We start from the raw sequence: 56,152 nt of genomic DNA, 5'->3' as shown, positions 1-56,152 counted from the left end.
GATGGATAACCAGCAACAGCAACAATGTCGCTTAGCTCTACAGGCGCTTAAAGCTCAATTGAACGACGAGATTGTCAGCTTACAGCAGAGCGCTCAACCGGTCATATTGGATCAGCAGGCGGTGGGGCGGGTTTCCCGCGGCGATGCCTTGCAGCAGCAAAATATGGCGTTGGCAAATCTGGCGCAGTGCCGCTTGCGCCTGCATGAAGTGCTGCATAGCGAACAGAAATTTGATCAAGCTGAGTATGGTTATTGTGAAGGGTGCGATAAGGTGATCAATTTGTCACGGCTGTTAGCACGCCCGGATAGTCGTTATTGTTTGGACTGTCAGTCCGCTTCAGAGCAGTAATCGACATGAGTGCTCATCGCTCTAATCATTTTGCACTTGTTCGTGCAGCAGAGTAATCTGAATGGAATCCGTTATTGAGTTTTGATACCGCCGATGGCTGATAAAAAATCACACGACTTTGTTGAAAATCCAGAACTGGCTGATGAAGCTTGGGTTAGTGTTATCCAGAAAATGGATGAAACCTATGCCGACCTAGTGCATTACCAAGTTGAGATCGAACAAAAAAATTTAGAGCTGGAGCAAACCCAGGGCTTTCTCGACAGTGTTCAGAGCGCTATGAGTGATGTGCTGATCGTCTGTGATAAACAGGGGGTGATTCAGCAACTGAACAGTGCCTTCGAGCAACTGACCGGTGTGGCCGCCGAGGAGTTGATCGGCAAAGACTTTATTGAGTTGGTTGCGCCGGCTTACCAAAACAAATTCACCGATATTGAAAATCAGCTACGGGTGCAGCCGGTACGGGATTGTGAAGTCGAGTTAGCTGGCCGCAAAGGATGGGTGCCGCTGGCGATGAACTGCAGTCCCCGGCGAGACAAGCGTGGCCGTATGGCGGGTATGGTGATGATCGGGCGTCCCCTAGGTGAGCTACAAAAAGCCTATAAAGAGCTGAATCAGGCCCATGCTGAACTTAAGCTGGCACAGGAGCGACTGGTACAATCTGAAAAGATGGCATCGCTTGGTCGGCTAGTGGCGGGTGTTGCCCATGAGTTAAATAATCCGATCAGCTTCGTCTATGGCAACATGCATGCTTTGCGTCGTTATACCGACAAACTTTATACCTATTTTAATGCCGTCAGTGAAAATCGAAGCCGAGCAGAGCTACGCGAGTTACGCGAAAGTTTGCGTTTGGATAAAGCGATCCGCGATCTCAATTCACTGGTTGAGGGGACGATGGAAGGGGCCGATCGAGTGCGGGATATTGTTCATGATCTACGCCAATTTTCTTCCTGTCAGGAAGCCGAGAAAACCCGCTTCGACTTTATCCATGTGATTAAAACCGCTCTCCACTGGATCATCAAAGAGAGTCATCGCCCCGTTGAGGTTGAGCTTAATCTACCCGATAAAATACAGGCATTAGGTCATGCGGGACAGATTCATCAGGTGATTGTTAATCTGATTCAAAACGCTGTAGATGCCATGAAACATCAGTCCGATGCTCACTTGGCATTAAGCGCTGGCGAGAGCGATACGTTGGTTTGGTTTACTTTACGCGATAGTGGGCCGGGTTTAGCCGAGGAGCATCTGTCGCGGGTGTTTGATCCATTCTTTACCACTAAACCGGTGGGCGAAGGAACTGGCCTTGGGTTGTCTATTAGTTATGGTATAGTCTTAGAACATGGCGGTAAGTTATTGATTAGTAATTGTAATGAGGGTGGTGCTATCGCTCGTTTAGAATTACCTAAAGAGGCTTTGCCCGATCCCTCAGTCTCCACGGCAACGTCAGTCGAAACTGCTGTAGAGGCAGACAATCAGGAGCGCAATCATGGTTAATCTTCTGTGGTTACAGTCGGGCGGTTGTGGTGGTTGCAGTATGTCTATGCTGAATGCTGAAGCGCCGGATCTTCTCACCAGCTTTGATGCCGCAGGCATCAATCTGCTGTGGCATCCCTCGTTGAGCGAACAGAGTGGCGCTGAAGTGATCGACCTTTTACAGCAGTTGGTTGCTGGTGACATTCCGTTGGATATTCTCTGTATCGAAGGCTCGATGTTAATGGGGCCGATGGGCACTGGTCGCTTTCATGTGATGGGCGGCACTGGCGTGCCAATGATCGATTGGGTGCGGCAATTGGCGGCCCGAGCAAAACATACCGTCGCCGTGGGCAGCTGTGCTGCTTATGGTGGTATCAGTGCGGCGGGCGAAAATATCACCGAGGCGACCGGCCTGCAATTTGATGGCGAACTTAGCGGAGGCTTATTGGGTGCCAGTTATCGGTCGGGCAGTGGTCAAGGTGTCGTTAATATCGCTGGCTGCCCAACTCATCCGAACTGGATTACCGAAACTTTGTTACAGATCGCGCTGGGTGAGTTTAGTGCTGAGCAGGTTGATAACCTCGGACGACCTCGTAGCTATGCTGATCACCTAGTACATCATGGCTGCTCCCGTAATGAATACTATGAATACAAGGCTAGTGCTGAACTGCCTGGTGAGCAGGGTTGTATGATGGAGAATATGGGGTGTTTGGGTACACAGGCTCATGCGGATTGTAATATTCGCCCGTGGAATGGCGAAGGTTCATGCACCCGTGGCGGTTACGCCTGTATTAATTGTACTGCGCCAGAATTTGAAGAGCCTACGTACGCCTTTACTAAAACCCGCAAAATCGCCGGTATTCCCGTGGGCCTGCCAACCGATATGCCCAAAGCCTGGTTTGTTGCCTTAGCGTCACTGTCCAAAGCGGCAACGCCGGAGCGGTTGAAGGTCAATGCCACGTCTGAGCGAATCATCTATCCGCCGAGCCGACAGAAAGTCGATAAGTAATCGTTCGATGTGTCGTCATCATGTTGTCAGGATCAGACAGTAACCGATAATAAGAAGAGAATATGAGTCGAATTTTAGTTGGCCCGTTTAATCGGGTAGAGGGTGATCTTGAAATTGCCTTGGAGATCAGTAACGGCCAAGTGGAAAGTGCACAGGTCAATTCCACCATGTATCGCGGATTCGAGCAGATTCTACAGGGTAAAAAACCGATGGATGCCTTGGTTTATACCCCTCGTATCTGCGGTATCTGTTCGGTGAGTCAGTCGGTCGCATCGGCTTACGCTCTGGCGGATGCGATGCAGTTGGGGATGCCTCTGAATGGTGAGCGCTGCATTAACCTGATTCTAGCCAATGAAAATATGGCCGATCTACTCACGCATTTCTATCTGTTTTTCATGCCTGATTTTGCCCGGTCTGTCTATGCGACTCAGCCTTGGTATGATCAAGTTCAGGCGCGCTTTCAAGCGGTTAAAGGTGATGCTTGTCGGGATGTGCTGCCTGCGAGGGCTGAGTTCCTTCACCTGATGGGATTATTGGCCGGTAAGTGGCCCCACAGTTTAAGCATTCAGCCCGGCGGTACCGCAAAATCGATAGAAGCGCATGAGCGCTTAGGGATGCTCGGAATTCTTGCTGGGTTTCGTCGTTTTCTTGAGCGTCGTTTGTTTGGTGATTCACTGGAGGTTATTAGTCAGCTCAAGTCGGAGTCCGAGCTGCAGCAATGGGCCTCGGAAAAAGAGTGGAAAAGCTCTGATCTGCGGATCTTTCTGCATCTGTCGCAGCAGTTACAACTCGATCAGATGGGTCGTGCGACCGATCAGTTTATGAGTTATGGGAATTATTTACTGGACGGCGAGCGCTTGTTTCGTCCCGGAGTGGTGGATGCCCAAGGTCAACGGCGACCACTGGATAGCCAGCAGATAACCGAAGATATATCCCATGCTTGGCTGTCAGGACAGCAACAGCCGCAACACCCTGAGTTAGGGGTGACACAGCCCTCACTGGACAATGAACGGGGTTATAGCTGGTGTAAAGCGCCTAGGCTTGCCGGGCAGGTGATGGAGACTGGTGCGTTGGCCCGCCAACTAAGCAATGGGCACCCACTCATGATGGATTTAGCCGCCCGAAGCGGAGCCAATGTACAAAACCGGATGCTTGGGCGTCTGCTCGAACTCGCGATTGTGGTACCGCAGATGGAGCAGTGGGCGCGACAAATAGACCCGTTAGATCGTTTCTGTGTGCATGGTACCTTGCCTGACTATGCCGATGGTGTCGGCATGATCGAAGCCGCTCGTGGTAGTTTGGGGCACTGGTTGAGCATTCGTGAGGGTAAAATTTCTAATTATCAGATCATCGCTCCCACAACATGGAATTTCTCCCCACGGGATCAGCATGGCACGCCGGGGGCGTTAGAGCAGGCTCTGCAGGGGGCCGCGGTATTGGAGGGCGAAGAAACTCCGATCGCTGTGCAGCATATTGTGCGCTCATTTGACCCCTGTGTGGTGTGCACTGTTCACTAGCTATGCTTTAGTGAATCCCCATCGCTGCCATCAGATGAATAATGCCGCAACCGACGACCAGCATCGTTAAGTTGTAGGGTAGTTGGTTGCGGATAATCTCCCCGTCGCTGGCATTAAAACGGGACTTCATAATAAAATTAAGGCCGCTAAAGGTACTGCCGGACATCGCCAATGATGTACCGAGCACATAGGCAATCGCCATCAAATTAGGCGTCACGGTGATATCCGCCAGCAAGCCGGCAAAAATAGCCACTAACGCCAATTGATGAATACCTAGATAGGCTAAGCCGACAATCATCACCAGTACCAGCGACGCTACGCCTGCGTCGGTTTGGGTGAAAGGTAGGCTAATCAGGCCCACAGAAATACAGGCTTTCACCCCCGCGGCCAGCACGCCTGCGCTCATAAAGAGGCTAATCTCTGCACGGCTCTCCGATAGTTTTTCGCTCACATGCAGCGAGATCTTACGGCTGGCGGAACGGACATTAGACATCACCGCCATCAACGCAATCGGTACGATAATCGACAGTAGCGATACTAGAAAGACCATCGGCAGTTGCGGCATCTGCCAACTGAACAACAAAATCAGCGTGATTAATACTACCGGCAGTGCCAATGTTTCTGTCTTGAGAGGGTATCCGGAAAAACGCTGTAATGCGGTGGCGGCTCTAACGCGCGCTTCGATGATACTCAAGCTTAAACCGATCACCGCTAGGGTAATGGAAAAAGGGTACACTTGCGTTAAGTCAACGCCGGGCACCTGTTCTAGCACGAGTGGTAAGAGGCTCAGAAACGGTGACCAGAGCACTGCCATACCGAAGCCCCGGCTGAGCACCCATTGAGACAGCTGATCGATCCCCTGTTTCTGCTTAATCTGATCCCCAACAATAATCACCGATGAAAAGTTGGCAACCGACGAGAAAAAATGCATTCCCAGTAGGGTGGTGATAAAGCTACGGATTCCCCGTTTGCTCGCATTACAACCGACTCGACCCGCCATACCAATGAAGCTTATTGAGGTTAGCAGCATCGCCAGTTTGAGATGCTCACCCAATAAAGTTTGCAGTGACATATCTGAGCCTTGGCTCCAAGCCAGCGCTGCTGCCGCGATACCGATGCCGAAAAGAATGAGGATCTGTTTACGCTGTTTAGGCTTCAATCGAGGTATTTCAATGGCGATATAGAGCCAGCAGAGCAGAGTTGCCAAACCGGCTAACCCTAGCGGCAAGACTGTATTCAGCAGTGTTAACAGGCACATCGTCAACACGAGTGGCCCGGCTATTCTGGCTCCGGGCCAGTATTTGGTTAATGATTGTGCGAAGTGATGGGGAGACATTACGTACCTATAAAGAAAAAAAACTGGAAATTAGTTAATATATTAATTATATTATTATGCATAGGGTAATCGCTACCTTTGAATAGGTACATGGGCAAGCTGGTATTTTGCTACGAAGATTGCAGAAGACAACGCTAAGATGGAAATTAGATATGCTAACAGAACAACAGATACAACTAGCGGCCGAGAAGCTTTATCAGGCAGAGAAAGACTGTTCACAGATTCCTGCACTGACACTTGAATATCCTGATATGACGATGGATGACGCTTATGCCATACAGAAGACTTGGGTCGATCAGAAGATCGCCAAGGGTGCCAAGGTTAAAGGGTATAAGATCGGTCTGACATCACGTGCCATGCAGATGGCCGTGAATATCAATCAGCCGGACTACGGTGTGTTGCTGGATGATATGTTCTTTGCCGATGGTGCTGAGATTAAAGCGTCTGATTTCCCCGATCCACGTATTGAAGTGGAGCTGGCGTTCGTCTTGAAAGACCGTTTAGAAGGGGACGATATCACCATCTTTGATGTGTTGAATGCGACCGATTATGTAATCCCATCGTTGGAACTGATTGCCGCTCGTTGTCACCGTACCGATCCTGAGACCGGCTATACCCGTAAGGTGTACGATACTATTGCTGATAACGCGGCGAATGCCGGTATTGTCTTAGGTGGTCGGCCGATTAAACCGATGGATATCGATCTACGTTGGGCGGGTGCGCTGCTCTATCTTAATGGTCAGATTGAAGAAACCGGTATTGCGGCCGGTGTACTGGGTCATCCGGCAAACGGTATCTGCTGGGTGTGTAAACGTTTTGCCCCTCACGGTGTTGCGCTGGAACCCGGTCAGGTAATACTGGCAGGCTCCTTTACCCGTCCGGTCTCAGTAAAAGCGGGTGACACTATTCATGCAGATTACGGCCCACTGGGCGGTATCTCTGTGAAATTCGTATAAATAAGAGGACGTTATGGAACTTCCTGTTAATAAATTCAAGCAGGGCCTAAAAGGCGATCAGCCTATGTGGGGTCTGTGGCTCGGGCTACCCGATGCCAGCTGTGCTGAGCTGGTTGCCGGTGCGGGGTTTGACTGGCTGCTGATCGATAGCGAACACGCGCCGTTTGAACTGGATTCAACCATGCGCCATCTGCAGGCGATTGCGCCCTATGGTGTACCTGCGATTGTACGTCCTGAAGAGGGCCGTACGGCGCTGTTAAAACGGATTCTCGATATTGGCGCACAAACCGTGTTGGTGCCGATGTGTGATACCGCTGAACAGGCCCGTGAGCTGGTTAAAGCGGTTAAATACCCACCTCAAGGCATCCGTGGCCTCGGTAGCTCATTAGCCCGTGCGGCTAACTGGAATCGTATTCCGGGCTATCTGCAGAAAGCCAACGATGAGATCTGCCTTGTGGTACAGGCCGAAACGGTCACCGCGATGGAAAATTTGGCAGAAATCGCTGCTGTCGAAGGTGTTGATGCGGTCTTTATTGGTCCATCTGACCTGTCAGCTTCAATGGGCCATATCGGCAACCCGGATCATCCTGAGGTTGTGGCCGCTATTGAGAAGGGTTTTGAGATCATCAATGCGGCAGGGAAAGCGGCCGGTCTACTCTGTATTAATCAGGCTAAAGCACACCACTATGTTGCCAAGGGCGCTAAGTTTGTTGGTGTCGGTGTGGATACCCTGCTGCTGAGTAATGCAGCCAAACAGTTAGCTGAAAGTTTTAAAGCCGGTGACTCAACGTCTCAAGGGCAGACTGAGTCTTCTCAGTCCAGCGGATATTAATTTTAGGTAGAGAGTTATGAGTAATAATCCAATCGTTAAAGGTAAATTGGTCTGTGTTGCGCTGAACGATTCTGAACAGTTCAACGCGATGCAGGCTGAGTTTGCAGATGCGCCTTACAAAGGCGCGCCAACACAGCCGGTCTTGTATTTCAAACCCCACAACACGTGGAGCACCGACGGAGCCGTGGTTGAGTGGGCTGACGGTGCAGATAGCATGGTCGTTGGTGCATCACTGGCGGTCGTGTTCGGTAAAGAGTGCTGTCGTGTCAGCGAAGCAGAAGCACTGGACTATGTTGAAGGTTATACCCTAGTCCATGACTTCTCGCTGGTTGAGCAAAACTATTACCGCCCTGATATCAAAGGTAAATGTTTAGACACTTCTGCGCCGATCGGTGCTGCGGTTGTTCCGGTGGCTGATCCACAAGCGCTAACGGTTGTTACGTCGGTGAATGGCACTGTGGTTAATGAAACACCGGTATCTCAGTTGGTACGTGGCGTAGCTGAACTGATCAGCACCATCTCTTATATCATGACGCTGCAACCTGGCGATGTGATCGCCGTTGGCTTCCCAGGACAACGTGCTCCGGTAGCGAAAGGTGACAAGGTTTGTTCGGTTATTGCCGGTGTCACTGAACTCAACAACACACTTGGCGAATAAGGGGATCATTCGAAATGAAACACGCACGCGTACTTTTTAATGGCTCCGAGCTAGATGTAACGGTTGAAGACTCTTTTGCTGAAACCGGTCTGTTGAAATCAAAAACAGATGGTCAGCTCATCAATGAAGCCGATGTTACTTGGTTATCACCGATCAAAGAGCCGGGCACTATTTTTGCTTTGGGTCTTAACTATGCGGATCACGCCGCTGAGTTGGCCTTTGAGCCACCGAAAGAGCCGCTGGTCTTCCTGAAAGGGGCCAATACGCTCACCGGTCACAAACAAAACGCTTACCGTCCCGACAACATCAAGTTCCAGCACTATGAGTGTGAGCTGGTGGCCGTGATCGGTAAAGAGGGTAAAAATATCCCGCGTGAAGAAGCGATGGATTACATTGCCGGTTACACCGTGTGTAACGACTTCGCCATCCGTGATTATTTGGAAAACTACTACCGTCCGAACCTGCGAGTTAAGAGCCGCGATTCACTTTGCCCAATCGGCCCATGGTTGATCGACAAAGATGATGTAGGTGATATTAGCAACCTGAAACTGACCACCCATGTAAATGGTGAGTTGACTCAGGAGGGCACCACCGCCGACATCATTTTTGATGTGCCTTTCCTCGTGGAATATTTAAGTAAAATCATGACCCTAAAACCAGGGGATATGATTGCGACTGGCACGCCAAAAGGCCTGAAAGATATGCAGCCTGGCGATACCGTTGTATGTGAAATTGAGAAAGTAGGGGCTTTGGTAACGAACATCGTTTCAGAGCAAGCGTTCTACGGCGACAAGTATTGAGGTATAGATAGATGAGTGCACAACTACAAGAAAATATTGGCAAAGCTGAAGGCTATCTGGCACGTTTTAAAGAGAACACGCTAGGTCATTTTATCAACGGTGAATGGACGCTGGGTAGCGGTGAAACCTTCGACAACACCACACCGTTTGATCAGAGCTATCTGGGTAAAGTCGCTGCCGCATCTGTTGAAGATGTGAATGCTGCCTGTGAAGCAGCGGCTGCCGCTGCTGCTGGCTGGGCGGCAACACCGGGTGCCGAGCGTCGTAAAATTCTGCATCGTTTAGGTGATGAGCTAGAAAAGCGCGCTGAAGAGATCGCCATGGTTGAATCAATGGACTGTGGTCAGGCGCTACGCTTTATGCGTCAGGCGGCGGTTCGTGGTGCGGCTAACTTCCGTTTCTTTGCTGACCAAGCACCAGAAGCACGTAATGGTCTGTCGCTGCATCAAGCAGAACACACCAACTTCACCGTGCGTAGCCCGCTCGGCCCTGTTGCAGTCATCACGCCGTGGAATACGCCGTTCATGCTGTCTACTTGGAAAATCGCGCCAGCACTGGCATCCGGTTGTACCGTGGTACATAAGCCTGCTGAACTGAGCCCGCTGACCGCCTCCATTCTGGCGGAATGTGCCGATGCCGCCGGTTTACCGAAAGGTGTTTGGAACATGGTTAACGGTTTTGGTGCCGTTGCCGGTAAAGCGTTGACAGAACACCCTGCGATTAAAGCAGTGGCGTTGGTCGGTGACTCTGCCACCGGTAAAATGATTCAGGCACAAACAGCACAAACGCTGAAGCGCTTACACCTTGAACTGGGTGGTAAAAACCCAGTGATCGTGTTTGATGATGCAGACTTTGAACGGGCCCTTGATGCAACTGTATTCATGATCTACAGCCTCAATGGTCAGCGTTGCACTAGCTCTAGCCGCCTGTTAATTCAAAGCGGCATCAAGGATAAGTTCCTTGAGGCTCTGAAAGCACGGGTTGCCAATATTAAAGTTGGTCATCCACTGGACCCTGAAACCGAAGTTGGCCCGCTGGTACATACCGGTCACTACGATAAAGTGACCAGCTACTTTGAGATCGCTAAGCAGGATGGCGCTACGATTGCTGTGGGTGGTAAATCACTGCGTGATGAGATGGGCCCTGGTAACTTCGTGACACCAACCCTGTTTGTCGATGCAAAAAACACCATGCGGATCGCTCAAGAAGAGATCTTTGGCCCAGTGCTGACCGCTATCGAATTCGAAACCGAAGAAGAAGCGATTCAACTGGCTAACGAAACCGTTTACGGTCTGGCTGGTTATATCTGGACTAGCAATACCGGTCGTGCAATGCGCATGGCTCACGCGGTTGAAGCGGGTATGCTGTGGGTTAACTCTGAAAACAACCGTAACCTGCCATCCCCATTTGGTGGCATGAAAATGTCCGGTATCGGCCGTGACGGTGGTGATTGGAGCTTTGATTTCTATATGGAAACCAAAAACGTCTGTATCGCCCATGACACCCATAAGGTGCCGGTACTCGGTCGCTAATTAAGCAGCGAGTTTACGCATCACCTATCGACAGCTGGCATCGAGCATCTCTTTGCCAGCTTTTTCCGTCTTTAGATAGCACGATGCTGGGTGATGTTGACCCTAGCGTGAAGTAAAAACGGACACATTAATCGGAGTTAGTTATGCCACATTTCATTATGGAATACTCAGCTAATCTAGACGATGATCTAGATATTCCAGCCCTATTTGAAAAGCTCAACGAAACCGCCATCGCCACTGGCGTCTTCCCTATCGGCGGTATCCGTACCCGTGCCGTTCGCTGTGAATTTTTCCGCGTAGGCGAGGGTGATCCCGAGAACACCTTTGTACATCTAACCGCTAAAGTCGGTTCTGGTCGCAGCCCTGAAGTGCTTAAAGCGGCCTCAGACACCATCTTTGAAACATTCAGCGCCAGCCTAAAACCGATCTTTGATCGCCGTTGGATGAGCGTTGGTTTTGAAATGATTGAGCTGCACCCCGAGCGCAACTATCGGATGAACAATATCCATAAAAAACTAGCTGACAAGGCTTAAGCTGGCCTCGTGAAAGTATCCTCGTGAAAGTATCATAAGCCAATCTGCCGGACGTTATGTTTCGGCAGTTTCTTTTTAATAACCGTAATTTATTGTGTTTTCTTAATTCATTTTCAACAAATAAAAACATCCGAGGGATCGTAGGTATCGGTTCTAGCTGGGGTTAATGCTGTGTTTAAATCGCTTGGGTTTGCTCATTGTTTCAACTAATGTTGTAGCGACAATATCTTTGGGTTCCTATGGCTGCGGCGTTAAAAAGAGAGTCTGTTGATGAATGATTTTGATTGGCATCGCGATGAAATTACGGCGGCAACCCCGGTCACTAAAACATACAAAAATACTCAAAACGTACGTCGCTTTTTGCAAAGCATGTGCGGGGCTCGTTTTACCTTTAACCGTGCCTTTATGGCTTGGATAAAAGATGGCAAGCCGAAAACGATGGGAGAGGTTGCATTAGAGTGGCAGCGTCGAAATCAAAAAGAGTGAGTGTCGGCGCTGGGATTCGCAAAACTAGCCATCTATCTGGCGCACTCAACCCCGTTGCTGAGCCTGTGGCCGTGCTCCGATGGCTCTGGAATAACGCTGCGTTTTACCTCACTTAGTCATACCAAGCTTATCGTTTAAGGAGAATAATGTGCTCCGTCACTTACCGCTGATCCACTATCTTGATGGAGAGTGAGTTATTGCAATAAATGGCCCGTTTTGACATAAATTAACGCACCATCTTCTTTGGTAAAGGGGTTATGACGGCTCAGATGTGGGCTTCGTAACCAAGAGCCTTTAGGATAAGCACCGTGCTCGTCATGGACGGTCCCCTCTAAGACGAAAATCTCTTCACCTCCCCAATGTTGATGGCTGTTGAATTGTGTATTTGGCGCCCACTTCACTAAAGCAACATGCTCACCTTCAAATTCATGTAAAGGCATGACCCTGAGCCCATCGACAAGCCCTTGTCGCCAAGGTTGTGTGGTGGTAAGAATCACTTTCTGAACATTATCAGCCTGTTCGAACTGGTGCAGTTTGACAAAAATAACCGCACCTTCTTTGCCTATTTTGGGTGTATGGGATGTGCCGATAGGATTGCGAACATAGCTGCCTTGCGGATAGGTTTGGTGCTCATCGGCGAAAACACCGTCTAAGACAAAAAACTCTTCTCCTCCCGTATGAAGGTGGGCTGAAAACTCGCTAAATGGTACATACCTGACAATAGATGTAGCGCGAGCCACCTCATCACCAATGCGGTCTAACATCATCCGCTCGACACCGGGCATTGGGGATTTGACCCATTGATAATCATCAGGTCGAATCACAACCCGTTGTTCAAACTTAGCGTTTATGCGAGTCGTCATAGAGAGCTCCTGTTTAGTTGCCGATTTAATTTCTGCCGGCGATGACATCGCCATCCACATCCCAAATAGCACCGGTCATCCAGCTCGGCAGGGTCAATAAAGGTTTCATCAATAGGCGTTTTGACAACCGCCGGTGAAACCGCATTACCGCGAATATTGTGCTCTGCTAATTCCATCGCCATATGCTGAGTGAGGGAGTGCAGGCCTGCTTTAGCCATCGAGTATGCCGACGAGGGTGTTGCTTTAATGGCCTGCTTCGCCCACATCGACCCAAAATGTACGATAGAGCCCCGGTGTGTTTGATCATGTTCTGTGCAACTGCTTGGCTGATAAAAAACGCTGATCGGTTCATCAGGGCATAAGCGTCATGGTCATCGACTTGGTGATCCATAAAGGGTTTAGGGTTGAAATATCCCGCCGCATTCACAAAGTATTTAATATGTCGCTGTTGCGTATTCAGGAACGCGATAACCGTATCAACATCCTGTTGTACATAAAGGTTGGCTTGAAGGGTGTCTACCCTCGCATTCTCTGTTGCAAGCTTTTGGCAGCGTCTAGTTTATCGTTATTGTTACCGAGTATGATAGTGCTAATGCCTTGTGCCACGAGCTGTTTGGCGGTCGATAAGCCCATGCCGCTAGAGCCGTCAACGATCAGTGCAATTGGTGAATTGTTCATGATTTTGAGGTGACTATTTCCAATAGCCCCGTTCAAAGCGGATCATTAATGACGATAGGGTGTAAACAAACGGGCGGTAGTACGGTCATAACGGCAGTTATTTCAGTTTCGAGAACTAAGAGAGAACAATGACTCTATCAAATCAACGCTATGTCACCCTTTTGTTGCTGCTGTTTACTGTTATTTGGACAGCGCTAGCGATAAATCCTCTGTATCGTGATGACTGGGTATTGGAAAATATCCTCACCGGAATCACCTTACTCTGTTTAATCGCCACCTATCGACGCATGCCATTGAGCAAAACATCCTATCTGCTGATTTTTTTGTTTCTTTCCCTACATACATTAGGCTCCCATTACACCTATGCCGAAGTGCCCTATGAGCAATGGGTGTTTACGCTCACCGGCGGTTCTTTAAATGACTTAATGCATTGGCAGCGAAATCAGTTTGATCGGCTGGTGTATTTTTTATATGGCTTCTTATTGGTTTACCCCATTCGAGAAGTTGTTATGAAGGTTGTCGAGGTGAAACGTGGGCTGGCTTATTTTGTGGCGGTGCTCATGGTGATGTCTACGTCGATGCTGTATGAAGTTGTGGAGTGGGGTGCGGCTGTCTATTTTGGTGGTGATCTGGGCGTATCCTATTTAGGTATTCAAGGCGACACTTGGGATGCGCAAAAAGATATGTTGTTAGCGAGCATAGGTGCGGTGATTGCCGCTTCGTACTGTTTCTGGCGGCCTCGCATGATCAGGCAATAATCATTATGAACATGCTACAAAAAGGGCAGGCATCGCTTTAAATGACGATACGCTGATTAATGACATGGTCATTGAACTGTGCCAGTCCTTGACTGGGAAGTTTTATCGAACTTGTTTTTATCATCAATAGGTATATTCTAAAAATCTAATATAGTTTGTATTTCAATCAGCAGGGCTGATGGTTACTGTGGCGCTGAGTGTTATTTAACATGGATTTGACAAAGGGTAGATACGATGTCAGAAGAGTTGGAAAATGCATTGATAGAAGCGATTAATGATGAATATAAAGCGCGTGCGACATATCGTGCCGTCATTAATCAATTTGGTGAAATACGGCCATTCAGTAATATTGTCGAAGCTGGAGGTCGGCATGTTGAGGCTTTGTTACCGTTGTTTGCTAAATACAATATTGCTGTACCAGAGGATGACTGGGCAACACGTATCGAAACTCCCGCATCGATTCCTGAAGCATGCGCCTTGGGTGTTAAAGATGAAATTGAAAACGCCGAGATGTATGAGCGACTGCTGGCTGCAACAATCGATTATCCTGATGTCCAAGCTGTTTTAAAGCAATTGCAGCGTGCATCAAAGGAGAATCACCTGCCAGCCTTTCAGCGCTGTGTTGAGAGAGGTGAATCGGAAGGACAAGGAAACGGTCGAGGGCAACGCCGTCGAAGAGGTCAGTGCTTTAAATAGGTGTATTTAGATGGATAATACATTTTGGACGGCATTTGCCACGAGTTCGCTGGCGGCGGTAGTGACCTCAGTTGGTATCTATACCATACGTAAATATGTTGATTGGGGGCAGCGTAATACCACCTATTTTATGTGCTTTGCCGCGGGTGTACTGATCTCCGCCTCATTTCTTCATATTATTCCTAAAGCTTTATCTATGAACCCTAACAGTGCAATTTATCTGCTGATTGGATATTTTGGATTGCATCTGTTCAACCGTTATCTCACCGCTTTTGTCTGTCAACGAAACCCTGAAAAAGAACAATATGGTATTGGTATTGTTCCTATGATGGGGATCGGTTTTCACTCCTTTATTGATGGGTTTATTTACTCGATCTCTTTTTCGGTGAGTGTCTTTACCGGCTTTCTGGCAACGACCGGGATGGTTTTACATGAGTTTCCAGAAGGGATAATCACTTATCTACTTTTGAGGCGGGGTGGGTTCAGTGATCGAAAAGCGATGATACTTTCTTTGTTTGCGGCCGCGTTCACTACACCTCTGGGTATGCTGGTTTCATATCCACTTATCAGTGGTATTAATCAGACTATACTCGGTGATCTACTCGCCTTATCGGCGGGGGCTCTTATCTATGTGGGGGCAACGCATCTGTTACCAAAAGCAGAAGAGGAACACAAAAAATATAGCGTTGTTGCCTTAGCTGGCGGTATTTTAGTGGCGGTTATCATTGTTTTATCAAAGTCCGCATGATCCCGAGTAGAGCCTGTTGCTCTTCAGTGCGGCACTTGCCAACGGCTTCTTTGACGTCTGTTCGTATGTGACTGGGCAACCTATGCCTGAAACAGTAAAAGTCGCTTAGTCATTCTGATTAAGTTATATCGTGTTAGCTTAATTCTTGTAGGGTCGGCCAGCGCATGAATTGATGCGCTGGCCGGTGTTGCTTGATGTTTGTGATCGGTCTCTAGAATCGGTTTATGCTGCTTTTGCTCGCTGGATACGTTGGTTGAATTTATCGTTGACCACCAGTGCCAACAGAATAATTCCGCCGCCAATGGTCAGACGTAGAATATCGGCATCGCGGTTCCAGAACAGGACGTTAACTAAGATCCCGGCGGGAATGAGTAGGTTATTGGCAACCGCCAGTGTTCCGACGCTAACCAAGGTTGCGCCTTTGTTCCACGCAAAATAGCCTAGGCCGGAAGCGACGATTCCTAGATAGGTTAAAATAGACCATTGAAGTGTGGTTGTTGGAAGTTTATCTGGGTTGCCAAGTATCAGGTAACAAGGAATCACCACCGCTAGAGCACCCATAAAGAACCAACCAAATACGGTACGTTGTGGAAGGTCTGGGCGCTCTTTCGCAATAATGCGTTTATAGCCCACTTGTCCCGCTGCGAAGCATACGTTAGCCCCCTGTACTATTAATAAGCCCTTTAAGAAGCCTTCATCCAGTCCTTGGTAACGAATGGTGACTGCCCCGATAACGGCTAATAAGGCACTGATGATGAAGCCAAGGTTAAAGCGGCGATCTAATAGGTCATTGAGTAGGGTGATATAGATAGGTGTCATGACGGTAAAGAGTAAAACTTCTGGGACGGACAGGTAGAGAAAGGACTGATAATAAAAGCCATACATGATGCCCAGTTGGAATGCTCCACACACCATCAGTTGTAGCGCGACTTTTAACTCGATCTGCCGTAGTTTCAAAAATGGTAAAAAAATCAGTGTGGCTAGCGCGACACGCATCAAGACTGAAAACCAAGCATCAACTTGCCCCGCAAGATAAACACCGATCAAGCTAAAAGAGAACGCCCACAAAACGGTGACGGCAATAAGCATTGGCATGTGAATCAATTCCATATTAGTAAAATTTCGCTCAGTTTACCGATTTCTCGATTATGGGTAAATCTGTTTACTCAATAAATTCAATATGATTACTACTGTTTAAATATCACTCAAAATATTGAGACGGTTAAAAGAAGGCTGAATGTGATTTTTTGTATCGAATAATTACGAGCAGCGTTATCGGTATAGGCTGCTTCTGGGAGTGGGATATAAGGTGATGATTGCAAAGTAACAAGAAGCGCGAATCGGTGCTCGTCGATAGTTAGCGATAGTATGAGGGCGAAATGGACGCTTTTAGACTACATTGTTGGACAGTGGGTCAGATTTTGAGCAAGAGTGAAGTGCTGTTATTCAGGCTTTGATCCCCCCAGTGTCGGGAGACAATTGCTATCCCCGCTGGATGATAGGGGCATGCTGACACGATGATCAACATGTTGCGTTTCAATATCAGAAGTTATGGAGAAACGAATGAATCAGACATATCGTGCAAGCGTCTATGCAATATTGTTACTGCTGATGTTATATGGCTGTACACCGCTTATTGGCCCTCATAGTCCTGCGGCCTATGAAAACGCCACCTCACTCAAGGCTGAAGTGTTAACAACCCTCAGTAAAGCGAATACACCCTATGCGGATAATGAAGCTGCGATCGACGCGATTAAACTTAAAGCGGAAATGGCATACGAGTTTGTTAAAGGTGTTCCTGGTAGCCAGCAGTCGGCTGAACAGTGGGAGATACTTAAAAATCCGGAAGGTGATCTTTTAGGTAAATTTTTTAAACGGTGGCAGGAGCGGGGCACGCTTTCTGACATTCTTATTCAAGAGTATAGGGCGTTAATGGCGGACGCATTTGATGAGATTATTTGCTTAGAAGCCAATAAAAAGGAAGCGACAGACTGCATCGCAAGAGGAGCACTTAATAATGGCTGATTTCGATGATTTTTTAACCGCGTTAAAAGACAATGCCGAGGTATTAGCAAAAGAGATCTTTGATGGTTATGAGGCTCAAGCTAAACAGGATGCCGAAGCCTTTATTGATAAAGCAAAAGCGGACCTGAAACGCTGGACGAAGCTACTTGCCAACGGAGATATCAACGAGGAAGACTTTAGTGACCTAGTGAATGCTAAAAAGGCATTGGCCGAAATGTTTGCACTTCGTCAAGCGGGTCTCTCGCTGATTAAATTAGAAAAATTCCGTAAAGGCTTTATCAGTCTGGTGGTCGATACGGCTTTTGAGGTTTTTGTTTAAGTTTTATCACCACTCAGCCGTTAGGGTGCAGTGACTCTGCATGCTAGCGGCTGCATTCCAAACGGCTATAATCAAATATCCGCCATTGAGCGATAGCAAGGTAATGTGCTCGTGCCTATCGTGTCGTTATCTCGGTAACGGTGTGAAGAAAAATTGATACCTTTCAGGCCAGCGAGCATTATTTTCCGCTACACTATCGGCCGGTCAATCGGCTGCATGGTAAGCAAAGGTGCAGATTCGCACTTCATATTTGATTCGTAAAAGGTTGGCCCGCCATACTTCATCGCGCATACAAAAGGAAATCGTATGACAGAGCTAGGGTTATATCTCGGCCTTCTTATATCCATTATTGGTTCAATAGGTTTGGTCATTGCTGCTTTCAGAACAAGCATTCTCTGGGGGTTAGCTGTTTTGTTTCTTTGGCCCTTTTCCATCTTCTATTTGATTTTTCACTGGCAAGAGGCAAAAGGCGCATTCAAGTTACAACTATTTGGTTTTCTCATTCTTATCGTTTGTGCTTTTATCAATGAGGGCGGGATGTCTTCATCGGTTAATGTCATTCGGTCTGATGGTTATTTTGGGTCCAGTCATACTCGCAACGCGATACCTGATATTACACATCAGCGGTTTAAATGCGATGGCCGGCAGCACTATAGTCAAATGCACTCAAGAGCTGAGGCGGTATTCTTCATCAACAACTGTCCTAACACGAAGATGGATGGGGATCACGATGGCCGACCCTGTGAAAATGATTCTAGGTTTTAGCTATCACTGCTCGCCATGTTATTAAGTGTGTTATAAGGAAAGTATCCAATGAAGCGTTGTTTTAAGGTTAGCGGGGTTGTTATTTCATGGCTAATGGTTGGCTGTACGAATACGCCATCGTTGCCTGATTCACGGCATTATCATGAAGTTTCATATCAATGTGAGCGAGGTGTCGCTGCGGTTCGGTTTTATCCGCAGCAATCGCGGGCGGTGCTTATCCGTGACAATCATGCAATTGAATTACGACAGGAGCCCACCGCGTCGGGGTTTCTCTATAGCAATGTTAAGGTGAGTATCAGAGGTAAGGGGGATCGTATGTCTCTCGAAATAGGGCGGATGATGCCCATTGCTTGTCATGCTAAATAACGGCTTCGATTAAACGCTTAATGTGTTGGCGTGCTGATATAAGCACCATTCAGGCGTGTCTGTCTCGGCTTAAACGTCTTAAACAGCGCCTGTCCGCATAAACGCTTGCTCTCAAGTTAAAAGCCAATAGGTTAAATGTCGATAACGATCTCTGTGCTGCCTTCAGCGGGTTTCGCGCAGCAGATCAGCACTTCCCCTACGGCGGTTGTAAAGCTGGGTTGTTTTTCATACGCCACTTCACCGGCTGTCAGTCGGCATGCACATGCACCACAGTTTCCCGCACGACAACTGTGCGGAGCGCTGATGCCCTGGGCTTCGGCAAATTCTAGCAGGCTGCCATCGGTTGTGTGCCACTGTGCCGTTAGGTCGCTGTCGGCAAAGCGGATGCAGGCTTGTTCAGCCGGGTTTGCCGTTGGTTCGTCATCTTCAATTGAGCCTTCAGCAAAGAATTCATAATAGATGTTGGTTTTAGCGACACCTACTTCAAGCAATCCTTGGAACAGAGAGCGCATAAAGCCGCTGGAGCCACAGAGGTAGACGTCGTATTGCTCAATGGGTAGTAGATGCTTTAATCGGTCGGTGCTAAGACGGCCTTTCGCTTGATAATCTACATTGATTTTGTCTTGTGGCAGGGGTTTGGAGTACAGGGTATGGAGGCTGAGCCAGTCGTATTGTTTTGCGAGTTGAGTGAGTTGTGCCGCAAAGGCATGGTTTTGGCTATTTTGACAGGCATGGATAAACCAAACAGGTTGAGCCGGCACGCCGTTGTCCACGGCTTTAACGAGCCCTTCTAACATGGCGATCATGGGGGTAATTCCAATGCCTCCCGAGATCAACACAATAGGTTGATGCGTTGGTTGCAGAGTGAACTGTCCTGCGGGTTTGGCTACTTGAAGGCAGTCACCAATAGCGAGTTGGTCATGCAACGCTTTGGACACTAACCCCTGTTGTTCTCGTTTTACCGAGATGCGGTAATGCCCAGACTTGGGGGCTTGAGACAGGGTATAGCTACGTCGTAGCGGTGTTGGCAGGCCGGCAACAGTCAGCTGGAGCGGTAGAAACTGCCCAGGCGTATAATCCACGGTCGACTGACCCTCGAGTGGGGCTAGATAAAACGAGCTAACGGTATCGCTTTCTGGTTGTATATCAATCACTTTAACCGGTTGATATTGATCGGCTGCGGTCGCGGCTAGGTCATGCCAACGGCCGGTGCCATCGAGCATGGGGGAAGGCTCTTTTAGAACACCGGTCATTGGCATGAAGCGGGATAGGTGTGTCGATTTTTCGATATGTACTGCGATTATTCGCTCTGCTCCTTGGTAATCAGGAATCGCTGGGTGTTGCCAGAGAACCTTCGCTTGGCCGGTGATAAAGGCCGCATCACCGGTGGTGAAATCGGGAAAGAATAAACCCACACGTCCATCGGATTCGATATTGCCGAGGGTATTAAAAAAGCGGTTGCCACTAAAGTCTGGAAAATAGAGGGTATTACCTTCCACTTTGATAAAACCAGGCTTGCCGCCACGGTGAGAGGCATCAATGCCATGGCGCGGGTCAGTATCGAGCAAGGCGGTGCGTGAGGCGATAAAAAAGGTATCGGCCTGCTCGATCATGGTTTTTAAGTGTTGATCAATGGCTTGCTCAGATTGCCAGTTCATAATAACTGCACGATCAAGCGGCGATTCGGTCAATCCATTTGTTTGCCATTCAAGTTCTCGTTTCTGTATATACTGCGGACAATTACCGAAACTCTGTTCTACTTTAATGGTGAAACTTTTGTCATTAATCGTGTTAATGATGCCATTCAGGCGATTACGTCGACGGCTTTGTAATTGAATACCCAGTGCGCCTACTTTTTGCCCTAGGGTGAAATCCAGTGCGAGTAGATCGGTCAGCGTGGGTAAGGCTTCTAGAGCTAAGGTTGTCTCGTTAGGCGAGGAGATAAACCCGGGCTTGCCGAATAACGGTACGGCCCAAGAATAGCCCTGTTGATCAACCAAACCTAGGACGATAAAAGGCAGCTCATGAAAAAACTGTCGATGCTGCGCTAGCATGGTTTGACGAATAAACCCTTCACTGGTTTGAGCAACCAAGCCCGCCACCCCAAGCCGCTCTTGCACTTTAATTTCGGCGGCATGAAACTGAGATGTTTTCTGGACCATGGTTGACTCCGTTATCTAGCGATTGGATTAGTCGTTGGGTAGCGGTGAGCGAGCCATTGCAACAAAGCGTGGATGGGCTTCAATGCGTGCTAGCCAAGTACGAATAGCGGGGTAGGGGTCCAAGCTCACACCCCCTTCAGGTACATGGGCGACATAGCTATATCCAGCGACATCCGCCAGAGTGATTTTGTTGCTGGCCAAATAGTTTCGTTTGGTTAGCAGTGGTTCCATCACGGCGAATAATGCTTCAGTAATGCGTTTGGCGCTTTGGTAATCCAGCTCAACACTAAATAATTTTACCAAGCGAACTGCGCAGGGGCCGTAGGCAATTTCACCGGCAGCAACCGATAACCAACGTTGCACCTCAGCGGCCTGTTCAGGGTCTTGCGGTGACCATTCATAGCCGTCGTTATACTTTTTCTCTAAATAGCTAATGATGGCGTTAGAGTCCGCTAGGGTATAACCGTTGTCATCAATGGCGGGCACCTGTCCAAAGGGGCTAATAGTTAAATAATCCGGTGCTTTGTGGGCACCGTTGAGCATATCTAAATCGATTGTTTCATAGGGTAGATCCAGTAACGACAGCATCAACTCGACACGGTGGCAGTGACCAGAAATAGGGTTGCGATACAATTTTATCGGTGCATGAGTGGTAGAAAATTTGGCGTTCATGGCTTTCTCCTAAAAGTAAAAGATGCGTAACGTTAGAATGTGCGCATCGGTTTATGCCGTGTTAGAGGCCGCGATGAGTGCATGCTCCATTCAGGGTTAATACTATATTCAAATCAAAAGTAGAAATAATTGCCTAAGTTTGTAATTTATTATTGTGCTAAATGTAATAATAGGAGTGATTAAAGTCAGTGAGGTATGGGCGTGGATAAGCTACAAACAATGCAGGTGTTTATGGAAGTGGCCAGGCATCAGAGTTTTACGGCGGCAAGCAAAGCGTTAGGGCTATCGGCTCCGGCCACCACCCGTGCGGTCGCAGCGCTTGAAAACCGTTTAGGGGTGAAGCTCTTTAACCGCACCACACGTTTAGTGCGCCTAACGGAGCCCGGAGCTCGCTATTTACAGGATGCAAAACGCATCATGGAAGATATTCAGGAGGCCGAGGCCGCCGCCGCGGGTATCTATTCTCGCCCTGCAGGCACACTTGCGTTGACGGCTCCCGTGCTGTTTGGTGAAAAATTTATTGTGCCCGTTGTGACGCAATATCTAGCGGATAATCCAGATGTTTCTGTGAAACTGTTTTTACTCGATCGGGTCGCTAGCTTATTAGAGGAGGAACTCGACGTCGCCATCCGTATTGGTCACCTTAAAGATTCAAATCTCTATGCCACTCGGGTTGGCTATGTGAGGATGATCGTCTGTGGTTCAGCTGACTATTTTCAGCAGCATGGCACTCCAGAAACCCCGGCCGATTTGGTTGATCATCATGTTATCTTTCCAACCCCATTTGAGCATATCAGTGCCTGGCAATTTCAGGTTAATGGCAAGAAAGAGCTGATCAAGTTGAATCCGCGTTTGCGATGTAATCACAATGGTGCCGCCTTGAAGGCTGCGTTATTGGGCCATGGCATTACCCGTTTAATGTCTTATCAGGCAGGTGAAGAGCTGGATAAAGGCACATTGAAAAGTGTGTTAACCCAGTATGAAGAGGAGCCTTTACCCGTAAACATCATTCATATGGAAGGCCGTCGGGTTAATGCGAAAACTCGTAGTTTTATCGATTTGGCTGTGCAGACCTTAAAGCAAAATCCTTTTATTATTTCATAACCTTCCTGCGGCATGTTGCGTTGAAGGTCTGCGACTTTCTCAAGCTGTTATTTTAAGTGCTTATTTTGAATGCCTGTCCTGAGTGTCAGTCCAAGTATCAAAGGTTGTTGTGTATCAATGCGGGCGAGGTGTTTTTACCTTATCGTTCCTAAGGTGTTGTGCTCCTTAGTAAAACTTTACATAACCTTACATGAAAGGGGTTATTTGTGTTGTGACGAGCTGTGTAGAATAGGGCTCCGGATTTGAACAAGGGAGCAAGGCGGACGTCTCTTTCTCTTTCTCTTTGTCTGCCCGGTATGCATCGGTATCCTCTATCGGTGTTTTAAATGGAATTTACTGAAGACGATCGATCATGAAACAGATTAAAATTTTCTTTGTTGCGTTGTTGTTGATATTGACTGCGGTCTGGCTATTGGCTGATAGCTTACTCCCAGAACCGTTCACCTATTTCAGTTTTCGTCATGTGTTTGTGCAATACAGTGGTGTTATCGCTATCGGTGTGATGAGCATTGCCATGATGTTAGCGTTGCGGCCGAAATGGCTTGAACCCCATCTTGATGGGTTAGATAAAATGTACCGCTTGCATAAGTGGCTTGGGATTACCGCGTTGGTTGTCTCAGTGCTTCACTGGTGGATGGCTCAGGGCACCAAGTGGATGGTTGGCTGGGGCTGGTTAGTTAAACCAGAGAAAGGCCATCGTAGCCAAGAAGCGCTCGGCTTTATTGAGGGGTTGTTTCGCAGTCAGCGTGGCTTTGCCGAGTCGGTCGGCGAGTGGGCTTTTTACGCAGCGGTGGCGTTGATCCTGCTGGCGTTAATTAAACGCTTCCCCTATCACCTGTTTATTAAAACACACCAACTGATCTCTATTGCTTATCTAGTACTGGCATATCATGCGTTGATTCTGATTGAGTTTGAATACTGGACACAACCGATTGGTTGGCTGATGGCGGTGTTGTTATTAGGCGGCTCGGTCGCGGGGGTATTGGCACTTACCGGACGCATTGGGCGTAAGCGAAAAGTTAAAGGCACGATTGATGATCTGACCTATTACGATGCCTTGCGCGTACTTGAGGTGAGTATCTCCGTGAAAGATGGTTGGCAGGGACATCGTGCAGGTCAATTTGCTTTTGTTACGTCTAACCGGAAAGAGGGGGCTCATCCCTATACGATTGCTTCGGCTTGGAACAATGATGATGGCCATATCGTATTCATCACTAAGGCGCTGGGCGATCATACCAGCCGCTTGAGAGAAACGTTGAAAACCGATATGCCGGTGACGGTTGAAGGTCCTTATGGTTGTTTTGATTTCGATGATCCTCAGCCACGACAAATCTGGGTAGCGGGTGGTATCGGTATTACGCCTTTTGTGGCGCGTTTAAAAGAGTTGGCTAAGACCCCAGGCGAAAAGCTAATCGATCTGTTTTATGCGACGAGCAACTATGATCAGGCGGTCATCGATAAGTTAACGGCCGATGCGCTTGCAGCGGGGGTGAAACTTCATGTGCTGGTGAGTGGAAGAGATAAGCGTTTAGATTATGCTGGGGTTTGCCAAGCAGTACCGGAATGGAAGGCGGCGAGTGTTTGGTTTTGTGGCCCATCAGGTTTTGGTTTTTCCCTGCGTAAAGATTTTTTAGCACATGGTTTTTTGGCTAAACATTACCATCAGGAGTTGTTTCAGATGCGTTAAACTCAGCCATAAAATATTGTAAAAACTGGCTGAAAATGAACTGGGGGTATATTAAAATATTGGGGTTGAGTGAATTGTAAGTATGTTTGTATAAACTCAAAGATTATTGTTTGGATCTAGGTTTAGATCAACGAATAGTAGGCATTATTGAGTTACAGTATCGCTCTTTGATATACATTCTGTTATTTATTTTTATCTTTCTTTTTGATAAAGGGGTTGTTTGCATTATGGCTATTCACGAATTTTTTGTTCCCAATGTATCTCTGATGGGCGAGGGCTGTTTTAGCAAACTACCTGAGCGGATCAACATGTTGGGCGGAAAAAAACCATTAGTAGTTGCCGATCAAGGGATGACGGCGTTGGGCTATACTGCGCGTCTGACCGATCTATTAGAAAGTGAAGGTATTGCGAGTGTGGTTTATGATGAAACCGTGCCTAACCCTACCGATACCAATGTGGCCGCAGGGGTCGCCGCGTATAACGAGAATGGCTGTGATATGTTGATCTCCATCGGCGGCGGTAGTACACATGACTGCTGTAAAGGTATCGGCTTAGTCGTGACCAGTGGCGGCACGATTCATGATTACGAAGGTTTAGATCAGGCGACAGCACCTTTACCGCCTTATATTGCGGTCAATACCACTGCAGGTACTGCCAGTGAGATGACGCGTTTTACGATTATCACCAATACTTCAAATCATGTAAAAATGGCGATTGTCGATTGGCGAGTGACTCCTGATGTTGCTATTAATGATCCGGCGCTGATGGTGGATATGCCCCCAGCACTGACGGCTGCTACCGGTATGGATGCATTGACCCATGCGGTCGAAGCTTATGTCTCAACAGCGGCAACACCTATTACGGATGCCTGTGCGCTGCAAGCGATTCGCTTGATTGGTAAGTATCTGCGTAATGCGGTTGCCCGTGGCGATGATATGGTCGCCCGCGATAAAATGGCTTATGCCGAATACCTCGCCGGTATGGCATTCAATAATGCTAGCTTAGGTTATGTGCATGCGATGGCGCATCAACTGGGTGGTATGTATAACCTGCCACACGGTATCTGTAATGCTTTACTGTTGCCTCATGTTTGCCGTGTGAACATGATTGCGGCGACTGAGCGCTTTGCTGATATTGCAGATGCACTGGGTGAGATCACCGATGGCCTATCTGATCGTGATGCGGCGCTATTAGCGATTGATGCAATTGAAACCCTTGGTGAAGATGTTGGTATTCCTCGCACCTTGGGTGAACTGGGTGTGAAAAGTGAAGATATTGACGCCATGGTGGTCAATGCTCAGAAAGATGTTTGTTGCCTGACCAATCCGCGCAGATTGAATAATGCTGAAGTGGCAGCGATCTTTCAATCTGCACTTTAATAGGCTCTCTTGATCGTCATCACGGTATTTAGTTAAATATCGTGATCGATTCAATACCCGTGCGGTTAACCCCGTGCGGGTATTTTTTTATAGTGTAAACGCTGCATCATATTTTGCTGGCAGTGATCCGCATCTCTGTTTTATCCTGTCGACCTTTGGTTAACTTTTTAATCTGCTTTTATAACGAATAATGGATAAGATGCACCTGAGTGATAGGTCAAACTTATTGAGACGCTAAGTATATATGGATAATATCGCCGTACATTTTTTGACCGTATTTATGGCTTTTTTTGCCATCATGAATCCGATTGCCAACTCAACACTGTTTATTGGTTTGACTGAAGATGTTGATCAGGGCATGCGGCGGATGATTGCGCTACGGTCGGTAGTCGTCGCTTTTATTATTGTGTCGGTGTTCGCTATCGGTGGCCGTGAAATCTTTTCGATGTTCGGCATTACGCTGCCGGCGTTTAAGATTGCCGGGGGGATGATGATCGGTTTGATTGGTTATCATATGTTGCAGGGCGAACGCTCGAGTATCCATACGCCGACCCATCGGGATAATGAAAAGAGTGTTGATTCGGTTGTCGATATTGCCATTACCCCTTTGGGTATTCCTGTGTTGGCAGGGCCGGGGACGATCGCCACCGCCATGAATTTTGCTGCGGAATCCACTCTGCCTGAGGTTTCAACCGTATTGTTAGCCTTTGCGTTAATGTGTGTTCTGACCTACAGCGCCTTTGTTGGGGGTGAATGGCTAACGCGCTATCTAGGCCAGAATGCGATTAAAGTGGTGTCCCGTTTGATGGGGCTGATGCTCGCGGTGATTGGTGTACAGATGTTAATAGAAGGGGTTCGTGGCGCGATCGTCGGTTGATTTCTGTACGCCATTTTTTCAGATTTCAGCAAGGTTGACGCACCTAGGACAACGGATCTGTGGTTTGTTCCCGTTTTACTCATATTAATCCCGCTTTTACCGACTAATGATCAGATTCTAGCCGAGATATATTGTATTATTGCGCCTAAGCTGGTGGATAGATTTATAGGTGTAATAAGGACATATGAAAACGCTTTAATTGCCACGAACGCTGAAAAATACTTTAGAACATGTAACAGATTAAAACTCAATTTATTCAGAGAGAAGTATCCATGTCGAATAAAGAAAAGAACGTTCATGCCCATGACGGAGATTTTCTGGCCCCAGGGGATCGTCGCGATCCTGACTACAAAGACCAAGATGAGGTGTCGGCTTTACCCGTGACGGGACTGCGTCTATTAGGTTTGATTGGTGGTCCTGTCGTGGCGGCCATTCTCCTGCTGTGTTCCGCCCCAGAGGGGATGCCGATCGAAGCGTGGCATCTGGTAGCAATGGCCTCATGGATGGTGATCTGGTGGTTAAGTGAGGCGGTGCCTATTCCTGCGACTGCGCTCTTACCATTGGTGCTGATGCCATTGTTTGGCATTGATAAAATTAAACCGGTGGCGGCTAATTACGGCCATCCGTTGATTTTTTTGTTCCTCGGTGGCTTTTTATTGGCGGCCGCGATGCAGCATGTAGGGCTACACCGCCGTATTGCTTTGAAAATTGTCAGTATGATCGGTACTTCACCGTCACGGATTATTCTCGGTTTCATGCTAGCGACGGCGTTCCTTTCTATGTGGATCTCGAATACGGCTACCACCATCATGATGTTTGCGGTGGGCCTGTCGGTGATCGACTTTGTTGCACAGCAAACCGATGATAAAAAGATAGTACGTAATTTCGGTGTGGCGCTGATGCTAGCAATCGCCTATAGCGCTTCCATTGGTGGTGTCGCCACGTTGATTGGGACTCCGCCAAACGCGCTCTTAGCGAGTTTCTTACAGAATACTTATGATATTGAAATCAGCTTTTTTGATTGGATGTTGTTGGGTGTGCCTGTGGTTGTGATCATGTTGCCGATTGCTTGGCTGTTGCTGACACGGGTGCTGTTCCCATCTCATCAAATTGCGATTGACGATCCAAGTGCTGTGGTTCACCGTGAACTATCCGCGCTGGGTATTATGTCTCGTGGTGAGAAGCTAGTGGCGGTGGTCTTCTTAGGCGCCGCATTTGGTTGGATATTCCGTAAATTTATCGTTGAGCTGACCGGTTTGCCGCTGAATGACACCATTATCGCGCTATTGGCTGCGTTGGTTTTATTTGCCGTGCCTATCTCTCGCAAGAAAGGTGAGTTTGCATTGGATTGGGAAGCTGCCCGTCATGTGCCTTGGGGCGTTCTACTCTTGTTCGGTGGTGGCTTGGCATTGGCCAGTGGTTTTAAAGGTACGGGTCTAGCTGAATGGATCGGTAATGCGGTTGCAGGCATTGAGGTTAGCACGATGGTGCTGGTACTGCTGGTGACGGTGGCGATTGTCTACCTGACTGAAATCACCTCGAATACCGCCTCGACAGCGACTTTCTTGCCGATTCTGGCCGCTGTAGCCGTGGGCTTGGGTTTGGATCCACTGATACTCTGTGTTCCAGTAGCGCTGGGGGCTTCAATGGCCTTTATGATGCCGGTGGCAACACCGCCTAATGCGATTGTGTTCTCCTATGAGTTGATGGAACTCCGCGATATGGTGCGGGCTGGTTTCTTGCTCAATATTGTTGCGATCATTGTGGCTTTTGGACTATTCATGTTGCTCGCTGACTTTGTCTTTGGTATCAGTCTTTAATTGTTAAACGCTGGGCCTGTGGTGATAATATTGCAGGCTCAGTCATTTTCTTGAATGACATCTTTAATACCGCTATCGACTCAAGCTATTCATAAAATCCTTCCATCAGGCTCACTCATCAACGCCATTCAACAAACCTATAACCACTATATAGATTCGCTCTCTCTTTACGGGCTATCGTGAAGCGATGTAGTTAAGCCCTCTCTTTAAATGTTCCCTCGAGTACTTTCATTCTCTTTTGTATTGATAGCCTGCTCTTATGCATTCATCTTTAGCGGATTAGGCCGGTGCTTATCTTTCGGTAAGGTCATTATTTTGCGGCATCTTTTGACGATTTGAACTATTTTTTGAACAAATGTTTGAATTGCATCTAAACTCATAGAAACAAATAAAAGATCGGCGGTGATTTAGGCCGATAAATTAGACTGGTTTTTAGGCCTTGATGCTGTGTACACTGACGCCATACGTCCAATATGAATACCAAGGAGTTTCTTATGTTTAAGCGTTATGTCATTGCTCTTACGGCTATCCTCTGGGGTTGCCCAGCTTTTGCAGCAGAGGGGATGGTTAACATTGCCAGCGAATATAGTGTGGAGGAAACCGCCGATCGGTTAGATACCATTCTGGCTAAAAAAGGGATGACTGTATTTAATCGGGTGAAACATTCTGATGCCGCAGCTAAGGTTAATATTGAGCTACGGGATACCCAGGTGATTATTTTCGGTAATCCGAAGGTTGGTAGCCCTTTGATGGCGTGCCAGCAAACGGTTGCTATTGATCTGCCACAGAAATATCTGGTTTGGCAGGATGTTAGCGATAAGGTTTGGATCTCTTATAACGATCCTGCCTATCTGGTGAAGCGGCATGAGATTGAAGGCTGTGACGAGGTGATCAATAAAGTCACCAATGCTTTGTCAGGGATAGCCAGTGCTGCCGCTAAGTAGGTCTGTTTAACGCTGTAAACTCAGGGCTACGACGATTCTATCAATTGAAATACCGAGGTGTATTGATAATGAAAAGATCTGAGATTGTTCGTCTACAGGAACGGGTGGGGACATTAGGGGATGGTTTTTGGGGGCCGATGAGTATTGCTGCTTGTCAGCAACACCTAAAAAACCTGATGCCATCTCCGCATCCCTTTCCGCTTGAAGGATCCCCTGAGTTTATCGATTTTTTTGGCCCCCATGGCGATAAACATTACAGTCCGCCACGCAAGAAAATCATTCTGCCTTTTACCATTTATTATGGCGATAAACCGGTTAAATCCCTATGGGCTCACGAAAAGTGTGCCGATAGCTTATTGCGTGTTTTTCAGCGCTTAGCCGAGGTATACCCTGATGAGGAATCACGTCAACAAGCCGGTATACTGGTCTACAACGGCCTTTATAATCCCCGTTTAAAACGTAACAGTTTAAATTCATGGTCGATGCATGCATGGATGAATGCGATCGATATCAATGCCGGTCGAAACGGTAATAAAACGGCGTGGCCGGTGAATGCCTCAATGCCGATTGAAGTGATGGAGTGTTTTGCCCAAGAAGGGTGGTTATCAGCGGGTGCTTTCTGGGGCCGTGATGCGATGCATTTTCAAGCCTCCGCGCCGCCTGCTTGATTGTTTACAGGTCTGGCAGGGTAAGTGAATTGCACTGCAGAATAGATCGACCAGTCCTTAGGTAAACCGTTTACTTCGGCAGGCGATGGGCCCCAGTCATCCTATGAATCAATTTAGTGGAGCTGAACCATGGCAATGATAAACTGCGAAGACTGTGATCAGCCGATCTCTGACAAAGCCGACAGTTGCCTCCATTGCGGTTGCCCTGTGGCGCTTAATCACATCACTGCGAAACAGAAAATTAATAGTGCCTGGGGCGCGGTTAGTCGTTCTAAAACCCCTATAAATCTGTTCGCGATTGCCATGATGTGCTGTTCTTCGGTGTTAGGCCTCAGCGCTACCCAGATTAACAGCCCAACGGCATTAATCGCCTTTACCTATACGCTGCATGTGTTTATGGCCGTTACGGGGATGTTTTTTGTTACTATCCTGTTTTGTCGTAAAGGCGTGTATCATCCCGATGATTTGGCGAAAGCGAAGCGGGATGGCATCACCGATGAACTAGGGGCTGATCGACCGCTTCTGGCTGCGGTATTGATTGTTATGATGCTGAGTGCGTATGCGGTTTATCAGGCGAAAGCCGACGTGAAAGAACCGCTGGTGTCGGCACAGTCTCAGCCGGCCGTTACTGCTGCTGAATAGTGTATCCTGTTGATCTGACTATTTAGTCATCGAAGCCTCTGCCAATATAGCCTGAGTGATAGGCGCTTGAATGTCGTTGCTCACCGTTCATTATTTGTTCGATTAAGCTTCGCGTTGTGGCTATGTGCTAGCCATGATTCCTACCGTTAGATGAGATTGATGAATCCCATGTTTGAGTTAAAAACCCTCGCGCTTTATATCATCACCGCCGTTGCTGAAATTGCCGGTTGTTATCTGCCATACCTTTGGTTAAAACAGGATAAAACGATCTGGTTATTGCTGCCAGCAGCACTTAGCTTAATGCTGTTTGCTTGGTTGCTATCGTTGCATCCAACGGCGGCGGGTCGAGTCTATGCGGCTTATGGTGGCGTCTATATTTTTGTCGCTTTAGTATGGCTTTGGTTAGTCGACGGTATCAAGCCCACCGCTTGGGATATGGTCGGGGCGAGTGTGGCATTAATCGGTATGGCGATTATTATGTTTGCTCCTAAATCGATCTGAACGATTATGGCGGTTGCTGAAGGCTAGTCAGCACTGATTGATTCGCGTATTTTTACGCTATTAGGTCTATTTTAATGAGGGCTTCAGCGATGTTAGAGCTTCGTCCAAACTGTGAGTGTTGTGATAAAGATCTGCCGCCAGATTCAACCGAGGCCTATATTTGCAGCTATGAGTGCACCTTTTGCCACGATTGTGTCGAACAACGGTTGAGTAATGTCTGTCCTAACTGTGGTGGGGGTTTTAGTCCAAGACCGATTCGACCGGTTAAAGGGTATCGCGAGGGGGTCGGCTTAGAGCATCAGCCAGCATCGTCTTTACGGGTGCATACCGCCTATAGTGACGCCGAGCTTAGTGAGTTTAGTGCATTAATCAAAGCAACCGAACCCAGTAAACGATAGCCTACTGTTGGCGATTATATCGAAACTGAAACCGATAAAGGAGCCACGCCGGTCATGGATATTAAGACCCATTTCATCCGCATGGCGGATTACAATCAGCGGATGAATCATCAGGTCTATAATGCTTGTGCCAAGCTCTCAGCGGATCAGCTAAGCCGTGATTGTGGGGCGTTTTTTGGCTCTCCATTAGGGATACTGAACCATATTTTAGTCGGAGATCTGCTGTGGCTAGCGCGTTTCTCGTTACATGCGCAAGGTTATAATTCGCTCATCGCCCTGAAGGCACTGCCAAGCCCTGTCGCTCTAGATGAATTGCTCTACGGCGATTTTCCTTCCCTTATCGCTGCCCGACAGCGCGTTGATACGGCCATTAAACAGTGGCTAGTATCCGAAGTTAGCGCTGATGATTTTAACCGCACGTTACGTTATCGCAATTCGAAGGGGCAGGTGAGTGAACGTGAATTCGCCGGGTTAGTTAGCCATTTGTTTAATCATCAAACCCATCACCGAGGACAACTGTCGACGGTGCTTTTTCAATATGATATCGATGTGGGGGTGACGGATTTATTGATCGATATCCCTGACCTACAAGAGGCTGCGGATCAACAGAACTTGAGGGATTAATCTCTGTTAATATGCCGCAAAGCACCGCGTAGCAGAGAAGGGCTTATTCGCCCTGACTGCCTTTGATCGCAAAGATTGATGCCAATAGGGCTAACGAAACCAATACCAGTGGTAGCATATTAATGCTGAACGCCATCAGCAGCGGGGTGATTTGTGCGACTAACGAGCCAATGGTTAATTGGAAAAAACCGAGCATCCCAGTGGCGGTTGCGACGGCACCGGTGGTCGATGAGATAGCCGCCGCTTGTGCGCTTGGCTGACTTAAACCACGACCATAGGTATACAGCGCCATTGGCATAAAGAGCGCCAAAAAGCTGAAGGAGGTGAGTACAAACAGCCCCAGCATGAGCAATGCACCCATGCCGGAAAGGCTATTGCCCGCCAACATCATTCGTCGAGTGCCAACTGTTGCGGAAATCTTGCCTGCGGTCAGGCTGCCAAACCAAAAACCCCCCGCCACCAGTAGAAACCAGTTACCGTAATCCGCGGAGTTACCCTGTAAAAACTCAGAGACTAAGAAAGGCGCACTGGTCATAAAGACAAAAAAACCGGAGGCGATCATGGTGGCTGATAGCGCACAATAAACATAATTTCGGGATGACAGCACGGTGCCGTAGCGGGTAAAGCTTTGTAGCAGCGAGCCCGTGTTTGATTTTGCTGTTGAGGTTTCCGGCAAAGTGAAAAGGGCGCCAAGCCAAACGAGGGTGCCGAGTGCCATCGATACCCAAAAGACCGATTGCCAGCCCACCGCTAAGTTAAGATAGCCGCCCATGGTGGGCGCCAGTGCTTGAGCCGAAGCGATCCCCATGGTGATATAACCAAGCATCCCAGCGGCTTTATCTTTACCATGCTGATCGAGAATAATACTACGGGCCAGTAACATCCCCGTACAGCCGCCGGCGGCCTGAAGAATACGCGCCAGCAGTAGTTGCCATACCTCAACGGCAAAGGCACCCAGTAACGCACCCAAAATATGCAGCAGAAACCCCCAGAAAAACACCGGCCGACGACCATAGCGATCGGCTAATGGGCCGCTAATCAATTGGCCAATAGCGAGCGTGAGCAGATAAAAGGTAAAACCTAACTGGATTGTAAATGGGCTGGTATCGAACTGTTCTGCCAACACGGGCATCACGGGAGCATAGAGGTTGAGCGCCACGGGACTGGCAATCGCCATTCCGGCTAACAATAAAATGGGAGTTTTGACTTGCGCGGTGGAAGAGGTTGGCATAGTAGAGTTATCGTTCTGTCAGGCTTACTTGAAAATACTTAACAAGTTAACAGAATACACCGGTAGTACTAAGATCGCCAGTAAGACTCGTGATTTCAGAGTGATGCTGTAGCACCATATTAGCAGATTAACGACCTGCTATTGCTCAACGCTGATCGGCTTTTGCTTGTGGGGTATCGGTAAAAGAGCCGTAAATTTTACTGATAACTTAACATGTTAACTAATGTTGTGTATTATCGACCCATAGATCGATTCCAATGGGTCGGTGCCAACGGGACACGCTGCCCGATAACGTTAAACGAGATTGCTATGAAATTAGAATTGAATGACAGCTCTTTGCTAAAGACTAAAGCGTTTATTAATGGGCAGTGGGTTGATGGTGATACGGGCGAAAGCTTCTCCGTGCTTAACCCTGCAACCGGTGCAGTGGTGGCTGAAGTCGCCAGTGTGGGGCAGGCGGAAACCGCTCGCGCGATTGCTGCGGCGGATGCCGCGATGCAGAGCTGGAAAGCGCTGCCCGCCGGTCAACGTTCTGAGGTGTTGGAGCGCTGGCATGGGCTGATTATCGATAATATCGATGATCTGGCGGCTATTATGACAATTGAACAGGGTAAGCCGGTATTCGAATCAAAAGGTGAGGTGCTTTATGGTGCCTCTTATTTGAAATGGTTTGCCGAAGAAGGCAAGCGCATCTATGGCGATATTCTGCCATCGGCAGGCGACCGTCGTAGTATTGTGATCAAGCAACCGGTGGGTGTGGTCGCGGCCATTACACCTTGGAACTTCCCTAATGCGATGATCACCCGTAAGGCGGCTCCTGCTTTAGCGGCTGGTTGTGCCATCGTATTGAAGCCTGCCGGAGAGACACCGTTGTCGGCATTGGCGCTGGCTGAGCTGGCTAATCGTGCTGGGTTGCCTGCTGGTCTGTTCAGCGTGCTGCCGAGTGCTCGCTCATCTTCTGTTGGTGGTGAGATGACATCGAATCCAACGGTTAAAAAACTGACCTTTACCGGTTCGACCCCAGTGGGCAAGCTGCTGATGAAACAGTGCGCCGATACGGTTAAACGAACCTCTATGGAGTTAGGTGGTAACGCGCCCGTGATTATCTTTGATGATGCGGATCTCGATCTGGCGGTCAAAGGTGCGTTGATCTCTAAATACCGCAACTCAGGTCAGACCTGTATCTGTGCTAACCGGTTGTTGGTTCAGGAAGGTATTTATGATGCATTTGTCGCAAAATTTGCAGAGGCAGTTAACGCGTTCCGTTTAGGCTTTGGCTTCGATGCCGATACCACTCATGGGCCGGTTGTCTCTGCGAAGGCGTTAGGCGATATCGATACCATTGTGCAGAATGCGGTTAAGCAGGGTGCTAATGTGGTGACCGGTGGTAAACCATCCGAGTTGGGTAACTGCTTCTATGAGCCGACCATACTGACCAATGTGAACGACAGTATGAATATCTTCTCTGAAGAGATCTTTGGCCCGGTTGCGCCGGTGTTTAAGTTCAGTACTGAAGAGCAAGCGATTTCGATGGCTAACGATACCGAGTTTGGTTTGGCGGCTTACGTGTTTACGGAAAATGTCGGTCGTATCTGGCGTGTGTCTGAAGGTATCGAGTATGGCATGGTGGGCGTCAATGAAACGGCGATCAGCTCTGAAGTGATCCCTTTTGGTGGGGTGAAAGAATCCGGTCAGGGCCGTGAAGGGTCTAAATACGGCTTGGATGACTACTTAGAAACTAAATATATCTGTATGGGTGGTTTGCAGCGCTAATTTACCGCGGCTGTTGACACTCAAAGCTTGATAAAAAAAGAGCCGTCGATCAGAAGATCGGCGGCTCTTTTTTATATTGATAAACAGTCAATTCGTTTGCCTTATTTTAGGGAAGGCTTGATACACCTTTAGGTGGGAGAAGCCATTCCATGCGTTGATGATCGACTGTTGTAATCTGGGACTGTAAGACGTTAATGCAACTGTTTTATTGGGTCTGCGAGGTATAGTTCAATCGCATCGGTATCGATGGGTCGGCTATATAGATAGCCCTGTATTTCGTCACAACCCGCTTGCTTAAGAAAGTCAGCTTGCTCATTCGTTTCTACTCCTTCTGCGATCACTGTTAGCCCAAGGCTAGCGCCTAATGCGATAACGGCGTTCGAGATAGCCATATCGTCAGTATCAGTGGGAATGTCGCGGATAAAACTACCATCTATTTTTAGCTTATGAATCGGGAGTTTCTTTAGATAACTAAGCGAGGAGTAACCTGTACCGAAATCATCAATCGCTAAGGTGATGCCAAGGGCTTTCATCTCATTGAGCTGTTCGATGGCTCGATCGGCGTCCTGCATTACATAGCTTTCTGTTACTTCTATTTCGAGAAAACGTGCGGGCAAACCGGTTTCGGACAGGATGGTTTTAATGGTATCGACGAGTTTACCCCGTTTAATTTGAGGGCCTGCAACATTGACCGCAATACGACCAAACTCAATGCCACTATCGAGCCATCGTTTTGCTTGAGTACAGGCGGTGCGTAACACCCACTCCCCAATTTCAATAATTAAATTTGATTCTTCTGCAAAAGGAATGAACTTACCCGGCGGGATATTCCCTTTAGTAGGGTGGTTCCAACGAATTAAGACCTCTAGGCCAATAATGGCATTATCTTTTATGCGGACTTGTGGTTGGTAATTGAGATAGAACTCATCTCTGTCGATGGCTTGTTGTAAACTCGTTTTAAAAAATATGTGTTCGAGAGCGCTATTGGTCATATCCTCTTCATAAAACTGATAAGTGTTACGGCCATTGTTTTTGGCACGGTACATGGCTGTATCTGCATTGCGTAAGAGTTCGGTCGAATTTTGTCCGTCTTGTGGGTAAAGGCTAATGCCAATACTGGCTGTGACAGACATGGTATGTTTCGCTAGCAGAAACTCTTTTTGGAATGTGTGCAGCAGTTTATTGATCAGGCTAATGAGATTATCAGGGTGGCTAATATCTTCGAGCAGAAGAATAAACTCATCACCGCTAATACGTGAGACGGAGTCTTGCTCTCTTACGCAGCTAAGTAACCTTGAAGCGGTTTCTTTCAGGAGAAGATCACCGATGGTATGACCAAAGCTGTCATTGATCATTTTAAAGTTATCGAGATCGAAGAAAACAACAGCGATGGATGAGCTTTGGCGTTTTGCTCGTTTAATTGCCTGATTGATATAGTCGTTTAACAGCAGTCGGTTAGGTAATCCGGTGAGGGCGTCATGATGAGCCAAATGATAAAGCTCTTTTTCCGATCGTTTTATATCAGTGACATCGCGCACGACGCATACCAGCTTATTGTCGATCGACATTTGGTTCAATCGAGCATCAAAGTAGCGTAACTCACCTTTGATCGTTAAGGCGTAAGTAAAGACCTGCATCACATGAGTGCGCTCTATCTCAGTGAGTTTGTTTTGAAATAGCAGACCTATCTTTGGCGGCAAAACTTCCTGCATCGTTTTACCCAGAAAATGGCTTGGCTCTTGGTACAGGTCATGTAGATTATGAGCGTGCACATCTAAAATAGTGCCGTCGGAGCTGATCTGAAAATAGATGTCCGGTAGTGCCTGAAACAGGCTGTTTAACTCTGCGGCATAATGCTGATTATCGGCTTCGAACTGTTTACGTTTAGTGATGTCTTGTACGATCCCTGCCATTTTAGTGGTCTCTCCAGAGACATCCAGCTGATAACTACCGGAGCCCCAGATCCAACGAATCTCGCCATCTTTACGTTTGATGCGGCATTCAAAATCCCAATCAGTTTTGTCTTTTATCGACTGCTGAAATTTTTGGTCTATATCGGCGCGATCCTCGGGTAGCACATGTTCGAGAAAAGTCTCATAGGTCCATTCAGGCAGTAATGTGCTGTAACCAAATATCTGGTCATGTTGCGGTGAACGGTAGGCGGTTTTATCGGTTAGGTTTAGATCCCAATTACCGGTACGGCTCTGCTCAAGAACAAAGTTTAAGCGCGCCTGAATCTCTAAATCTCTGTTTTCGGCCAGGCGGCGTTCTGTTATATCGGTGGCTTGTACGATATAGCCAATCAGCGGGCCACTCTCTGATGAATAAAGGGCTGTCGTAGCGGTATCAGCATAATGCGTTGCATCCGCTATCCGATACACATCTTCCGTTATGATAGGGGTGCGCTGAGACGCGGCTTGTTGAAAGCGTTGTTGCCAAGTAGCGGCCCATTCTGGAAGCTTATTCCAAGGTGGAATATCCCAAAATAAGTGCCCAATAGAGTCTTTACGTTCAGCGTCCTGCATGGTGAGCGCTAGCTGGTTAACCTCAAGTACGCGGCACTCTGGCGATAAAATAGCAAGAAATTGATGTTGTTGGTCAAAAACCATTTTGAATAGTTGTTCGGGGCAATCAATGGAGGTCTTCGGACCGGATTTTTTTGATGTCATCACGGCAGTATTGTTGAGAAACATATATTTGGAAAGGTTTTTATTCAATATATCGATATTAAAATGGCTGTCATTGGGGCGGTGTGGATATAAGTAAAACTGGCTGTAAGTTTAATAATATTTAAAAATAATCACATGTTAATCAAAAACACATACTGTTAGTTTGCAAAGAGTTGCTGGCGTTCTTGAATTCATCAGTAGGGCCGATATCCTGTTTCGCACCTGTGATCTGTTCGTTGCTAACACACAGTCGATGAAGGTCGTTGGGTTGCTTTATGGTTAAGCCTATGAGGGGCAAAAAGTCATTCGTTGTAAGTATGAGTATGAGCATTGGCCGTTGTGAAAAAGCGAGCACATGCAACGCAGGAAGAGGCAGGGGAGTAAAAGGTGAATTGAAACGCGCCATTTTCGGCGGGTTAAGCACTTTTCTAACCGTAGATAAGAGTGCGGTCCAAGGCGTGGTTTGAGCGGTAAACAGTGCTTTAACCAACGCCTCTTGATAAGAGATACTCGTATTATCAGGGTGTTTTAAACCTTAAGTTCGGCTAACTCTTTGAGTAACTTAGTCAGTTGCTCAAGTTTCTCTTCACCATAGAGTTTGGTAAAGGCTTGATACTGCGTTTCTACATCGGGGCTGAGTCGCTCAAACAGGTCTAGGGCTTTATCGGTTAGGCTTAATAGGGTACGGCGTTGATCTTCATCTGATTTCTTACGCTTGATATAACCCTGTTGTTCCAAGCGCTTGATGATCCCCGTCAGGCTTGGGCTCAAAATGCAGCAGTGCTCAGCCAGCTGTTTGGATTCCAGCTCATCGAACGCCTTGAGTGCCCTTAACACACGCCACTGTTGTTCGGTGACATTATTGTCTTGTAGTAACGGCCGAAATAGGGCCATGCTGGCTTCACGGGCTTTAAGTAGTTGTAACGGCAAGGAGTCTTCAAATTTACGCATATGTTTATTCTTAATATCTAAACTAATTCATTCATTCTTACTATTCGCGGCGAACGATGCAAATGTTTTTTACTACATAGTTTCTTTACGGATAGAGCGTCGCCACTGAATATAACCATGGAGTAACAGTGTGGTGATCACCAGTCCGCCACCTTGAAGGGCTGCTAAGCTCGGTGCTTCATCAAGAAATAACCAGACTAACAGTGGCCCGCAGGCGGTTTCTAATAGCATTAGCATCCCGACTTCGGCGGCTGAAATACGGGTTGGACCGATGGTGATTAGGACAAAGGCGATGGGAATAATAATCACGCAGAGTAAGAGCATCCAGCCCCAATCCGTACCGGAAAGAGCCAACGGGGATGCCCCGAACAGGCTAATAACGCTGATGAGTAGCCCCGAGGTTATCAGCGCCGGTGTCATATCCCGATGCTTTACCGAGCGATCATTAACAAATTTAGCAGCTAGCATCGTGCCACATACAAGCGCCATAAGATCGCCTTTCAAATTAGGGCTAGACCATGAGTCCTTCATGACCCAACCGATACCAAACATTGAGATGGCAATGGCGATCCAAGTGATAGGTGCGGAACGCTCGCCGATAAACACACGGGCAATAATGGCAGCGAACAGTGGTTGAGCGCTGATGATAACCAACACATTGGCAACCGAGGTATGGTAAAGCGCTGTGACAAATAGAATCGAGCTAGCACAGAACAGTAGTGACGAGCGGGTACTGGCCCAGTCGAGGTTAAAAAGGGGTTTGCCGGGGTGTTTGTAGCGACACCAGAGTGCCACCATCAGGCTCATTAACAGGCCTCGCCAAAACAATAGACTAAAGGATTCGACGTCAATAAGACGAATCAGCAGTGCATCAAAGCTGAGAATCAGTACACCTAGCGAGGTGAAGAGAAATCCTTTTAGGTAATCGGTATTCATTGTTTGTTAAATCCCTTTATCGATAGTGTCAGTTTTTATCGTTATTAGGCTGATGCCATCTTTCGGTCATCGACGCGGCGAATATTGCGCGCATTGTATCCATATTATTATCAAACTGCATTGAAATCCGATGATGGGCCTCTTTTGGTCTGACTTAGGATACAATGCTGTGCTTTCGATGTAGGGCTAAGGGTATTTTAAATTATGGCTAAACAACAACAGCGTCGTGGGCGAGATGTTAATCGGCTACACCCTCGTAATCCCCATCAGGGACGTTATGACTTTGACAAACTTTGTCTGCTCAGCGCTGAGCTAACACCCTACGTTATCGAGAGCCGTTCGGGTGATCGGACGATTGATTTTCATGACCCTCTGGCGGTCAAGGCTTTGAATAAAGCGCTGTTGATGCAGAGCTATGGTGTTCAGTTTTGGGATATCCCCGCTGGTTATCTTTGTCCGCCGATTCCGGGACGGGCTGATTATATTCATTATTTAGCCGATGAGTTAGCAATAGACAACGGCGGTGTGGTGCCCGAGGGGCGAATGATTCAGGGGTTAGATATCGGTGTTGGCGCGAACTGTATCTATCCCTTAATTGGTAATCGAACCTATGGCTGGCAGTTTGTTGGCACGGATATCGATCCGATATCGGTGAATACGGCTAACCTTATCGCTGAAGCGAACCCCTCTTTAAAAGGGCAGATACATTGTCGTTTGCAGGGGGATGCCAAAAGTATTTTTAAAGGTGTTGTTAAACCGTCTGATCGGTTTGACTTTACCCTGTGTAATCCACCTTTTCATGGCTCGGCGCAAGAAAGTGAAGCGGCCAATCGACGCAAACGGCGCCATTTGGGGCAAGCAGAGGCTAAGCTCAACTTCGGTGGCCAGAGTAATGAGCTCTGGTGTTCGGGTGGAGAGTTGGCATTTATTAAACGGATCATTACTGAAAGCCGGACGGTTGCTGAGCAGTGCTATCTGTTTAGTTGTTTAGTGTCTAAGCAGGATAATATCGCTCAGCTAACCGGTGCCTTAAAAAGTGCTGGGGCTAAACGCGTAAAGGTCGTCGCGATGTCACAGGGACAAAAGCAAAGCCGTCTGCTGCTATGGACCTTTCTTTCGCAAGAGGCTCAGCAGCAGTGGCGTGAAGGGTACTGGGGCGATAAATAAGTTATTGCCTCAGCCTTTAGTGCTTAATGTACTGTGTTAATAGAGGTGTAGCGATGAGCCTAGGCTGTTGCGCTAATGCCGTTGTTGCAGCAGTTTAGCTGTGTTTTCGAGTTCTTCCATGTAGTTAAGTAGATCGTCGGTCATTATATCTGGGTGAGCATTAAGCAGATGCTTAAGTGTTTCTAAGGGTGCTGGTGACCCCTGATGTATATTGCTGGTGATGGCGAGTAGCAGTGAGGTGAGCACCTCGAGACTTTTTACGCGTGACTCCAGGTTATATCCTTCCACATTCAATCCCCCTTGGATCGTCATGATATACACGACAGGCCGTTCCTGATGGAGCGGACTGCCTCTTGACATATAAATGAGTGTAGTCAAAAAATGCTGACTGTGGAGGAATTAGCATGAGATGTTTTCACGTGCATTTTCAGTTTAAGTAATCTACTCGAGGTTAACTACTTAGACGGGCTCTGCTAGCGGTATCTGTGCTTGCATCTCTTTACAGAGCCTTCCTAGTGTCGTAACTGCCTTTTCAATAGCGGGGTTAGCACTGTTTACACAGCTAATACGCATAAAATTTTTGTATTTGCCCGAGGCGGAAAAGAGTGTGCCTGGCGCGATGCTGATACTCTCTAACATAGCCAGTCGGTTGAGCTCATTGGTATCGATCTCACTCGGTAGTTCGATCCATAATAGATAGCCTCCCTGCGGGTAACTGATCCGAGTACCTTCAGGCATATCCCGTTTTAACCAGCTAATGACGGCATCTCGATCCCGTTGATAGTTAATACGCATTTTTCGTAGATGCTTTTCGTAATAACCTTGGGCGATAAATTCCGCTAGCGCCATCTGCGTGAGCGGTGGGGTGGATAGGCTCGATAGATACTTCACCATGATTATGTGTTCTCGATAACGCCCCGGTGCGACCCAGCCGACACGCAGCCCTGGCGCGACGGATTTAGAAAAAGATGAGCAGAGAATAACGCGCCCTTCAGTATCAAAGGATTTAACGGTGCGTGGTCGTGGCAGGGTATAGCTCAGATCGCCGTAGATATCATCTTCAATCAAGGGGATGTCATAGCGTTTCAATAATGCCAGTAGCCGAATTTTGTGTTTATCAGGCATCGAATAGCCGAGCGGGTTGTTATTGGTGGGGGTCAGTAATACGGCGCGAATCGGCCACTGTTCAAAAGCCATCTCTAATGCTTCGAGAGAGATGCCTGTTTCTGGGTGGGTAGGTATCTCAAGCGCTTTAACGCCGTTGATTTTGATGGCTTGCACCGAACCAAAAAAACTGGGGGAATCGACCACGACGATATCGCCAGGCTCCGTGACGGCGCGCAGGCTACAGGAAAGCGCTTCCTGACAGCCGATGGTGGTAATGATCTCATCAGGATTGAGACGGCAACCCGAGTCGACCGCTAAGCGGGCAATCTGATGGCAAAGTTCGGCCGAGCCGGCGGCAGATTCATAATTGAGAATTCGGCTGGTTTCGGTGCGGCTGAGCTCTGCGATGAGTCTAATCAGCGGTTTGAGGGTCGCGGTTTCGGTATCGGGCAGCGCTAAACTGAGTTTTGTCCCGGCTTGGTTGTGATATTCCTGAATAATATGTTTTAGCTTTTGCCACTGCGCGACCACTAAGGGTTCAGGGATCGGGCTGCTGGTGGCGGGGAGCTCTGGGATCTCTTGGTATTTAAGAACGTAATAGCCAGACTTGGGGCGGGATTCAATTACCCCATCGTCCATCAGTAACCCATAGGCTTCCTGCACTGTGGAGATACTGACACCGTGTTCTTGGCTAAGCCCCCGTACCGAGGGGAGTTTATCGCCTTCACGGTAATAGCCTAGATCGATACGATCTTTAACCGTTGATGCTACCTGTTCATACAGTTTCATAGAGAATGTCCCAGTACAGTATCGAATACAGCACAGTTTTTTTAATAAGTGGCAGTACAGATAAAGGCTTTAGTTAACTGTACTGGGTTAATAAAAATTATTGTGAATCTGTAATGGTATCAGATTGAATCATAAACTGAAGCCCTTATCAGAGGAGGGATTCAGAATGTTTGAGATACTAAGATCGTTAAAGCAATATGGACAAACTTATACCAGTCGGCGATTGCTCAAAGAGCTCGATGCGCACCTATTGAAAGATATCGGGCTGACTCGCTCAGAGGCGCTGCGTGAAGCGAGACGGCCATTCTGGGATCATCAAACGTTGAGCGAAACTGAGTCGTCTTCGCCTCTCTTAATCGCCTATAGCGTGGCTTCGTGTGTCTTGGTGGCCGGCATTGGTTTGACCTTCTGTCTAACTATTTAAACGTTAAGTGGTTAATACACTGGCGGTTTAGTCAAAAACAGAACTATGCTGTAGAGGTACTATAAAAATAAAAATTAGGAGGTGCCTGTGCCACAGGAATTCTACCCTTTACGCTTACAGGATAATTGTGAAGTTGAACATCTGTTGACGCCGGATCAGAAACAGCAGCCGTTTAGCGTCACAAACCCCGCGATCGAAGTGATGACTGATTTCAGTGCGATAATACCGATAACCGTGACCGAAGGCGTGTCGGTTGATGATGCTTTGGAGCGCATGAAGAGCCAACATGTGCGCATGTTGTTTGTGATTACTCTGCCAGGTAAATTTGTAGGGGTTATCAGTGCTCAGGACATCGCTGATAATAAAGTGATCCTTCATATGCAAAATCATGGTGTCACCCGTGATGAGGTGTCCGTTGGCCATATCATGTTGCATAAGCAGTATTTACGCTCACTGACTTTCGATCAGGTTAATCACTCACGGGTTGGCGATATTATGCTAACGCTGAAAAACTCGGGGGATCAGCATTTGCTGGTGGTGGATGAAACCGAGATAGGGATCAAACGTATCCGTGGGATCATCTCGGCCAGCGATGTTTCCCGTAAACTTCGTGTTGGCTTCGATACTATGTATGAGGCAAAATCCTTTGCTGAGATTGAAAAAATTATAACTCAGGGCAATGACCGAGTGATTTAATTATAAGCGCAAAAATAATCTCGTTTGCGTTTAAAATTAACTTTACAGGAGGGGCGTTTTAACTATACTCCGCGTTTTCTAATGGAGTTAAAACGCTCCGCTTATCCGCCGGAGAACCCGGCAGGAGTATAGGTAAAAATAGTGATGAAATTGCCGGATCATATCTCTGCTGAAAAATGGGCTCGCTTGAAAAAAGTTGCCGATCAGCATCAGACACCCTTTCAGTTGATTGATTTGCAGACGATTGCAGAAAAATATCAAGAGCTGAAAAATGGATTTGATTTTGCGTCTATCTACTATGCGGTAAAGGCTAACCCCCACCCGCAAATTGTAGAGTTGCTGGCTGGATTAGGGTCCAGTTTTGATATTGCATCGATCTATGAATTGGATCAGGTGTTATCACATAATGTCACTCCTGACCGTATCAGCTATGGCAATACGATCAAGAAACGTGATGATATTCGCTATTTTTACGAAAAGGGCGTGCGCCTGTTTGCCACGGATTCTGAAGAAGATCTGCATAATATCGCCGAATATGCGCCGGGTTCACGGGTGTATATTCGTATTCAAACCGAGGGTGCCGAAGGTGCAGACTGGCCGTTGTCACGTAAGTTTGGCTGTAATCCCGATATGGCGATTGATTTGGCGGTATTGGCGAAAAAGCTGAAATTAGAGCCTTATGGCATCTCTTTCCATGTGGGTTCTCAGCAACGTCTCATTGATGTGTGGGATGCCGCGATTGCTAAAGTTAAGGTTATCTTCGAGCGGTTACGCAGTGAGTATGCGATTCAGCTTCGTTTAATTAATATGGGCGGTGGTTTTCCCGCTCAGTATCTGACTAAAGCGAACGACTTTTCCGTTTACTGTGAAGAGATTACCCGTTACCTGAAGGAAGATTTTGGTGATAACCCGCCACAAATTATCCTTGAGCCTGGACGTTCGCTGGTGGGCGATAGCGGCTTACTGGTCAGTGAAGTGGTGTTGGTCTCTCGTAAGTCGCATACGGCATTGAACCGTTGGGTGTATACCGATGTAGGCTTGTTTAATGGCTTGATCGAAACACTCGGTGAGGCTATTAAGTTCCCGCTGGAAACTGAGCGAAATGGTCCTGTAGAAGAGGTCGTACTGGCGGGGCCTACCTGTGACAGCCTCGATATTATGTATGAAAACTTTAAATATGAACTGCCGCTGTCGCTGGCGATTGGTGATCGTATTTATTGGTTCTCGACCGGTGCCTATACCACCAGTTACAGCTCCGTTGAGTTTAATGGGTTTCCACCGTTGAAATGTTACTGTATCTGATTCAGTACTAAGGCTTTTAATAAAACCCGCCGAAACGGGTTTTTTGTTATTCAATATTGATTCATATGCTGATAATGGGCAGCTGTCCTTCTGATCAAGCGCTCGGCTATGCTATAAGTAAACTATTATAGGTGTTGCCAGCGGAGTGACCATGAATAGACATCAAATTCTTCAAACTCGCATTGATGCGTTGCTCAATGTGTTGTCTGAAGATGTGCTGATTTTGAGTCAGCAGGGGACCATCATCTTTTCCTCACATGCAGAGTCTGCATTACCTTGGGGGACAAACGAAGCTCTGGTTGGTAAAAATCTGCATGATATTTTTCCTGAATCTTTGGCGACTTTGTTAACCGGGATGGTAGATCAGTCACTAGGGTTGAATCAACTGCTTGTGAAAGAGATGCTGTTTGATCCGCAAGAGATCGATTATTTAAAACAGCAGGGCATGACGGATAGTTGCTGGGTTGAGGTGCGGATGGCTCCCTCTGCCGGAGATGAGCCGAGTGTCGTCTGCCGGATTGAAGATATCAGTCGGCGTAAGGCGGTACAGCGGGAAACCTCACAGGTACAGCGGGATCTATTGACCGGTATGTATAACCGTCGGGCGTTAATGCCAGTGTTGGCGCAATCGATTGCTCAGGCGGTGCGGTATGACTGGACCTGTAGTCTCATGTTGATCAATATCGATGATCTGCATCTGATTAATGATGATCTGGGCTGGGATGTCGGTGATCAATTATTGAAGCGGTTAGCTGAATCGTTAAATAGTCTGAAGCGTACCGCCGATTTTCTAGCGCGGGTTGGTAAAGATGGTTTTGCGCTCCTGTTGCCGGAAACCAATGCGGAACAGGGAATATTGACGGCCGAACGGGTACGCAATCGAGTGCTGGACCTGTCCGCTCAGCATGCGGGTAGCGATGTGCGCTTTACGGTGAGTATCGGTGTTTCGACCCTCGCGGGAGAGGAGGATAGTGCTGACGCCATGTTTGGCCGTGCTGAAGACTGTTTGCAACTCGCCAAGCAGCAGGGCGGTAATAAAATTTGTGGTAGTGAATAACCTAGGCTTAGCAAACGAGTCGTAGGTTGATCAACGAAGCAATATTTTTTTATCAACTCAGATCGTCGCCGGTAACGCTTACGTTAGAGGCGACTGTTCTGAGTCATTTTTTAAAGGCTAGGGTGCTGTTTCAGCGTGTCGATAAGCGTGCTCATCTCTTGCTGGGTGCCAATCGTAATGCGCAGATAGTTTTCAATCCCTGGCTTACTAAAGTGCCTTACGAGTAGGTTATTGCTGCGTAAGTATTGCATCAGTTCGGCACCACTGAGTGAGGCGTGTCGAGTAAAGACAAAATTGGTTTTTGAAGGGATAACCTCAAAACCCAGTTGTTCTAGTGCGGCGCTGGTCCACTCTCGGCAGTCGATAATTTTCTGCGTGGTTTCGTTAAAGTAGTCGACATCTTCGAGTGCGGCGACTGCGCCGGTGATGGCAATACTGTCTAATGGGTATGAATTGAATGAGTTCTTAACCCGTTCAAGACCCGCAATCAGGTTTTCATGTCCTAGTGCAAAGCCAATTCTCAATCCCGCTAGGCTGCGTGATTTAGAGAACGTTTGGATAATCAGCACATTATCATATTGGCGGGTTAACTCGACCGCTGACACGCCGCCGAAGTCGATATAGGCTTCATCGATAATAACCAGTGATTCGGTATTCTTTTGCAGTAATGCTTCGATCGCTGCTAGCGGTGTGAGTCGACCGGTGGGGGCATTTGGATTAGCAAAGATAATGCCGCCATTTGGCTGATCATAGTTGGATAGATCAATTTTAAAATCGTCGCTCAGCGGAATCTGACGGTAGTCAATATCGTACAGATGGCAGTAAACATCGTAAAAGCTATAGGTAGTTTCGGGTAATAGCAGAGGCTTGTCCTGACGGAAAAAAGCCATAAAGGCTAATGCGAGGACTTCATCCGAGCCATTACCAACAAAAACATTGTTATAAGGTAAGTCAAAGTGCGAAGCCAGAGACTGCTTGAGGGCAGTCGCATCGGGATCGCAATAGAGACGTAAACGATCTTTGGGATAGTCGTTGATCGCCTCGGCCACCTTCGGTGAAGGAGGGTAAGGGTTCTCATTGGTGTTTAATTTAATTAGGTTATCAACTTTAGGTTGTTCACCCGGAACATAGGGCGTCAATTGGCTGATAGCCGGGCTCCAATATTTACTCATGATGAAGGATCTGTCGCTATATAGGCGTTTGCGGGAAGTGAGCGGCGAGGTCCGGATGATTCCGGCGAATGCGACGCCGCGCTATTGAGCCTAGCATACCAAATAGGGGATCGTTGTCGCTATACCGTTTTACGATCACTTACTTATTTTGCCGTTGAATAGTACTTGATATAAAAGTAGGAGATAAAAAAACTGCCCGGAGGGAAGGGGGTTCCGCCGGGCAGTTCAGATTTTGCATATAACGTTGATGTATATATATAGAGGGGCTTATTCAGATAAAGTTCAGATAAAGTTCAGCGAAATATATTTTTTTAGTGAATATTTTTGACTCACTGACGAATTTAGCCTGTTCAGTGAGTTTAGCTAACAGCAAAAAAAACTGCCCGGAGGGAAGGGGTCCGCCGGGCAGTTCAGGTGTAGCTTATTACGTTGATGTATTAATTTAGAGACGCTTGTAGGGGTAAAGTTCATAAAAAAGATAATTTTATTAAAAATATTTTTATCTCGTTGATTTTTAACGGTTTAATATTTTTCTGTTCAAGATTTAGGTGCTGTATTAGAAGCAATGCCTTTGTCAGACGTCTCTGCTTTGCAACAAAACTTGGTATGAGGACTCGGTGCTCTTTGAGTGTATAGAGCGATGTCTTTATGAAGACTTGCCGGTAGAGGGTGAGGCAAATCAGCCATTATTGAATACGTTTTGTCAGCATCTCTTTTCAAGCCCATAGAGGTGCGATATTGCGAAGGCCGATAAAGCAAAGGATCGAGTGCGCCAGATGTGTTGAGCAGACATTGGATAAATTCGTTGCCAATATCGGCTTCAATGTGGCGTTCGTCAATGGTTGTCAGAACATTTTTACGCTATCGATATTCGATTCAGTGAGCTGCTATTCGATCGGGGATCGCTCGGACGTTATGATAATCTTCTTGATCGGTATGTGACTATTGTCGCTTAGTGAGATGTGCCGCGTTGAGATAGGATAGCCATCCTGTAATGCAGTATCATTTTTAGCTAGTAGCAAGGGAATTGTCATGGGCAATACGTCTACCCCAACACATGATCAAAGATCTGTGCCTTCAAATAATGAGAATGAACTTAATTATGAGCAAAAACATAAGCCGAGTTCAGCGTTTAATACGAGAGAAGAGTATTTAGAACACGAACTGCAAATAATGGCACCGAAACGCTGGCGGCCTAATCTGCCGTTCAGAGATTATCGTTTTGAGCTAGAAGACAGTATACCGGCAATGGCAGGTACTATTGGTAAAGTCGTGATGGTGGGCGCAATCGCTGCAACCTTTGCTGCTCCTCTTGGACTTGATGAAAGCTTCATATTAGAGAATGTGCGTTATGAATTACTCATTGCCTCTTTCTTTATTATTATTTTTTCGGGCTTTCTGCTTCCCACTGCTAATTTGGCGGGTACTCATGGTCCGCTAATTCCTCTTATTCCTATCGTGGTTGCTGCAGGTGGTCACCCGATGGCGTTTGGGTTGCTCATCGGTGCTTTTGGTTTGATGTTGGCCATTAGTAAAGGCGGCAGTATGCTGGCGAACCTAACGAGTAAGGGGGTTTGTGGCGGGCTATTACTCTACCTTGGATTTGTCGGTACCATCTCGCAGATCAAAAAATTGTTCACTTGGGGTGAAGATATTGGCATGACACACATCCCTTTTGTGGTCATTCTTTGTACGATTATATTGTATGCATTGCTTGAACATTGGCGAAAACGTTGGTTAGCGGTGCCGTTGAGTTGTTTGTTAGGTGGAACCTTGGCTTTTGCAATGGGCGCGCCTTTTGAGTTTAAAACGGGCCCTGGCTTACCTAACCTCAATCCTATGTATTGGTGGGGCGAAAATTCAGGTTGGATGCTGGGGTTACCAACGGTAGAAAGTTTTATGGTGGTACTGCCTTTCGCTATTTTAGCCGTGGCAATGTGGTCTCCTGATTTCTTAGGGCATCAAGTCTTTCAAAAAATTAGTTACCCTGAGCGTACGGAAAAAGTACAGATGAATATTGACGATACCATGACAGGTGCGTCTATTCGTCAAACCTTTGGTTCCTTGTTGGGTGGTGCTAACTTTGCGTCGTCATGGGGAACCTATATCGTGCCGGCGGCCATCGCTAAGCGGCCTATTCCTGCTGGTGCATTACTGACAGCGCTGTTTTGTATTGTGACGGGGCTATGGGGCTATCCTATGGATTTAGCCATCTGGCAGCCGGTGCTTTGTGTGGCATTAGTGGTGGGGGTGTTTATTCCACTACTTGAGGCGGGCATGGAAATGACCCGTGAAGGTAAAACAACACAATCAGCCGCTATTGTTGTCTTTGCTTCTGCACTGGTTAACCCGGCTTTTGGTTGGTCGTTGACGATGCTGATTGATAATTTGGGCTTAGTGGGCTGTAAAGAGCGCAGTGCGGACCTCACCAATATGACTCGCTGGATCATACCGGGAGTGATGTTCATTCTGCTCACAACGGTGATGGCATCGGTAGGGATGTTACCGGGCATTCCGGCATTAATACCTAGCTTTCGCCATTAACCCCTTAGCTTTCGCCATTAATCCCTTAGCTTTCGCCATAAGGATCACTAAGCATGCAGACTAAGCCCTATAGAGGCCAGTAAATGACAGCTAGGACGACAAGGGTAGTGTGATTTTCGCTTGCAGCTGTCAACATAAGACCGGTTAAACACCGGTCTTATTATTTAGGCGGTTTAGTGGATCTAACGGATCAATTGATCAGCGTTAGAAACTCGCTGCGGGTCGGTTGACTCTTACGGAACGAGCCGAGCATCATAGACGTTTTCATGCTGCTGTTCTGTTTTTCAACACCGCGCATCATCATGCACATGTGACGTGCTTCGATGACCACGCCAACACCATCTGCGCCAGTCGCTTCCATAATGGCATCCGCGATCTGCTTGGTCATGTTTTCCTGAATTTGCAGGCGGCGTGCGAACATATCGACGATGCGGGCAATTTTAGAAAGGCCGATCACCTGTCCTTTAGGCACATAGCCAACATGGCATTTGCCAATAAAGGGCAGCATATGATGCTCACACATGGAATACAGCTCGATATCTTTGACGATAACCATTTCGCTGTTTTCAGTGGGGAAGAGCGCGCCATTGATGACCTCATCGAGGTTTTGTTCATAGCCTCGGGTGAGAAATTGCATCGCTTTAGCAGCGCGTTTAGGGGTATCGACCAAACCTTCCCGGGTGAGGTCTTCACCCAGCTGCTCGATAATGCTGGCAAATTCTTTTTCCATTACAGTGTGTAATCCTGTTTTGGGCTGTCTGATCTCTGTCAAACACCTATTCACACCATCGCTGGAGAGGTCATTATGACAGGGCCGTTAAAAAGTGTGCTAACTTACGTGATTAGCGAGCAGAGGTAAAGTCTATAGGTAACTATTTAGCCTTGATTCGCCGCTTTATTAGCCCGTTTGAGAAGGACATAGAGCGCACCGGTACCACCATCTTTAGGTTGTGCCGATGAAAAGGCAATGACTTGGTTCATCTGCTTGAGCCAATCATTCACATAGGATTTCATCAGCGCATGCTGGCCTTCGACGCTATTGGACTTACCGTGAATGACCATGACGCAACGTAGTTGCTGATTGCTGCATTCGCGAATAAAGCTTCCGAGTTCGGTGCGAGCATCATCGAGAGTGTAGCCGTGTAGGTCTAAACCCGCATCCCAAGGCACATGTCCCTGTTTGAGCCGTTTCATTAGTTTTAGTTGTACACCGGGGCTGGCGAAAATTAACTCATCGTTCGTTTCTACAAGGTTGACCACTTCAGAGTTCAGGCCATCGACTATAAGCTCGTCTTCTTGAACGGCCATCTGGCGTTTATAGCGCGTGGTTTCATCATCCCGGAGCTTTAGCTTTTTCGGTTGTCCACGTAGATCTGCTCGGTCACTTGTGATGCGGGAGACCCCCTGCATGACTGAGGCAAAATCGATTTCGGTGTCATCGTGGGCGGCACCATTATTGTGGCGCTTGTTATTAGGCAGATCGTTATCAGACATAGCGTTCGCAAACATTATTCATTAACATACACGGCCTGTAATAAAGCAGGCCTCAATCCGACGAATTATCCATCCAGATATGACCATCAATCAAGCACAGACCCTGAAAGAACTGCATACAATACGTGATTTTGTCCGTTTTAGCATGAGTCGTTTCTATGAATATGACCTCTATTATGGACATGGCACCGATAATCCATGGGATGAAGCGGTGCAATTGGTGCTGGGCGCACTGCATCTGCCGTGGAACAGTAACCCGCAATTATTAGATGCTCGCCTAATCGATGATGAAAAACGGCGTGTGCTCGACTTTCTCGACCAGCGGGTGGTTCAGCGGCGGCCTTTGCCTTATATCATTGGCGAGGCTTGGTATGCCGGCATGCCTTTTTATGTCGATGAGCGGGTGTTGATTCCACGCTCACCGATTCAAGAGTTGATCGAACAGCAGTTTAGCCCTTGGCTTCGGGAAGGCCCGGTAGAGCGGATTTTGGATCTGTGCACTGGCAGCGGCTGCATCGGTATTGTTTGCGCCTATGCTTTTGAAGAGGCTGAAGTGGATCTGGCGGATATCTCTGCCGATGCGCTGGAAGTTGCGCGACGTAATATTCAGCGCCATGAGTTGGATGAGCGGGTCACGGCGATCGAAAGTGATCTATTCAGCGCTTTGACTGGCCGCACTTATGATCTAATTGTCAGTAATCCTCCGTATGTAGACCGAGATGATCTGGCTGGGATGCCACAAGAGTATCAACATGAGCCAGACTTGGCGCTGGGCTCTGGGCCGGATGGTTTGGATATCACCAAGCAGATTTTACGTCAGGCGGCGCAGTTTTTGACTGAAGACGGGCTGTTAGTGATTGAAGTGGGTAACAGCGAAGTGCATCTGCAGCAGCAATACCCCGAAATTCCTTTTACCTGGTTAGAGCTCGAACAGGGCGGCAATGGGGTATTCCTGTTGACGGCGGCAGAGGTTCGACAGTATTGCAGCGCAGTCTGAATGACTAGGGTATAATCGGCTAAATTTTTTGCTTTAAAATCGGGAACAGACGATGTCAGGAAACACCTACGGTAAGCTATTTACCGTCACTACTTTCGGCGAAAGCCATGGCCCAGCACTGGGCTGTATCATTGACGGTTGTCCTCCGGGAATCGAACTGACCGAAGCGGATCTGCAGCGGGATCTTGATCGTCGTAAACCGGGTACCTCACGACACACTACTCAGCGTCGTGAAGCGGATGAGGTGAAGATCCTCTCTGGCGTATTCGAGGGTAAAACCACCGGCACACCGATCGGACTGTTGATTGAGAATACCGATCAGCGCTCGAAAGATTATTCCAATATTGAAGAAACCTTTCGTCCGGCCCATGCGGATTATGTGTATACCCATAAATATGGTTTTCGTGATTACCGTGGTGGTGGCCGTTCTTCGGCCCGTGAAACGGCGATGCGTGTCGCAGCCGGGGCCGTGGCGAAGAAGTTTTTAGCACAAAAGGGCGTGGCGGTACGGGGTTATTTGTCTCAACTCGGCCCAATTAAAATCGACGGCTTCGATTGGGATCAAGTGGAACAGAATCCGTTCTTCTGCCCTGATGTCGATAAAGTCGCCGAGATGGAAGCGTATATGGATGCCCTGCGTAAAGAGGGTAATTCAGTGGGGGCTAAGATTTCAGTCTCAGCGACTGGTGTACCGGTGGGGTTAGGCGAACCTATTTTTGATCGTCTTGATGCCGAGTTGGCCCATGCGTTGATGAGCATCAATGCGGTGAAAGGCGTTGAGATCGGTGATGGCTTTGCCTGTGTCGAACAGAAAGGTACCGAGCACCGGGATGAGATGACCCCTGAAGGTTTCCTCTCTAACCATGCCGGCGGCATTCTCGGTGGTATTTCAACCGGTCAGGAGATTACCGCGCATATCGCTCTAAAACCGACCTCCAGCCTGCGTCTGCCCGGCCAGAGCATTAATAGCCGAGGCGAGTCGATCGAGGTGGTCACTAAGGGACGTCATGATCCCTGTGTCGGTATTCGCGCCACACCGATTGCTGAGGCGATGATGGCCATTGTGCTGATGGATCACTTGCTACGTCATCGAGCACAAAATGCTGATGTGGTCTGTGATACGCCGGTATTAAACGGTTAATATACCGTTTTATAATGTATAACACCTTGTTGCTGGCAAAAGGCGGCGACAAGGTTTTTCTGTTTAGTTACTGATTATTTATTTAACGATGGCGAAACGTTCGTCTTTAGTGGTGGATTCACGATGACAGTCTACAAAGAGACTCTTTACGATGGTTACGGTCAAGCATTCGATGTGCAAGAGGTGCTGTTTGAGCAACAAACGGATTCTTGGCATCTGATTATTTTCCGCAATCCTCAATTCGGTACTGTGATGGCGCTCGACGGCATTATTCAGACCACTGAGAAAGATGAGTTTATCTACCACGAGATGCTTACTCATGTACCGCTGATGGCCCATGGCAACGCTAAAAAAGTGCTGATCATCGGTGGTGGTGATGGCGGTATGCTGCGTGAAGTATTGAAGCACCAATCGGTTGACAACGTCACTCAGGTTGAGATCGATCAAGCGGTTATCGATATGTGTGTTGAATATCTGCCAAACCACTCTCAGGGCGCTTACGATAATCCACGGGCTAACGTTGTGATCGGTGATGGTATCGATTATGTCTGCCAGACCGATGAAAAGTACGACGTAATTATCTCTGATTGCACCGACCCTGTCGGTCCCGGTGAAGTGTTGTTTAGCAGCCGCTTCTATGAAGGCTGTAAGCGTTGTCTGAATGACGGCGGTATCTTCGTCGCCCAGAACGGTGTGGTCTATATGCAGCCAGAAGAGGTCGTGACGACCCGTCAGCGTCTGAGCCCTTACTTTAAAGATCAGACCTTCTACACCGCAGCGGTGCCAACCTATATCGGTGGTGCGATGACCTTTGCGTGGGGCTGTGATGATGCGGCAACTCGGCTACAAAGCGCCGAACAGATCGCTGAGCGCTTTAAGGCGAGTGGTATTAAGACCCGTTACTACAACCCGCAAATCCACACTGGCAGCTTCGCTTTGCCACAGTATATCCTTGAGAAACTGGGCGACGCCTAATTCCTCTCGGATATGACCTGAGCGCGGCGACGATTGGTTGCTGCGCGCTCGATAATCCATCGGTTGCATAAACCGGTGGATTTTTGTTTCTGCTATGCTCAATGCTCGTTGCGTCTATCATGGGTCGATATTGTCAGACAGGAGGCGTATTGAAACAACCATGAAGCTAACTACCTATAGCCGTTTGTCGGGATTCTATTTTTTTTATTTCTCGTTGCTCGGCGCACTGGTTCCTTACTGGAGCCTCTATCTACAATCGTTTGAATTCGATGCGCAAACCATCGGCGGCTTGATGGCAATTCTGATGGCCTCACGCATAGTGGCGCCCAATATCTGGGGATGGCTGGCGGATCATACCGGTCAACGGCTGCGAATTGTGCGCTACGGTGCTTTCTTCACCTGCTTAGCGTTTGTGCTTATATTTTGGCAAGACAGTGTGCTGGGTATCGCCTTGGTGATGGCCGGTTTTAGTTTTTTCTGGAATGCGGTGCTGCCGCAATTTGAAGTGTTAACCCTGACGCATCTAAAGGGGCGGGAAGCTTTGTATAGCCGTATCCGACTCTGGGGTTCGGTGGGCTTTATTGTGGCCGTGATGGGGATCGGTTGGTTATTAGACCTGGTGAGTATTCGTTGGTTGCCCTGGATGATGTTGGGGCTGATGGTGTTGATCTGGTTAGCATCCCTCTGTGTAGCCGGTGAAACACAAACGCGTAACAGTGATGAAAGTGGTTTTTTGCAGCAATTGCTGCGGCCTCAAGTGCTGGTGTTTTTCTTGATCTGCATGCTGATTCAGTTTAGTCACGGGCCTTACTACACGTTTTATTCGGTGTTGATGGACGGCCTAGGTTATAGCCGCACCGAGATCGGCATGCTCTGGTCGGTAGGTGTTGTTGCGGAAGTGATGATCTTTATCCTGATGCCCAAACTGATTGGTGGTTTGGGGTTGCGGGTATTGATGATGATCAGTCTGCTGCTAAGTGTACTACGCTGGCTGTTGATCGGCTTGATGCCGGAAAATCTATGGTTGATGCTCTTTGCTCAAACGCTGCATGCGGTGAGTTTTGGTGCGCTGCACGCGGTGGGCATTGCGCTAGTGCATCATTATTTTTCGCCCTCTAATCATGGCCAAGGACAGGCGATGTTTAGTAGCTTAGGGTTTGGATTAGGCGGTGCGTTAGGCGCATTGTGCAGCGGTTTGATGTGGGATAGCTTGGGCGCTGCAGCAACATTCACTGTTGCGGCGGTGGCGGTTTTTGTGGCCTTTATTTGCGCTCTGTTATGGATAAGACCGGAAAATGCTGCAGTTACGAATCGGTAAATTTGTTTTGCACTGCAGTTGGTATAGTATTAGTTTAATAGTAGCTAAGTAATTGAATCACCGTTGCTCCGTTTTATGCAGATGTAATTCTGGCTAACGTTGATTATCCGGATGAGAAAGCAGATCCGGCTAAGGTAGGTTTCTGATGAATTTTAAAGTAGATGTTGAAATGACGCCCGAAGAGCTCCGCAAGGTGCTGGGGTTGCCAGATGTAGAATCATTTCAGAAAGAGATG

At 47.7% G+C, this 56,152-nt stretch carries 58 protein-coding genes and 1 pseudogene (2 of these 59 cut by a window edge); 42 read left to right on the top strand and 17 right to left on the bottom strand.

All coding sequences use genetic code 11. The features are described 5' to 3' along the window. The 5 genes from KO512_RS03860 to KO512_RS03840 all read left to right on the top strand — a co-directional run. Positions 1-9, top strand: the final stretch of a protein-coding gene (locus tag KO512_RS03860; RefSeq protein WP_215951019.1) for a PAS domain-containing hybrid sensor histidine kinase/response regulator. It extends 1,755 nt beyond the left edge of the window; only the last 9 of its 1,764 coding nucleotides appear in the window; the start codon falls outside the window, past its left edge; the stop codon is at positions 7-9. Continuing rightward, positions 2-349, top strand: coding sequence for a TraR/DksA family transcriptional regulator (locus KO512_RS03855; protein ID WP_215951018.1), 348 nt, complete (start codon positions 2-4; stop codon positions 347-349). Before KO512_RS03860 ends, KO512_RS03855 begins: the two co-directional genes overlap by 8 nt. Before the next feature lie 93 nt (positions 350-442). Beyond that, complete coding sequence (locus KO512_RS03850) at positions 443-1,840, top strand: PAS domain-containing sensor histidine kinase (protein ID WP_215951017.1); 1,398 nt, start codon at positions 443-445, stop codon at positions 1,838-1,840. Continuing rightward, positions 1,833-2,828: a HupU protein gene (locus KO512_RS03845; RefSeq protein WP_215951016.1), complete on the top strand. Its 996-nt coding sequence runs from the start codon at positions 1,833-1,835 to the stop codon at positions 2,826-2,828. Before KO512_RS03850 ends, KO512_RS03845 begins: the two co-directional genes overlap by 8 nt. Positions 2,829-2,890: 62 nt before the next feature. Continuing rightward, positions 2,891-4,345: a nickel-dependent hydrogenase large subunit gene (locus tag KO512_RS03840; protein WP_215951015.1), complete on the top strand. Its 1,455-nt coding sequence runs from the start codon at positions 2,891-2,893 to the stop codon at positions 4,343-4,345. Between the two features lie 7 nt (positions 4,346-4,352). Here KO512_RS03840 and KO512_RS03835 read toward each other — a convergent pair whose 3' ends face one another. Then, positions 4,353-5,603: a hypothetical protein gene (locus tag KO512_RS03835; protein ID WP_252734786.1), complete on the bottom strand. Its 1,251-nt coding sequence runs from the start codon at positions 5,601-5,603 to the stop codon at positions 4,353-4,355. 230 nt (positions 5,604-5,833) lie between these two features. On the opposite strand from KO512_RS03835, the gene hpaH reads away from it, so the two are divergent. The 7 genes from hpaH to KO512_RS03800 all read left to right on the top strand — a co-directional run bounded on the left by hpaH (position 5,834) and on the right by KO512_RS03800 (position 11,478). After that, the gene (hpaH, locus tag KO512_RS03830; protein WP_215951013.1) at positions 5,834-6,637 is read left to right on the top strand and encodes a 2-oxo-hept-4-ene-1,7-dioate hydratase; all 804 of its coding nucleotides are present in this window, start codon (positions 5,834-5,836) and stop codon (positions 6,635-6,637) included. Positions 6,638-6,650: 13 nt separating this feature from the next. Next, positions 6,651-7,469 carry a 4-hydroxy-2-oxoheptanedioate aldolase gene (gene hpaI / locus KO512_RS03825; RefSeq protein ID WP_215951012.1) on the top strand — a complete coding sequence of 273 codons (819 nt, stop codon included), beginning with the start codon at positions 6,651-6,653 and terminating at the stop codon, positions 7,467-7,469. 16 nt (positions 7,470-7,485) lie between these two features. Then, the gene (locus KO512_RS03820; protein WP_215951011.1) at positions 7,486-8,127 is read left to right on the top strand and encodes a fumarylacetoacetate hydrolase family protein; all 642 of its coding nucleotides are present in this window, start codon (positions 7,486-7,488) and stop codon (positions 8,125-8,127) included. 14 nt (positions 8,128-8,141) lie between these two features. Further along, positions 8,142-8,927, top strand: a complete 786-nt coding sequence (locus tag KO512_RS03815; protein WP_215951010.1) for a fumarylacetoacetate hydrolase family protein — start codon at positions 8,142-8,144, stop codon at positions 8,925-8,927. 11 nt (positions 8,928-8,938) lie between these two features. After that, a complete protein-coding gene (hpaE, locus tag KO512_RS03810; protein WP_215951009.1) occupies positions 8,939-10,459 on the top strand; it encodes a 5-carboxymethyl-2-hydroxymuconate semialdehyde dehydrogenase in 1,521 nt (506 codons plus the stop codon). 143 nt (positions 10,460-10,602) lie between these two features. Continuing rightward, positions 10,603-10,992: a 5-carboxymethyl-2-hydroxymuconate Delta-isomerase gene (locus KO512_RS03805; RefSeq protein WP_215951008.1), complete on the top strand. Its 390-nt coding sequence runs from the start codon at positions 10,603-10,605 to the stop codon at positions 10,990-10,992. Between the two features lie 270 nt (positions 10,993-11,262). After that, positions 11,263-11,478 carry a DUF6434 domain-containing protein gene (locus KO512_RS03800; protein WP_215951007.1) on the top strand — a complete coding sequence of 72 codons (216 nt, stop codon included), beginning with the start codon at positions 11,263-11,265 and terminating at the stop codon, positions 11,476-11,478. Between the two features lie 194 nt (positions 11,479-11,672). Here the strand turns inward: KO512_RS03800 and KO512_RS03795 are convergent, their stop codons facing one another. The 4 genes and pseudogenes from KO512_RS03795 to KO512_RS20605 form a co-directional block, all read right to left on the bottom strand. Then, entirely contained in the window at positions 11,673-12,341 is a 669-nt protein-coding gene (locus KO512_RS03795; RefSeq protein WP_215951006.1) for a cupin domain-containing protein, read from the bottom strand. Next, complete coding sequence (locus tag KO512_RS20615; RefSeq protein WP_436792261.1) at positions 12,338-12,607, bottom strand: SDR family oxidoreductase; 270 nt, start codon at positions 12,605-12,607, stop codon at positions 12,338-12,340. The genes KO512_RS03795 and KO512_RS20615 overlap by 4 nt, the downstream gene beginning before the upstream one ends. Then, a pseudogene (locus tag KO512_RS20610) lies at positions 12,508-12,831 on the bottom strand (hypothetical protein); the annotation flags it as partial. The pseudogene KO512_RS20610 and the gene KO512_RS20615, both read right to left, overlap by 100 nt. Before the next feature lie 26 nt (positions 12,832-12,857). After that, the gene (locus KO512_RS20605) at positions 12,858-13,019 is read right to left on the bottom strand and encodes an SDR family NAD(P)-dependent oxidoreductase (RefSeq protein ID WP_436792260.1); all 162 of its coding nucleotides are present in this window, start codon (positions 13,017-13,019) and stop codon (positions 12,858-12,860) included. A gap of 128 nt (positions 13,020-13,147) precedes the next feature. On the opposite strand from KO512_RS20605, the gene KO512_RS03785 reads away from it, so the two are divergent. The 3 genes from KO512_RS03785 (at position 13,148) to KO512_RS03775 (ending at position 15,221) form a co-directional block, all read left to right on the top strand. Next, a complete protein-coding gene (locus KO512_RS03785; protein ID WP_215951005.1) occupies positions 13,148-13,777 on the top strand; it encodes a DUF2238 domain-containing protein in 630 nt (209 codons plus the stop codon). A 234-nt stretch (positions 13,778-14,011) separates the two neighbouring features. After that, positions 14,012-14,473, top strand: coding sequence for a ferritin-like domain-containing protein (locus KO512_RS03780; RefSeq protein ID WP_215951004.1), 462 nt, complete (start codon positions 14,012-14,014; stop codon positions 14,471-14,473). A 10-nt stretch (positions 14,474-14,483) separates the two neighbouring features. Then, positions 14,484-15,221: a ZIP family metal transporter gene (locus tag KO512_RS03775; protein ID WP_215951003.1), complete on the top strand. Its 738-nt coding sequence runs from the start codon at positions 14,484-14,486 to the stop codon at positions 15,219-15,221. A 222-nt stretch (positions 15,222-15,443) separates the two neighbouring features. On the opposite strand, the gene KO512_RS03770 is transcribed toward KO512_RS03775, so the two are convergent. After that, the gene (locus KO512_RS03770; RefSeq protein WP_215951002.1) at positions 15,444-16,316 is read right to left on the bottom strand and encodes a carboxylate/amino acid/amine transporter; all 873 of its coding nucleotides are present in this window, start codon (positions 16,314-16,316) and stop codon (positions 15,444-15,446) included. 468 nt (positions 16,317-16,784) lie between these two features. Between KO512_RS03770 and KO512_RS03765 the strand changes: the two genes are divergently transcribed. From KO512_RS03765 to KO512_RS03750, 4 genes are all read left to right on the top strand, one after another. After that, on the top strand, positions 16,785-17,246 hold the full coding sequence (locus KO512_RS03765) for a hypothetical protein (RefSeq protein ID WP_215951001.1): 462 nt from the start codon (positions 16,785-16,787) through the stop codon (positions 17,244-17,246). Continuing rightward, the gene (locus KO512_RS03760) at positions 17,239-17,565 is read left to right on the top strand and encodes a hypothetical protein (protein ID WP_215951000.1); all 327 of its coding nucleotides are present in this window, start codon (positions 17,239-17,241) and stop codon (positions 17,563-17,565) included. Before KO512_RS03765 ends, KO512_RS03760 begins: the two co-directional genes overlap by 8 nt. Positions 17,566-17,871: 306 nt before the next feature. Beyond that, positions 17,872-18,330: an excalibur calcium-binding domain-containing protein gene (locus tag KO512_RS20135; RefSeq protein WP_252734784.1), complete on the top strand. Its 459-nt coding sequence runs from the start codon at positions 17,872-17,874 to the stop codon at positions 18,328-18,330. Positions 18,331-18,378: 48 nt separating this feature from the next. Beyond that, positions 18,379-18,696, top strand: a complete 318-nt coding sequence (locus KO512_RS03750; protein ID WP_215950999.1) for an MliC family protein — start codon at positions 18,379-18,381, stop codon at positions 18,694-18,696. A 131-nt stretch (positions 18,697-18,827) separates the two neighbouring features. Here the strand turns inward: KO512_RS03750 and KO512_RS03745 are convergent, their stop codons facing one another. Then, on the bottom strand, positions 18,828-20,858 hold the full coding sequence (locus KO512_RS03745; protein ID WP_215950998.1) for a 2Fe-2S iron-sulfur cluster-binding protein: 2,031 nt from the start codon (positions 20,856-20,858) through the stop codon (positions 18,828-18,830). Positions 20,859-20,885: 27 nt separating this feature from the next. Next, positions 20,886-21,530 (bottom strand): glutathione S-transferase family protein, encoded by a 645-nt coding sequence (locus KO512_RS03740; protein ID WP_215950997.1) that lies wholly within the window; start codon positions 21,528-21,530, stop codon positions 20,886-20,888. 201 nt (positions 21,531-21,731) lie between these two features. On the opposite strand from KO512_RS03740, the gene KO512_RS03735 reads away from it, so the two are divergent. The 11 genes from KO512_RS03735 (at position 21,732) to KO512_RS03685 (ending at position 32,174) form a co-directional block, all read left to right on the top strand. After that, the gene (locus KO512_RS03735; RefSeq protein WP_215950996.1) at positions 21,732-22,634 is read left to right on the top strand and encodes a LysR family transcriptional regulator; all 903 of its coding nucleotides are present in this window, start codon (positions 21,732-21,734) and stop codon (positions 22,632-22,634) included. A gap of 352 nt (positions 22,635-22,986) precedes the next feature. Then, complete coding sequence (locus tag KO512_RS03730) at positions 22,987-24,321, top strand: ferredoxin reductase family protein (RefSeq protein ID WP_215950995.1); 1,335 nt, start codon at positions 22,987-22,989, stop codon at positions 24,319-24,321. Positions 24,322-24,548: 227 nt separating this feature from the next. Next, positions 24,549-25,700, top strand: a complete 1,152-nt coding sequence (locus KO512_RS03725; protein ID WP_215950994.1) for an iron-containing alcohol dehydrogenase — start codon at positions 24,549-24,551, stop codon at positions 25,698-25,700. A gap of 244 nt (positions 25,701-25,944) precedes the next feature. Beyond that, complete coding sequence (locus tag KO512_RS03720; RefSeq protein WP_215950993.1) at positions 25,945-26,577, top strand: MarC family protein; 633 nt, start codon at positions 25,945-25,947, stop codon at positions 26,575-26,577. A gap of 272 nt (positions 26,578-26,849) precedes the next feature. Beyond that, positions 26,850-28,397, top strand: a complete 1,548-nt coding sequence (locus KO512_RS03715) for an SLC13 family permease (protein ID WP_215950992.1) — start codon at positions 26,850-26,852, stop codon at positions 28,395-28,397. 494 nt (positions 28,398-28,891) lie between these two features. After that, positions 28,892-29,341: a DUF302 domain-containing protein gene (locus KO512_RS03710; RefSeq protein ID WP_215950991.1), complete on the top strand. Its 450-nt coding sequence runs from the start codon at positions 28,892-28,894 to the stop codon at positions 29,339-29,341. Between the two features lie 68 nt (positions 29,342-29,409). Next, positions 29,410-30,009: a M15 family metallopeptidase gene (locus tag KO512_RS03705; RefSeq protein ID WP_215950990.1), complete on the top strand. Its 600-nt coding sequence runs from the start codon at positions 29,410-29,412 to the stop codon at positions 30,007-30,009. Between the two features lie 129 nt (positions 30,010-30,138). Further along, on the top strand, positions 30,139-30,651 hold the full coding sequence (locus KO512_RS03700) for a hypothetical protein (protein WP_215950989.1): 513 nt from the start codon (positions 30,139-30,141) through the stop codon (positions 30,649-30,651). Between the two features lie 168 nt (positions 30,652-30,819). Further along, positions 30,820-31,152: a YnfA family protein gene (locus KO512_RS03695; RefSeq protein ID WP_215951067.1), complete on the top strand. Its 333-nt coding sequence runs from the start codon at positions 30,820-30,822 to the stop codon at positions 31,150-31,152. 89 nt (positions 31,153-31,241) lie between these two features. Then, entirely contained in the window at positions 31,242-31,550 is a 309-nt protein-coding gene (locus KO512_RS03690; protein WP_215950988.1) for a DUF1272 domain-containing protein, read from the top strand. 54 nt (positions 31,551-31,604) lie between these two features. Continuing rightward, positions 31,605-32,174: a DinB family protein gene (locus KO512_RS03685; RefSeq protein WP_215950987.1), complete on the top strand. Its 570-nt coding sequence runs from the start codon at positions 31,605-31,607 to the stop codon at positions 32,172-32,174. A 43-nt stretch (positions 32,175-32,217) separates the two neighbouring features. On the opposite strand, the gene KO512_RS03680 is transcribed toward KO512_RS03685, so the two are convergent. Next, a complete protein-coding gene (locus tag KO512_RS03680; RefSeq protein ID WP_215950986.1) occupies positions 32,218-33,405 on the bottom strand; it encodes a multidrug effflux MFS transporter in 1,188 nt (395 codons plus the stop codon). Positions 33,406-33,714: 309 nt separating this feature from the next. On the opposite strand from KO512_RS03680, the gene KO512_RS03675 reads away from it, so the two are divergent. Beyond that, positions 33,715-35,178 (top strand): NAD-dependent succinate-semialdehyde dehydrogenase, encoded by a 1,464-nt coding sequence (locus KO512_RS03675; protein ID WP_215950985.1) that lies wholly within the window; start codon positions 33,715-33,717, stop codon positions 35,176-35,178. Positions 35,179-35,369: 191 nt separating this feature from the next. Here KO512_RS03675 and KO512_RS03670 read toward each other — a convergent pair whose 3' ends face one another. From KO512_RS03670 to KO512_RS03660, 3 genes are all read right to left on the bottom strand, one after another. Beyond that, entirely contained in the window at positions 35,370-37,847 is a 2,478-nt protein-coding gene (locus KO512_RS03670) for an EAL domain-containing protein (protein ID WP_252734807.1), read from the bottom strand. A gap of 528 nt (positions 37,848-38,375) precedes the next feature. After that, on the bottom strand, positions 38,376-38,798 hold the full coding sequence (hpaR, locus tag KO512_RS03665) for a homoprotocatechuate degradation operon regulator HpaR (protein ID WP_215950983.1): 423 nt from the start codon (positions 38,796-38,798) through the stop codon (positions 38,376-38,378). Positions 38,799-38,870: 72 nt separating this feature from the next. Further along, positions 38,871-39,734, bottom strand: coding sequence for a DMT family transporter (locus KO512_RS03660; protein WP_215950982.1), 864 nt, complete (start codon positions 39,732-39,734; stop codon positions 38,871-38,873). 204 nt (positions 39,735-39,938) lie between these two features. Between KO512_RS03660 and rlmF the strand changes: the two genes are divergently transcribed. Then, complete coding sequence (gene rlmF / locus KO512_RS03655) at positions 39,939-40,901, top strand: 23S rRNA (adenine(1618)-N(6))-methyltransferase RlmF (protein ID WP_215950981.1); 963 nt, start codon at positions 39,939-39,941, stop codon at positions 40,899-40,901. A gap of 72 nt (positions 40,902-40,973) precedes the next feature. Here rlmF and KO512_RS03650 read toward each other — a convergent pair whose 3' ends face one another. Continuing rightward, on the bottom strand, positions 40,974-41,189 hold the full coding sequence (locus KO512_RS03650; protein WP_215950980.1) for a hypothetical protein: 216 nt from the start codon (positions 41,187-41,189) through the stop codon (positions 40,974-40,976). A gap of 171 nt (positions 41,190-41,360) precedes the next feature. Further along, complete coding sequence (locus tag KO512_RS03645) at positions 41,361-42,797, bottom strand: PLP-dependent aminotransferase family protein (protein WP_215950979.1); 1,437 nt, start codon at positions 42,795-42,797, stop codon at positions 41,361-41,363. A 166-nt stretch (positions 42,798-42,963) separates the two neighbouring features. Here KO512_RS03645 and KO512_RS03640 point away from each other — a divergent pair, with 166 nt between their 5' ends. From KO512_RS03640 to KO512_RS03625, 4 genes are all read left to right on the top strand, one after another. Further along, a complete protein-coding gene (locus tag KO512_RS03640) occupies positions 42,964-43,221 on the top strand; it encodes a DUF1127 domain-containing protein (RefSeq protein ID WP_215950978.1) in 258 nt (85 codons plus the stop codon). An 87-nt stretch (positions 43,222-43,308) separates the two neighbouring features. Then, positions 43,309-43,917, top strand: coding sequence for a CBS domain-containing protein (locus KO512_RS03635; protein WP_215950977.1), 609 nt, complete (start codon positions 43,309-43,311; stop codon positions 43,915-43,917). 144 nt (positions 43,918-44,061) lie between these two features. Further along, positions 44,062-45,219 (top strand): type III PLP-dependent enzyme, encoded by a 1,158-nt coding sequence (locus KO512_RS03630; protein ID WP_215951066.1) that lies wholly within the window; start codon positions 44,062-44,064, stop codon positions 45,217-45,219. A gap of 151 nt (positions 45,220-45,370) precedes the next feature. Then, positions 45,371-46,276, top strand: coding sequence for a sensor domain-containing diguanylate cyclase (locus tag KO512_RS03625; RefSeq protein ID WP_215950976.1), 906 nt, complete (start codon positions 45,371-45,373; stop codon positions 46,274-46,276). Between the two features lie 110 nt (positions 46,277-46,386). On the opposite strand, the gene hisC is transcribed toward KO512_RS03625, so the two are convergent. Then, a complete protein-coding gene (hisC, locus tag KO512_RS03620; protein ID WP_215950975.1) occupies positions 46,387-47,448 on the bottom strand; it encodes a histidinol-phosphate transaminase in 1,062 nt (353 codons plus the stop codon). A gap of 1,032 nt (positions 47,449-48,480) precedes the next feature. Here hisC and KO512_RS03615 point away from each other — a divergent pair. Further along, positions 48,481-49,992 carry a DUF3360 family protein gene (locus tag KO512_RS03615; RefSeq protein WP_215950974.1) on the top strand — a complete coding sequence of 504 codons (1,512 nt, stop codon included), beginning with the start codon at positions 48,481-48,483 and terminating at the stop codon, positions 49,990-49,992. Positions 49,993-50,182: 190 nt separating this feature from the next. Here the strand turns inward: KO512_RS03615 and folE are convergent, their stop codons facing one another. Both folE and KO512_RS03605 read right to left on the bottom strand, forming a co-directional pair. After that, positions 50,183-50,722: a GTP cyclohydrolase I FolE gene (gene folE, locus KO512_RS03610; RefSeq protein WP_215950973.1), complete on the bottom strand. Its 540-nt coding sequence runs from the start codon at positions 50,720-50,722 to the stop codon at positions 50,183-50,185. A 146-nt stretch (positions 50,723-50,868) separates the two neighbouring features. After that, positions 50,869-51,486, bottom strand: a complete 618-nt coding sequence (locus KO512_RS03605) for a Smr/MutS family protein (RefSeq protein ID WP_215950972.1) — start codon at positions 51,484-51,486, stop codon at positions 50,869-50,871. Between the two features lie 79 nt (positions 51,487-51,565). Between KO512_RS03605 and prmB the strand changes: the two genes are divergently transcribed. The 5 genes from prmB to KO512_RS03580 form a co-directional block, all read left to right on the top strand. Then, the gene (gene prmB / locus KO512_RS03600) at positions 51,566-52,483 is read left to right on the top strand and encodes a 50S ribosomal protein L3 N(5)-glutamine methyltransferase (RefSeq protein ID WP_215950971.1); all 918 of its coding nucleotides are present in this window, start codon (positions 51,566-51,568) and stop codon (positions 52,481-52,483) included. A 52-nt stretch (positions 52,484-52,535) separates the two neighbouring features. Next, the gene (gene aroC / locus KO512_RS03595) at positions 52,536-53,624 is read left to right on the top strand and encodes a chorismate synthase (protein ID WP_215950970.1); all 1,089 of its coding nucleotides are present in this window, start codon (positions 52,536-52,538) and stop codon (positions 53,622-53,624) included. A 123-nt stretch (positions 53,625-53,747) separates the two neighbouring features. Then, positions 53,748-54,599 (top strand): polyamine aminopropyltransferase, encoded by an 852-nt coding sequence (gene speE, locus KO512_RS03590; RefSeq protein WP_215950969.1) that lies wholly within the window; start codon positions 53,748-53,750, stop codon positions 54,597-54,599. A gap of 160 nt (positions 54,600-54,759) precedes the next feature. Next, complete coding sequence (locus tag KO512_RS03585; RefSeq protein ID WP_215950968.1) at positions 54,760-55,917, top strand: MFS transporter; 1,158 nt, start codon at positions 54,760-54,762, stop codon at positions 55,915-55,917. A gap of 145 nt (positions 55,918-56,062) precedes the next feature. Further along, positions 56,063-56,152: the 5' portion of a DUF6489 family protein gene (locus KO512_RS03580; protein WP_215950967.1), read on the top strand. It continues 171 nt past the right edge of the window; the window shows 90 of its 261 coding nt (coding positions 1-90); it begins with the start codon at positions 56,063-56,065; its stop codon lies beyond the right edge, outside the window.

Source organism: Amphritea atlantica (assembly GCF_018860855.1).
Classification (GTDB): Bacteria; Pseudomonadota; Gammaproteobacteria; order Pseudomonadales; family Balneatricaceae; genus Amphritea; species Amphritea atlantica_A.
Note: the sequence above shows the minus strand (reverse complement) of the source record. Positions and strands in the feature narration are given on the sequence as shown.

What these genes read in the sequence shown, in the direction of transcription:
- KO512_RS03605 (WP_215950972.1), bottom strand. Translation starts at nt 51,486, where the DNA reads ATGTCTGATAACGATCTGCCTAATAACAAGCGCCACAATAATGGTGCC.
- KO512_RS03630 (WP_215951066.1), top strand. Translation starts at nt 44,062, where the DNA reads ATGAAATTGCCGGATCATATCTCTGCTGAAAAATGGGCTCGCTTGAAA.
- KO512_RS03760 (WP_215951000.1), top strand. Translation starts at nt 17,239, where the DNA reads ATGGCTGATTTCGATGATTTTTTAACCGCGTTAAAAGACAATGCCGAG.
- KO512_RS03715 (WP_215950992.1), top strand. Translation starts at nt 26,850, where the DNA reads ATGTCGAATAAAGAAAAGAACGTTCATGCCCATGACGGAGATTTTCTG.
- KO512_RS20615 (WP_436792261.1), bottom strand. Translation starts at nt 12,607, where the DNA reads ATGTGGGCGAAGCAGGCCATTAAAGCAACACCCTCGTCGGCATACTCG.
- prmB (WP_215950971.1), top strand. Translation starts at nt 51,566, where the DNA reads ATGACCATCAATCAAGCACAGACCCTGAAAGAACTGCATACAATACGT.
- hpaR (WP_215950983.1), bottom strand. Translation starts at nt 38,798, where the DNA reads ATGCGTAAATTTGAAGACTCCTTGCCGTTACAACTACTTAAAGCCCGT.
- KO512_RS20135 (WP_252734784.1), top strand. Translation starts at nt 17,872, where the DNA reads ATGACAGAGCTAGGGTTATATCTCGGCCTTCTTATATCCATTATTGGT.
- KO512_RS03820 (WP_215951011.1), top strand. Translation starts at nt 7,486, where the DNA reads ATGAGTAATAATCCAATCGTTAAAGGTAAATTGGTCTGTGTTGCGCTG.
- KO512_RS03685 (WP_215950987.1), top strand. Translation starts at nt 31,605, where the DNA reads ATGGATATTAAGACCCATTTCATCCGCATGGCGGATTACAATCAGCGG.
- KO512_RS03720 (WP_215950993.1), top strand. Translation starts at nt 25,945, where the DNA reads ATGGATAATATCGCCGTACATTTTTTGACCGTATTTATGGCTTTTTTT.
- KO512_RS03745 (WP_215950998.1), bottom strand. Translation starts at nt 20,858, where the DNA reads ATGGTCCAGAAAACATCTCAGTTTCATGCCGCCGAAATTAAAGTGCAA.
- KO512_RS03640 (WP_215950978.1), top strand. Translation starts at nt 42,964, where the DNA reads ATGTTTGAGATACTAAGATCGTTAAAGCAATATGGACAAACTTATACC.
- KO512_RS03625 (WP_215950976.1), top strand. Translation starts at nt 45,371, where the DNA reads ATGAATAGACATCAAATTCTTCAAACTCGCATTGATGCGTTGCTCAAT.
- KO512_RS03795 (WP_215951006.1), bottom strand. Translation starts at nt 12,341, where the DNA reads ATGACGACTCGCATAAACGCTAAGTTTGAACAACGGGTTGTGATTCGA.
- KO512_RS03780 (WP_215951004.1), top strand. Translation starts at nt 14,012, where the DNA reads ATGTCAGAAGAGTTGGAAAATGCATTGATAGAAGCGATTAATGATGAA.
- hisC (WP_215950975.1), bottom strand. Translation starts at nt 47,448, where the DNA reads ATGAGTAAATATTGGAGCCCGGCTATCAGCCAATTGACGCCCTATGTT.
- KO512_RS03660 (WP_215950982.1), bottom strand. Translation starts at nt 39,734, where the DNA reads ATGAATACCGATTACCTAAAAGGATTTCTCTTCACCTCGCTAGGTGTA.
- KO512_RS03700 (WP_215950989.1), top strand. Translation starts at nt 30,139, where the DNA reads ATGGCAATGATAAACTGCGAAGACTGTGATCAGCCGATCTCTGACAAA.
- KO512_RS03845 (WP_215951016.1), top strand. Translation starts at nt 1,833, where the DNA reads ATGGTTAATCTTCTGTGGTTACAGTCGGGCGGTTGTGGTGGTTGCAGT.
- KO512_RS03805 (WP_215951008.1), top strand. Translation starts at nt 10,603, where the DNA reads ATGCCACATTTCATTATGGAATACTCAGCTAATCTAGACGATGATCTA.
- KO512_RS03695 (WP_215951067.1), top strand. Translation starts at nt 30,820, where the DNA reads ATGTTTGAGTTAAAAACCCTCGCGCTTTATATCATCACCGCCGTTGCT.
- KO512_RS03835 (WP_252734786.1), bottom strand. Translation starts at nt 5,603, where the DNA reads ATGTGCCTGTTAACACTGCTGAATACAGTCTTGCCGCTAGGGTTAGCC.
- KO512_RS03840 (WP_215951015.1), top strand. Translation starts at nt 2,891, where the DNA reads ATGAGTCGAATTTTAGTTGGCCCGTTTAATCGGGTAGAGGGTGATCTT.
- speE (WP_215950969.1), top strand. Translation starts at nt 53,748, where the DNA reads ATGACAGTCTACAAAGAGACTCTTTACGATGGTTACGGTCAAGCATTC.
- KO512_RS03850 (WP_215951017.1), top strand. Translation starts at nt 443, where the DNA reads ATGGCTGATAAAAAATCACACGACTTTGTTGAAAATCCAGAACTGGCT.
- KO512_RS03750 (WP_215950999.1), top strand. Translation starts at nt 18,379, where the DNA reads ATGAAGCGTTGTTTTAAGGTTAGCGGGGTTGTTATTTCATGGCTAATG.
- KO512_RS03705 (WP_215950990.1), top strand. Translation starts at nt 29,410, where the DNA reads ATGAAAAGATCTGAGATTGTTCGTCTACAGGAACGGGTGGGGACATTA.
- hpaI (WP_215951012.1), top strand. Translation starts at nt 6,651, where the DNA reads ATGGAACTTCCTGTTAATAAATTCAAGCAGGGCCTAAAAGGCGATCAG.
- KO512_RS03775 (WP_215951003.1), top strand. Translation starts at nt 14,484, where the DNA reads ATGGATAATACATTTTGGACGGCATTTGCCACGAGTTCGCTGGCGGCG.
- hpaH (WP_215951013.1), top strand. Translation starts at nt 5,834, where the DNA reads ATGCTAACAGAACAACAGATACAACTAGCGGCCGAGAAGCTTTATCAG.
- KO512_RS03710 (WP_215950991.1), top strand. Translation starts at nt 28,892, where the DNA reads ATGTTTAAGCGTTATGTCATTGCTCTTACGGCTATCCTCTGGGGTTGC.
- KO512_RS03585 (WP_215950968.1), top strand. Translation starts at nt 54,760, where the DNA reads ATGAAGCTAACTACCTATAGCCGTTTGTCGGGATTCTATTTTTTTTAT.
- rlmF (WP_215950981.1), top strand. Translation starts at nt 39,939, where the DNA reads ATGGCTAAACAACAACAGCGTCGTGGGCGAGATGTTAATCGGCTACAC.
- KO512_RS03680 (WP_215950986.1), bottom strand. Translation starts at nt 33,405, where the DNA reads ATGCCAACCTCTTCCACCGCGCAAGTCAAAACTCCCATTTTATTGTTA.
- folE (WP_215950973.1), bottom strand. Translation starts at nt 50,722, where the DNA reads ATGGAAAAAGAATTTGCCAGCATTATCGAGCAGCTGGGTGAAGACCTC.
- KO512_RS03730 (WP_215950995.1), top strand. Translation starts at nt 22,987, where the DNA reads ATGAAACAGATTAAAATTTTCTTTGTTGCGTTGTTGTTGATATTGACT.
- KO512_RS03765 (WP_215951001.1), top strand. Translation starts at nt 16,785, where the DNA reads ATGAATCAGACATATCGTGCAAGCGTCTATGCAATATTGTTACTGCTG.
- KO512_RS03725 (WP_215950994.1), top strand. Translation starts at nt 24,549, where the DNA reads ATGGCTATTCACGAATTTTTTGTTCCCAATGTATCTCTGATGGGCGAG.
- KO512_RS03675 (WP_215950985.1), top strand. Translation starts at nt 33,715, where the DNA reads ATGAAATTAGAATTGAATGACAGCTCTTTGCTAAAGACTAAAGCGTTT.
- KO512_RS03690 (WP_215950988.1), top strand. Translation starts at nt 31,242, where the DNA reads ATGTTAGAGCTTCGTCCAAACTGTGAGTGTTGTGATAAAGATCTGCCG.
- KO512_RS03670 (WP_252734807.1), bottom strand. Translation starts at nt 37,847, where the DNA reads ATGACATCAAAAAAATCCGGTCCGAAGACCTCCATTGATTGCCCCGAA.
- KO512_RS03855 (WP_215951018.1), top strand. Translation starts at nt 2, where the DNA reads ATGGATAACCAGCAACAGCAACAATGTCGCTTAGCTCTACAGGCGCTT.
- KO512_RS03785 (WP_215951005.1), top strand. Translation starts at nt 13,148, where the DNA reads ATGACTCTATCAAATCAACGCTATGTCACCCTTTTGTTGCTGCTGTTT.
- KO512_RS03645 (WP_215950979.1), bottom strand. Translation starts at nt 42,797, where the DNA reads ATGAAACTGTATGAACAGGTAGCATCAACGGTTAAAGATCGTATCGAT.
- KO512_RS03615 (WP_215950974.1), top strand. Translation starts at nt 48,481, where the DNA reads ATGGGCAATACGTCTACCCCAACACATGATCAAAGATCTGTGCCTTCA.
- KO512_RS03800 (WP_215951007.1), top strand. Translation starts at nt 11,263, where the DNA reads ATGAATGATTTTGATTGGCATCGCGATGAAATTACGGCGGCAACCCCG.
- KO512_RS03770 (WP_215951002.1), bottom strand. Translation starts at nt 16,316, where the DNA reads ATGCCAATGCTTATTGCCGTCACCGTTTTGTGGGCGTTCTCTTTTAGC.
- aroC (WP_215950970.1), top strand. Translation starts at nt 52,536, where the DNA reads ATGTCAGGAAACACCTACGGTAAGCTATTTACCGTCACTACTTTCGGC.
- KO512_RS20605 (WP_436792260.1), bottom strand. Translation starts at nt 13,019, where the DNA reads ATGAACAATTCACCAATTGCACTGATCGTTGACGGCTCTAGCGGCATG.
- KO512_RS03740 (WP_215950997.1), bottom strand. Translation starts at nt 21,530, where the DNA reads ATGAACGCCAAATTTTCTACCACTCATGCACCGATAAAATTGTATCGC.
- hpaE (WP_215951009.1), top strand. Translation starts at nt 8,939, where the DNA reads ATGAGTGCACAACTACAAGAAAATATTGGCAAAGCTGAAGGCTATCTG.
- KO512_RS03815 (WP_215951010.1), top strand. Translation starts at nt 8,142, where the DNA reads ATGAAACACGCACGCGTACTTTTTAATGGCTCCGAGCTAGATGTAACG.